53 protein-coding genes, 1 rRNA gene, 1 other RNA gene and 1 riboswitch (1 of these 56 only partly in view) are annotated in these 56,568 nt (G+C 62.4%); of the genes, 33 read left to right on the top strand and 22 right to left on the bottom strand.

What is annotated here, in order from left to right:
* From ASN89_RS21735 to ASN89_RS21715, 5 genes are all read left to right on the top strand, one after another.
* Positions 1–213 carry the 3' end of a DUF3833 domain-containing protein gene (locus ASN89_RS21735; protein WP_152988645.1) on the top strand. It extends 348 nt beyond the left edge of the window, so 213 of the gene's 561 nt are visible here — the last part of the coding sequence; its start codon lies beyond the left edge, outside the window; it ends in the stop codon at positions 211–213.
* Positions 210–977, top strand: coding sequence for an SDR family NAD(P)-dependent oxidoreductase (locus ASN89_RS21730; RefSeq protein ID WP_058050725.1), 768 nt, complete (start codon positions 210–212; stop codon positions 975–977). The genes ASN89_RS21735 and ASN89_RS21730 overlap by 4 nt, the downstream gene beginning before the upstream one ends.
* On the top strand, positions 974–1,429 hold the full coding sequence (locus ASN89_RS21725; protein WP_058050724.1) for a nuclear transport factor 2 family protein: 456 nt from the start codon (positions 974–976) through the stop codon (positions 1,427–1,429). The genes ASN89_RS21730 and ASN89_RS21725 overlap by 4 nt, the downstream gene beginning before the upstream one ends.
* Positions 1,430–2,404: 975 nt before the next feature.
* Positions 2,405–3,493 (top strand): porin, encoded by a 1,089-nt coding sequence (locus tag ASN89_RS21720; RefSeq protein WP_058050774.1) that lies wholly within the window; start codon positions 2,405–2,407, stop codon positions 3,491–3,493.
* Between the two features lie 151 nt (positions 3,494–3,644).
* Positions 3,645–4,187: a hypothetical protein gene (locus ASN89_RS21715; RefSeq protein WP_058050723.1), complete on the top strand. Its 543-nt coding sequence runs from the start codon at positions 3,645–3,647 to the stop codon at positions 4,185–4,187.
* Positions 4,188–4,260: 73 nt separating this feature from the next.
* Here the strand turns inward: ASN89_RS21715 and ASN89_RS21710 are convergent, their stop codons facing one another.
* On the bottom strand, positions 4,261–5,964 hold the full coding sequence (locus tag ASN89_RS21710; RefSeq protein WP_058050722.1) for a thiamine pyrophosphate-binding protein: 1,704 nt from the start codon (positions 5,962–5,964) through the stop codon (positions 4,261–4,263).
* A gap of 198 nt (positions 5,965–6,162) precedes the next feature.
* Here ASN89_RS21710 and rnpB point away from each other — a divergent pair.
* From rnpB to ASN89_RS21630, 17 genes are all read left to right on the top strand, one after another.
* Positions 6,163–6,517: RNase P RNA component class A (gene rnpB / locus ASN89_RS22130), an RNA gene on the top strand.
* Between the two features lie 662 nt (positions 6,518–7,179).
* Positions 7,180–7,608, top strand: coding sequence for a division/cell wall cluster transcriptional repressor MraZ (gene mraZ / locus ASN89_RS21705; protein WP_034748899.1), 429 nt, complete (start codon positions 7,180–7,182; stop codon positions 7,606–7,608).
* 9 nt (positions 7,609–7,617) lie between these two features.
* Positions 7,618–8,589 carry a 16S rRNA (cytosine(1402)-N(4))-methyltransferase RsmH gene (gene rsmH / locus ASN89_RS21700; protein ID WP_046683356.1) on the top strand — a complete coding sequence of 324 codons (972 nt, stop codon included), beginning with the start codon at positions 7,618–7,620 and terminating at the stop codon, positions 8,587–8,589.
* The gene (gene ftsL / locus ASN89_RS21695) at positions 8,586–8,855 is read left to right on the top strand and encodes a cell division protein FtsL (protein WP_034748894.1); all 270 of its coding nucleotides are present in this window, start codon (positions 8,586–8,588) and stop codon (positions 8,853–8,855) included. Before rsmH ends, ftsL begins: the two co-directional genes overlap by 4 nt.
* Positions 8,855–10,633: a peptidoglycan D,D-transpeptidase FtsI family protein gene (locus ASN89_RS21690; RefSeq protein WP_034748891.1), complete on the top strand. Its 1,779-nt coding sequence runs from the start codon at positions 8,855–8,857 to the stop codon at positions 10,631–10,633. The genes ftsL and ASN89_RS21690 overlap by 1 nt, the downstream gene beginning before the upstream one ends.
* A gap of 8 nt (positions 10,634–10,641) precedes the next feature.
* On the top strand, positions 10,642–12,150 hold the full coding sequence (locus ASN89_RS21685) for a UDP-N-acetylmuramoyl-L-alanyl-D-glutamate--2,6-diaminopimelate ligase (protein WP_058050721.1): 1,509 nt from the start codon (positions 10,642–10,644) through the stop codon (positions 12,148–12,150).
* A gap of 11 nt (positions 12,151–12,161) precedes the next feature.
* A complete protein-coding gene (locus ASN89_RS21680; RefSeq protein WP_058050773.1) occupies positions 12,162–13,592 on the top strand; it encodes a UDP-N-acetylmuramoyl-tripeptide--D-alanyl-D-alanine ligase in 1,431 nt (476 codons plus the stop codon).
* A 2-nt stretch (positions 13,593–13,594) separates the two neighbouring features.
* A complete protein-coding gene (gene mraY / locus ASN89_RS21675) occupies positions 13,595–14,770 on the top strand; it encodes a phospho-N-acetylmuramoyl-pentapeptide-transferase (RefSeq protein WP_034748886.1) in 1,176 nt (391 codons plus the stop codon).
* Positions 14,770–16,326 carry a UDP-N-acetylmuramoyl-L-alanine--D-glutamate ligase gene (gene murD / locus ASN89_RS21670; protein WP_058050720.1) on the top strand — a complete coding sequence of 519 codons (1,557 nt, stop codon included), beginning with the start codon at positions 14,770–14,772 and terminating at the stop codon, positions 16,324–16,326. Before mraY ends, murD begins: the two co-directional genes overlap by 1 nt.
* Positions 16,326–17,537: a putative lipid II flippase FtsW gene (gene ftsW, locus ASN89_RS21665; RefSeq protein WP_046683352.1), complete on the top strand. Its 1,212-nt coding sequence runs from the start codon at positions 16,326–16,328 to the stop codon at positions 17,535–17,537. The genes murD and ftsW overlap by 1 nt, the downstream gene beginning before the upstream one ends.
* Positions 17,534–18,628 carry an undecaprenyldiphospho-muramoylpentapeptide beta-N-acetylglucosaminyltransferase gene (murG, locus tag ASN89_RS21660; protein ID WP_082654687.1) on the top strand — a complete coding sequence of 365 codons (1,095 nt, stop codon included), beginning with the start codon at positions 17,534–17,536 and terminating at the stop codon, positions 18,626–18,628. Before ftsW ends, murG begins: the two co-directional genes overlap by 4 nt.
* A gap of 10 nt (positions 18,629–18,638) precedes the next feature.
* Positions 18,639–20,042: a UDP-N-acetylmuramate--L-alanine ligase gene (murC, locus tag ASN89_RS21655; protein ID WP_058050719.1), complete on the top strand. Its 1,404-nt coding sequence runs from the start codon at positions 18,639–18,641 to the stop codon at positions 20,040–20,042.
* A gap of 1 nt (position 20,043) precedes the next feature.
* A complete protein-coding gene (locus ASN89_RS21650; protein ID WP_058050718.1) occupies positions 20,044–21,012 on the top strand; it encodes a D-alanine--D-alanine ligase in 969 nt (322 codons plus the stop codon).
* Between the two features lies 1 nt (position 21,013).
* Positions 21,014–21,826, top strand: coding sequence for a cell division protein FtsQ/DivIB (locus tag ASN89_RS21645; RefSeq protein ID WP_058050717.1), 813 nt, complete (start codon positions 21,014–21,016; stop codon positions 21,824–21,826).
* A 45-nt stretch (positions 21,827–21,871) separates the two neighbouring features.
* Positions 21,872–23,104: a cell division protein FtsA gene (gene ftsA / locus ASN89_RS21640; RefSeq protein ID WP_010394955.1), complete on the top strand. Its 1,233-nt coding sequence runs from the start codon at positions 21,872–21,874 to the stop codon at positions 23,102–23,104.
* 154 nt (positions 23,105–23,258) lie between these two features.
* The gene (gene ftsZ, locus ASN89_RS21635) at positions 23,259–24,467 is read left to right on the top strand and encodes a cell division protein FtsZ (protein ID WP_034784974.1); all 1,209 of its coding nucleotides are present in this window, start codon (positions 23,259–23,261) and stop codon (positions 24,465–24,467) included.
* Between the two features lie 258 nt (positions 24,468–24,725).
* Complete coding sequence (locus ASN89_RS21630) at positions 24,726–25,232, top strand: peroxiredoxin (protein WP_058050716.1); 507 nt, start codon at positions 24,726–24,728, stop codon at positions 25,230–25,232.
* Between the two features lie 171 nt (positions 25,233–25,403).
* Here ASN89_RS21630 and ASN89_RS21625 read toward each other — a convergent pair whose 3' ends face one another.
* The gene (locus ASN89_RS21625) at positions 25,404–26,171 is read right to left on the bottom strand and encodes a class I SAM-dependent methyltransferase (protein WP_046683512.1); all 768 of its coding nucleotides are present in this window, start codon (positions 26,169–26,171) and stop codon (positions 25,404–25,406) included.
* Positions 26,172–26,275: 104 nt separating this feature from the next.
* Between ASN89_RS21625 and ASN89_RS21620 the strand changes: the two genes are divergently transcribed.
* The 3 genes from ASN89_RS21620 to lpxC all read left to right on the top strand — a co-directional run bounded on the left by ASN89_RS21620 (position 26,276) and on the right by lpxC (position 29,065).
* Positions 26,276–27,046, top strand: coding sequence for a helix-turn-helix transcriptional regulator (locus ASN89_RS21620; RefSeq protein ID WP_046683349.1), 771 nt, complete (start codon positions 26,276–26,278; stop codon positions 27,044–27,046).
* A gap of 165 nt (positions 27,047–27,211) precedes the next feature.
* Positions 27,212–28,054 (top strand): DMT family transporter, encoded by an 843-nt coding sequence (locus ASN89_RS21615; protein ID WP_058050771.1) that lies wholly within the window; start codon positions 27,212–27,214, stop codon positions 28,052–28,054.
* A gap of 75 nt (positions 28,055–28,129) precedes the next feature.
* Positions 28,130–29,065 carry a UDP-3-O-acyl-N-acetylglucosamine deacetylase gene (lpxC, locus tag ASN89_RS21610; RefSeq protein ID WP_046683348.1) on the top strand — a complete coding sequence of 312 codons (936 nt, stop codon included), beginning with the start codon at positions 28,130–28,132 and terminating at the stop codon, positions 29,063–29,065.
* A gap of 129 nt (positions 29,066–29,194) precedes the next feature.
* Here the strand turns inward: lpxC and ASN89_RS21605 are convergent, their stop codons facing one another.
* Positions 29,195–29,704, bottom strand: coding sequence for a DciA family protein (locus ASN89_RS21605; RefSeq protein ID WP_046683347.1), 510 nt, complete (start codon positions 29,702–29,704; stop codon positions 29,195–29,197).
* Between the two features lie 279 nt (positions 29,705–29,983).
* Here ASN89_RS21605 and secA point away from each other — a divergent pair, with 279 nt between their 5' ends.
* The 6 genes from secA to ASN89_RS21575 all read left to right on the top strand — a co-directional run bounded on the left by secA (position 29,984) and on the right by ASN89_RS21575 (position 36,192).
* The gene (secA, locus tag ASN89_RS21600) at positions 29,984–32,752 is read left to right on the top strand and encodes a preprotein translocase subunit SecA (protein WP_046683346.1); all 2,769 of its coding nucleotides are present in this window, start codon (positions 29,984–29,986) and stop codon (positions 32,750–32,752) included.
* Positions 32,753–32,906: 154 nt separating this feature from the next.
* Positions 32,907–34,145 carry a bifunctional glutamate N-acetyltransferase/amino-acid acetyltransferase ArgJ gene (gene argJ, locus ASN89_RS21595; RefSeq protein ID WP_058050715.1) on the top strand — a complete coding sequence of 413 codons (1,239 nt, stop codon included), beginning with the start codon at positions 32,907–32,909 and terminating at the stop codon, positions 34,143–34,145.
* Positions 34,142–35,023, top strand: coding sequence for an ATP-binding protein (locus tag ASN89_RS21590; RefSeq protein WP_058050714.1), 882 nt, complete (start codon positions 34,142–34,144; stop codon positions 35,021–35,023). Before argJ ends, ASN89_RS21590 begins: the two co-directional genes overlap by 4 nt.
* Positions 35,020–35,442 carry an NUDIX domain-containing protein gene (locus ASN89_RS21585; protein WP_058050713.1) on the top strand — a complete coding sequence of 141 codons (423 nt, stop codon included), beginning with the start codon at positions 35,020–35,022 and terminating at the stop codon, positions 35,440–35,442. Before ASN89_RS21590 ends, ASN89_RS21585 begins: the two co-directional genes overlap by 4 nt.
* Positions 35,443–35,562: 120 nt before the next feature.
* Entirely contained in the window at positions 35,563–35,772 is a 210-nt protein-coding gene (locus ASN89_RS21580; RefSeq protein ID WP_034748820.1) for a FitA-like ribbon-helix-helix domain-containing protein, read from the top strand.
* Between the two features lie 3 nt (positions 35,773–35,775).
* Positions 35,776–36,192, top strand: coding sequence for a type II toxin-antitoxin system VapC family toxin (locus tag ASN89_RS21575; RefSeq protein ID WP_058050712.1), 417 nt, complete (start codon positions 35,776–35,778; stop codon positions 36,190–36,192).
* Positions 36,193–36,210: 18 nt separating this feature from the next.
* Here ASN89_RS21575 and yacG read toward each other — a convergent pair whose 3' ends face one another.
* The 6 genes from yacG to ASN89_RS21545 form a co-directional block, all read right to left on the bottom strand.
* Positions 36,211–36,402 (bottom strand): DNA gyrase inhibitor YacG, encoded by a 192-nt coding sequence (gene yacG, locus ASN89_RS21570; protein ID WP_034748814.1) that lies wholly within the window; start codon positions 36,400–36,402, stop codon positions 36,211–36,213.
* Between the two features lie 18 nt (positions 36,403–36,420).
* Positions 36,421–37,176 carry a cell division protein ZapD gene (gene zapD, locus ASN89_RS21565; RefSeq protein ID WP_034748811.1) on the bottom strand — a complete coding sequence of 252 codons (756 nt, stop codon included), beginning with the start codon at positions 37,174–37,176 and terminating at the stop codon, positions 36,421–36,423.
* 62 nt (positions 37,177–37,238) lie between these two features.
* The gene (gene coaE / locus ASN89_RS21560) at positions 37,239–37,886 is read right to left on the bottom strand and encodes a dephospho-CoA kinase (protein WP_058050711.1); all 648 of its coding nucleotides are present in this window, start codon (positions 37,884–37,886) and stop codon (positions 37,239–37,241) included.
* A gap of 33 nt (positions 37,887–37,919) precedes the next feature.
* Positions 37,920–38,789, bottom strand: coding sequence for a prepilin peptidase (locus ASN89_RS21555; protein WP_058050770.1), 870 nt, complete (start codon positions 38,787–38,789; stop codon positions 37,920–37,922).
* 105 nt (positions 38,790–38,894) lie between these two features.
* Positions 38,895–40,091, bottom strand: coding sequence for a type II secretion system F family protein (locus ASN89_RS21550; protein ID WP_058050710.1), 1,197 nt, complete (start codon positions 40,089–40,091; stop codon positions 38,895–38,897).
* 73 nt (positions 40,092–40,164) lie between these two features.
* Positions 40,165–41,637: a DHA2 family efflux MFS transporter permease subunit gene (locus tag ASN89_RS21545; protein WP_046683341.1), complete on the bottom strand. Its 1,473-nt coding sequence runs from the start codon at positions 41,635–41,637 to the stop codon at positions 40,165–40,167.
* A 199-nt stretch (positions 41,638–41,836) separates the two neighbouring features.
* Between ASN89_RS21545 and ASN89_RS21540 the strand changes: the two genes are divergently transcribed.
* Complete coding sequence (locus tag ASN89_RS21540) at positions 41,837–42,988, top strand: hypothetical protein (RefSeq protein WP_152988644.1); 1,152 nt, start codon at positions 41,837–41,839, stop codon at positions 42,986–42,988.
* 66 nt (positions 42,989–43,054) lie between these two features.
* Here ASN89_RS21540 and ASN89_RS21535 read toward each other — a convergent pair whose 3' ends face one another.
* From ASN89_RS21535 to cobT, 13 genes are all read right to left on the bottom strand, one after another.
* On the bottom strand, positions 43,055–44,509 hold the full coding sequence (locus tag ASN89_RS21535; RefSeq protein WP_058050708.1) for a cobyric acid synthase: 1,455 nt from the start codon (positions 44,507–44,509) through the stop codon (positions 43,055–43,057).
* Complete coding sequence (locus ASN89_RS21530; protein WP_058050707.1) at positions 44,506–45,312, bottom strand: ABC transporter substrate-binding protein; 807 nt, start codon at positions 45,310–45,312, stop codon at positions 44,506–44,508. The genes ASN89_RS21535 and ASN89_RS21530 overlap by 4 nt, the downstream gene beginning before the upstream one ends.
* Positions 45,309–46,202, bottom strand: coding sequence for a cobalamin-binding protein (locus ASN89_RS21525; protein WP_058050706.1), 894 nt, complete (start codon positions 46,200–46,202; stop codon positions 45,309–45,311). Before ASN89_RS21525 ends, ASN89_RS21530 begins: the two co-directional genes overlap by 4 nt.
* Complete coding sequence (gene cobD, locus ASN89_RS21520) at positions 46,199–47,185, bottom strand: threonine-phosphate decarboxylase CobD (protein ID WP_058050705.1); 987 nt, start codon at positions 47,183–47,185, stop codon at positions 46,199–46,201. The genes ASN89_RS21525 and cobD overlap by 4 nt, the downstream gene beginning before the upstream one ends.
* The gene (gene cbiB, locus ASN89_RS21515) at positions 47,178–48,131 is read right to left on the bottom strand and encodes an adenosylcobinamide-phosphate synthase CbiB (RefSeq protein WP_058050704.1); all 954 of its coding nucleotides are present in this window, start codon (positions 48,129–48,131) and stop codon (positions 47,178–47,180) included. Before cbiB ends, cobD begins: the two co-directional genes overlap by 8 nt.
* A complete protein-coding gene (gene cobU, locus ASN89_RS21510) occupies positions 48,125–48,691 on the bottom strand; it encodes a bifunctional adenosylcobinamide kinase/adenosylcobinamide-phosphate guanylyltransferase (RefSeq protein ID WP_058050703.1) in 567 nt (188 codons plus the stop codon). Before cobU ends, cbiB begins: the two co-directional genes overlap by 7 nt.
* 7 nt (positions 48,692–48,698) lie before the next feature.
* Positions 48,699–49,331, bottom strand: a complete 633-nt coding sequence (gene cobO / locus ASN89_RS21505) for a cob(I)yrinic acid a,c-diamide adenosyltransferase (RefSeq protein ID WP_058050702.1) — start codon at positions 49,329–49,331, stop codon at positions 48,699–48,701.
* Positions 49,328–50,101 (bottom strand): ABC transporter ATP-binding protein, encoded by a 774-nt coding sequence (locus ASN89_RS21500; protein ID WP_058050701.1) that lies wholly within the window; start codon positions 50,099–50,101, stop codon positions 49,328–49,330. Before ASN89_RS21500 ends, cobO begins: the two co-directional genes overlap by 4 nt.
* Before the next feature lie 7 nt (positions 50,102–50,108).
* A complete protein-coding gene (locus ASN89_RS21495; RefSeq protein ID WP_058050700.1) occupies positions 50,109–51,134 on the bottom strand; it encodes a FecCD family ABC transporter permease in 1,026 nt (341 codons plus the stop codon).
* Positions 51,135–51,223: 89 nt separating this feature from the next.
* Positions 51,224–53,095, bottom strand: coding sequence for a TonB-dependent receptor domain-containing protein (locus ASN89_RS21490; protein ID WP_058050699.1), 1,872 nt, complete (start codon positions 53,093–53,095; stop codon positions 51,224–51,226).
* A gap of 129 nt (positions 53,096–53,224) precedes the next feature.
* A riboswitch (cobalamin riboswitch) is annotated at positions 53,225–53,467 on the bottom strand.
* A 44-nt stretch (positions 53,468–53,511) separates the two neighbouring features.
* Complete coding sequence (locus ASN89_RS21485; protein ID WP_046683329.1) at positions 53,512–54,066, bottom strand: histidine phosphatase family protein; 555 nt, start codon at positions 54,064–54,066, stop codon at positions 53,512–53,514.
* Between the two features lie 6 nt (positions 54,067–54,072).
* Positions 54,073–54,879: an adenosylcobinamide-GDP ribazoletransferase gene (locus ASN89_RS21480; RefSeq protein WP_058050698.1), complete on the bottom strand. Its 807-nt coding sequence runs from the start codon at positions 54,877–54,879 to the stop codon at positions 54,073–54,075.
* Between the two features lie 4 nt (positions 54,880–54,883).
* A complete protein-coding gene (gene cobT, locus ASN89_RS21475) occupies positions 54,884–55,924 on the bottom strand; it encodes a nicotinate-nucleotide--dimethylbenzimidazole phosphoribosyltransferase (RefSeq protein WP_058050697.1) in 1,041 nt (346 codons plus the stop codon).
* Between the two features lie 488 nt (positions 55,925–56,412).
* Here cobT and ASN89_RS21470 point away from each other — a divergent pair.
* A 16S ribosomal RNA gene (locus ASN89_RS21470) occupies positions 56,413–56,568 on the top strand; the annotation flags it as partial.

Genomic DNA, 56,568 nt, shown 5'->3' with positions numbered 1-56,568 from the left:
GAGGCCGTCGGCGAAGTGGCCGGCAATGCGCTGCGCTGGCAATACGTGCTGGCGCTGCCCGTCGATGGCACGGTCTATCACGTCGACTTCGAGGACTGGATGTTCCTGATGGATGACAAGGTCATGCTCAACCGCGCCGCCATGAGCAAGTTCGGCTTCAGCCTGGGCGCCGTTACCTTATCGTTTAGCAAGCGTCCACAGGCGGCCCCATGAATCGCAAGATCACCAACTGGGCCGGCAAGCACGTGTGGGTCATCGGTGCTTCCAGCGGCATCGGCGCCGCGTGCGCCACCTTGCTGCTGGAGCAGGGCGCCAGCGTGGCCTTGTCGGCCCGCCATCGCGCCAGCCTGGAGCAGCTGTGCGAAGGGCAGCCGCTGGCGCAGGCATTGCCGCTCGATATCACCCAGCACGCGCAGCTGCGGGCCGTCTGCGCGCAATTGCAGCAGCAATGGACGCATATCGATTTGATACTGGTGGTCGCTGGCGGCTATCAGGCCATGCGCGCCGATAGCTTCGACCTTGAGGCGGCCCAGGGTTTGCTGGCCCTGAATGTGGGCGGCGTCTTCAATTGCCTGGAGCAAGCCTTGCCATGGCTGTTGCGCCAGGGCAGCGGCGGCATCGGCATCGTCGCTTCGGTGGCCGGTTATGGCGGCTTGCCCAAGGCGCTCGCGTACGGCGCCAGCAAGGCGGCGTTGATCAACCTGACGGAGTCGCTGTATCTGGATTTGCATCCACGCGGGATTGATGTATATCAAATCAACCCTGGTTTTGTCGCCACCCCCTTGACTGCAGACAACGATTTCACCATGCCGGCCCTGATGACGGCGCAGGATGCGGCGGCCGCCATGCTCGACGGCATCGAGCGGGGCCAGTTCCACATTCACTTTCCCAAACGCTTTACGAATACCCTGCGCCTGGCGCGGCTGTTGCCGTACCGTGCCTATTTCTGGCTGATCCGCAAGGTGACGGGCGTATGAGCGCAAGCATGCCGGACACGGAACGCGTGGAGGAGGCGCTGGCGCGCCTGGTGGGGTTTTACGAGCACCTGAGCCTGGAAAGCCTGGCCCAGCTGGGCGCCGTGTATGCGCCAGATGCCCAGTTCAAGGACCCGTTCAACGAGGTGGTGGGCCACGCCGCCATCCTGGCCATCTTCGAGCACATGTTTGTGCAAGTCGATGCGCCCCGGTTTGTCGTGCTGGAAAGCCTTGGGCAGGGGCAGCAAGCGTTCCTGACGTGGGAATTTCGCTTCCGCATGAAACGACTGGTATCTGGCGAACAATGCATTCGTGGCGCAACCCATGTGCGCTTCGATGCGCAGGGACGGGTGGCCGTGCACCGCGATTATTGGGATGTGGCGGAAGAATTGTATGAAAAACTGCCGTTGTTGGGCGGTTTCATGCGCCTGCTGCGGCGCGCAAGCCAGCGCTAAGGCGGTTTCGCGATGCTTTTAAGCAAAAAATGCAAAAAAGAAAAAGTAAATTCTATGAAATGGGGCAGGCGAAAACTTGATTTCGGTCAAAGTGTCGTTTTTTAGACACAAATATGTCAAAATATTGAGAAGGCAACATTGTAAGAAATTGTTTCAACTGATGCGCAATTTGCAAGCAAGAGTCGTCCTCATCCGTTCCAATCGGATAGTTGAAGCGTTGGCTGTAAAACATGGAAAACATTTCTATGTGAGCAATTTAAATTACCGGAAAGTCAGTAATTGTCTTGTTACTCTGCCTATTTTTCCGCCGCGCGCGCCGACGTCGAAAATGGCGCCTACGCCCCTGAATAATGCGGCAACGCACCAAAATTGGGCGCATTATTTCCCGTTTTTGGGCCTTCGGCAGCAAACATTGGCGATGCCGTGTATGCTTCGTTCCGTTTATCCATTATCGCCTGACAAACTGCGCGCTTTGTCGCGTAAATCTTGGCGGGCAAATGACGGGTAAAGCATGTTGACGTTTTAATCACTCGCCTGATACTGTTGCACTAATACAACGGGTGTCGACAAGGCATGCGCTATGATGGAATGGTCAATCAGGCCAATGCATTGGTTGGCAAGGGGCACTGGCTCTGTCGCGTAGTACGGTTGGCGATGGTCGGGATGCCTGAAAAAGCCCTCGGCCTGGTACCGGAAGTAACATGTTGGAACTTGATGGAATGTGAAACGGTCGTTATAGTGCCGCTTCCGGTGCCGTTTGAGCACCGAACCGGCGCACGAATGACGGTCGTTATGCAGCCTTCAAGCTTATCGGTGCAATAGCGTGCCGATACCGATATGAATGTTCCCCTGACCGGAACAGCAATGTGGCAGGTGGAGACCTTGCCCTCACTCATAAAAAGCGCTCTGCTAGAGCGCAGCATCGAGATGCATAGGCTGTATTACTTTTTGCTTCAAAAATTAAAGGAAATCGCAATGAAAAAAACTCTGATCACCCTGGCAGTTCTGGCAGCAGCCACTGGCGTAGCCCAAGCTCAATCGAGCGTTGTTATCTACGGTACCGTTGACGCTGGTTTCGTCAGCGAGCGCGGCGGTGTTAACGGCAACGTTAACAAAATCGACAGCGGTGTTGCTTCGGCTTCCCGTCTGGGCTTCAAAGGCACCGAAGATCTGGGCAGCGGCCTGTCGGCACTGTTCGTTCTGGAATCGGGTTTCAAAGTTGATTCCGGTTCGCAAGATGGCGACGCTCTGTTCGGTCGTCAAGCCTATGTTGGCCTGAGCAGCAAAACGGCTGGTACCGTAACCCTGGGTCGTCAATACACCCCTTGGTACAACACCCTGTCGAAAGTTGCTGATCCATTCGCAGTTGGCTACGCTGGTTCCGCTAAGAACTTGTTCCCAGCGAACACGACCCGCACCAGCAACACCGTGCTGTACACCTCGCCTAACTTCAACGGCTTTGACGCTGATGTTGCTTACAGCGCTGCCAACAACGGCAACGAAAGCAACGTGTCGAGCAAAATCGGCCGTCAAATGGGCGCATCGGTTGGCTACGCTAACGGTCCTCTGAACGCTCGCCTGGCCTACAACAACACGTCGAACGACGTGGCAGTTGGTGGTGTTGTTGCTGAAGCTGGTAGCGCACGTAACTGGCTGGCAGCCGCTAACTACGACTTCGCAGTAGCGAAAGCGTATGTTGCATACGGCGTCAACAAAGGTGCTAACAGCTCGCTGCGTAACAACGGCAACCTGAATGCATTCAACTACGTTTCGGCCGCTACCAGCGACGACAGCACCACCGCCCTGATCGGCGCAACGGTACCAGTTGGTCCAGCCGGCACCGTGATGGCTTCGGTTATCCACGTGAACGACAAATCGGGCCTGAACGCCGATGCTAACCAGTTCGCACTGGGCTACTCGTACGCTCTGTCGAAGCGCACCAGCACCTACGCTTCGTACGCCAAGATCTCGAACAAAAACAACGCTGGCTACACCGTTGGTAACAACAGCAATGTTGGTACGGGCGACAAAGCCTTCAACGTTGGCGTTCGTCACTCGTTCTAATATTCGCGCAAGCGAAGCTTAGTACCGCTGTCAGCATCCCTTCGGGAGTGCTGACAAGCAAGGAAACGCGTCTCCAGGCTAGTCCTGGCGGCGCGTTTTTGCATTGGCGGCGCCAGTTATAATGGCGCCGTTACTCAAGTAAAGGAATGCCATGTATTCATTCACCTCGCCGCGCCTGGCCGCCATGCTGGCTGCGCTGCTGCTCGCTGGCGCCACGGGCGCCGCTGCCGCTGCCGTGAAGGGCAAGAAACCGGCTGGACTGGAGCGCTACGGCGTGGCCGTCTATTCCGACCTGTGCCTGCAAAAGGATAGCGGCGAAATCGGCGGCCAGCGCGTCACCCTGCACCGCTTTGCCGAGGCCGATTCCGTCATCTATGAATTCACGGCAGGCGCCCTGAGCTGGCCCATCGTGGCCAACGACGTCAACCTGGACGCCGCCACGGGCGTTTTCGACTTCACCATTGCCGGCGCCGACAGCGAAGAGCGCACCATCGTCGGCAAGTTTTCCAAGGATGGGCAAACCCTGACCCTGGAAGGCGATTACTGCGGCGGCAATGTGCGCATGCCCATGAAACTGAGCCGTGTGCGCGATTTCGGCCGCCCCCTGAAAAACTGCACGCCATGCCCGCCGATGCCGCAAGCGCCGGCCGAGGCGGCGCCTGCCGAGGAAAGCGCGCCGGTGCCCGCGGCCTGAGCGATTGCCGCCGTCAAAAAGAAAAAGGCCCGGTATCGACCGGGCCTTTGTTATTTGCAGCGTTGCAAGGGGCTTATTTGACCGCTTGCGCCTTTTCCGCCGTGGCGCGGATGGTGGCCAAGGTGGCGTTCGGCGTGATCAGGTTGCCGTCATAGCGCAGCTCGATCAGGGCCGGCAAGTTGTGCGCCTTGGCGTGCGCCAGCGCCCGTTGCAGGGCAGGGGCGAACTCTTCTGTCGTATTCACCACTTCGCCTTGTGCGCCGTACGCCTGCGCCAGTGCCGCGAAATCCGGGTTGTGCAGGGTCGTGCCCGACACGCGGCCCGGATAATCGCGCTCCTGATGCATGCGGATGGTGCCGAACATCTGGTTATTGAAGACGATGATGACCACGCCCGCCTGGTATTGCACTGCCGTGGCCAGTTCCTGGCCATTCATCATGTATTCGCCGTCGCCGGCAAACGTGATCACGGTGCGTTCCGGATGGACGATCTTGGCCGCCACGCCTGACGGCACGCCGTAGCCCATGGCGCCGTTCGTCGGCGCCAGCTGGGTGCGCAGGCCGCCGTAGCGGTAGAAACGGTGCGCCCACGAGGCGTAGTTGCCGGCGCCGTTCGTCAGGATCGTGTCGGCCGGCACTTGCGCTATGATCTCCTGCGTCACTTGCCACAGGTCCAGCGGCGCCTGGCCATCCTGGAAGATGGGCGGGCGCTCCTGGTAGGCGGCCAGTTCGGCCTTGGCTTCGGCCGGCGTATGTTTCCATGTGGAAGCGTCGACGGGGACCATGGCGGCCAGCATGGTGCACACTTGCGGCATGCCGCTGTTGATCATCAGTTCAGCCTGGTAGACGCTGCCCAGTTCCTCGGCATCCGTATGGATGTGCACGAGGCGCTGGCGCGGCACGGGCGAGTCGAACAGCGTGTAGCCGCCTGTCGTCATTTCACCGAGGCGCGGACCGATGGCGATGACCAGGTCGGCATTTTTCACGCGCGCGGCCAGTTTCGGGTTGATGCCGATGCCGACGTCGCCGATGTAGTTCGGGTGTGCATTGTCGAGCAAGTCCTGGAAGCGGAAGGCGCAGGCGACGGGCAGGTGGTTGCTTTCCGCGAACTGCCGCAGGTCGGCGCACGCTTGCGGCGTCCAAGTGGTGCCGCCCAGCAAGACCAACGGCTGTTTCGCGGTGGCCAGCATGCCGCGCAGTTGCTGTAATTGAGCGTCCGATGGTGCCGCTTGCACCGGCTGGTAGGCGCGCGTGTCGGCCACCGTGGCCAGCGAGATGAGCATGTCTTCCGGCAGGGCCAGCACGACGGGGCCGGGACGCCCGCTGGTGGCCACCTGGAAGGCGCGCGCCAGGTATTCGGGGATACGCTCGGCGCGGTCGATCTGCGCCACCCACTTGGCCATCTGGCCATACATGCGGCGGTAGTCGATTTCCTGGAACGCTTCGCGGTCGACAAAATCGTTGCCCACCTGGCCGATGAACAGGATCATAGGGGTGGAATCCTGGTAAGCCGTGTGCACGCCGATCGAGGCGTTGGTGGCGCCCGGTCCCCGCGTGACGAAGCAGATGCCCGGCTTGCCCGTCAGCTTGCCGTAGGCTTCGGCCATGAAGGCGGCGCCGCCTTCCTGGCGGTTGATGATGAAGCGGATGCCCGAGTCGTGCAGGGCGTCGAGCACGTCCAGGTAGCTTTCGCCAGGCACGCCAAAAGCGGTGTCGACACCGTGGATCTGCAGGGCATCGACCAGGATCTGGCCGCCGGTACGGGATTGTTGCGTCATGTTCGGCTCTTTATATTCTAGTGGGTGGCAAAGAAATGGGGCAAGCGGTGCGCATGCGCCTGCATGCAAGCAGCTTGCCTCATTCTATGTGAGCCGATTTGGCCCGGCTTTTGAAATGGCGACACCGAATTACACAATCCCCCGGCTGATGTGGCGCGCTTTTGCAGAAACATGCTGCGGCGCGGTACAATGGCGGGTGAAGCAGGCCAGACAGTCGCTGGCCGGCGCAGCAATGCGCTGGCGGGAGGAAGGTCCGGACTCCATAGAGCGGGGTGACGGTTAACGGCCGTCCGCTGAAAGCCGCAAGCGCAGTTAGCCCATGGTATAAGGCGAGGAATAGGGCCACAGAGACGAGCGTATTAAGTTACGGTGAAACGCGGTAACCTCCACCTGGTGCAATTTCAAATAGGCACGCGATGATGCTGCTCGCGGAGCGTGCGGGTAGAAAGCTTGAGCGCCCGAGTAATCTGGCGCCTAGAGGAATGACTGTCATAGCGCCAACCTGCAAGGGAAGGCGCCGTAACAAAATCCGGCCTACCGGCCTGCTTCACTTGAATTCCTGTTCCCTGGCTTGCCAGGGAGTATCTTGACCGCAGCGGTTTAGCTGCTGCGCGCCAAGCAAAAAGCCCCCGCGAAGGGGCTTTTTTTGTATCTAAAAATAATGCAGTGAAGATAAAGTTGTATAGACAAGTAAAAGTGAACAATTGGTTAAAGTTTCTCGCTTCCAATTAATTGCTGCATTGCAAAAATAGTTTTCCCGCGTCAGGCCAGCCCCGGAAAACAGGGCCGATACGCGCCATGGACGATTATTTTTTGCTTTAAACCAAGTCTTTCAGTGCGGCTGATTGCTGTTGTGCCTGGATGACGAAATTATTGTCATGTGTCAACTAACTGTAAAAAATTCAATTATTTGATTTCGTTTTTTTCGATGTTTACGGTAGGAAAACACATGTGTGCAGATGAGGTAGCACATTCACTATCTTTCATAAGTATCTAATTTATCGATATATTTTTATTTGAGACTCCTTCAACGATATGCGCTAAGTCCTTAATTTCATTAATAAAATTCCTGTTTTGCCAATCGGAAACCGCTTGACCACTATCTTTGCTTCCTCTAAAGTGGGCAACTGTGTGAAAAAGTGTGTTTTTGTGGGAAATTTTCCCTTTTTATCGTGATGCGCAAGCGTCGCAAGCCAAGCTCAAAAAAGGTCTTCCGTGTTTCAAGGCGCGTCCGCAATCAATCTCGATGCCAAAGGCAGGATGTCTATCCCTGCCAAGCACCGTGACGCGCTGGCGATTCAATGCGAAGGCCGTTTGACCCTGACCAAACACCCCGATGGCTGCCTGCTGTTTTTCCCCCGTCCCGTGTGGGAAAGCCACCGCCAGCAAATCGCCGCCTGGCCCATGTCGGCGCGCGCCTGGCAGCGCATCTTCCTTGGCAACGCCGTCGACGTCGAGCTGGACTCGGCCGGCCGCGTGCTGATCTCGCCCGAATTGCGCAACGCCGTCGGGCTGGCGCGCGAAGTGATGATGATCGGCATGGGCAGCCACTTTGAAATATGGGATGCCGCCAAATTGGCCGACAAAGAACAGCAGGCGATCGATGCCGGCACCCCCGATGTACTTTCCAATTTTTCTTTCTAAGGCTCCGTAATGACACAACTCACGGTGCCGGAATTTCAGCATCGCACGGTGCTGCTCGATGAAGCGGTCGATGCCCTCGACCTGACGGGCGACCGCGCGCACGGCGTTTACGTTGATGGCACGTTTGGCCGCGGCGGCCATAGCCGCCTGATTTTGTCGCGCCTGGCCGATGACGCGCGCCTGATCGGCTTCGACAAGGATTTGCAAGCCATCGCCACGGCCGAACAGATCGCCGATCCCCGTTTCCAGATCGTCCATGACAGCTTTGCCACCATGACGGCCAGCCTGGCCGAACGCGGCGTGCAGCAGGTGGACGGCATTTTGCTCGACCTGGGCATCTCGTCGCCGCAGGTCGACGACGCGGCGCGCGGTTTCAGCTTCCGCAACGACGGACCGCTGGACATGCGCATGGATACCACGCGCGGCATCTCCGCGGCCGAATGGCTGGCGGTGGAAACCGAGCAGAATTTAGAGAAAGTGATACGCGATTATGGGGAAGAACGGTTTGCTTTTCAGATTGCAAAGGCGATTGTTGCTGGCCGGGCAGTCCAGCCAATTTCAAGCACACGACAGCTTGCCGGCATCGTGGCAGGCGCCGTCAAGACCCGCGAGAAGGGTAAGGACCCCGCTACCCGCACCTTTCAGGCAATCCGCATTTTCATTAACAAAGAGCTCGAGGATCTCGAGATCGGTCTGAACCAGGCGTATGCCTGCCTGGCGCCTGGCGCGCGCATGGCCGTGATCAGTTTTCATTCGCTGGAAGACCGCATGGTCAAGCGCTTCTTCGCCTCGAAGGCGAACGTGGAGCAGCCTGACCGCCGTCTGCCGATCCGCGCGGTTGATTTGCCGCAGCCGGAAATGAAGCTGATTTCGAAAATGAAGCCGTCCGACGCCGAGATCGAGGGCAATCCCCGTTCGCGTTCGGCCGTGATGCGCGTGGCGCAGCGTTTGCCCATTCCAGTTAGTGGCGGCGCCCGATGACTGGCAAGCTGTGTGTCGTGCTGTCGGCCCTGCTGGTGTGCTGCGGCCTGTCGCTGGTGAACGCGCAGTACCAGTCGCGCCACTTGCTGATAGACCTGGAACGCGCGCAAGCGCTGTCGCGCCAGCTAGACATCGACTGGGCGCAACTGCAGCTGGACCAGTCCACTTTGGGCAAGCATGAACGCATCGAATCGATCGCACGGCGCGACCTGAGCATGACGCCGCTGACGGCGGCGCGTACGCAATACCTGACGGAGGGTGAATAATGAAGTTGGGCGGTAATAGCAACGGCCGGGTGGCGGCATCGAAAGGCGTGCCATTCTCGAAGAACCCCGTACTGGCGGTGCGTCTGCCCGTCTGGCGTTCGCGCGTCGTGCTGTTCCTGCTGTTCTTCGCTTTCGCCGGCCTGGGCGCGCGCGCCCTGTGGCTGCAGGGCGTGTCGACGCAGTTCCTGCAAAAGCAGGGCAAGGCGCGCTATGAGCGCACCCTGGAATTGCCGGCCACGCGGGGCAAGATCACCGACCGCAATGGCCAGGTGCTCGCCTCGTCCGTGCCCGTGAAAGCCATTTGGGCCATTCCCGATGACGTGCTGCAGGCGTCGCCCGAAAAAATCAATGCGCTGGCCGGTCTGCTGGAAATGAACGTCAACGAATTGCGCAAGAAGCTCGATTCGGACCGCAGCTTTGTTTACCTGAAGCGCCAGGTCGAGATGGACGTGGCTGACAAGATCTCCAAGCTGGGCATCGACGGCATCGACGAACGCAAGGAATACAAGCGCTTTTATCCACAGGGCGAAGTGATGACACACGTGGTGGGCTTTACCAACGTGGAAGACGTGGGCCAGGAAAGCATGGAACTGGCGCAGCAGAAAACCCTCGTCGGCACCACCGGCAGCCGCCGCGTGATCAAGGACCGCCTGGGCCACATCGTCGAAGACATCGGCTTCATCCACGAACCGCATGACGGCAAGGACCTGACCCTGTCCGTCGACAGCAAGATCCAGTACATCGCCTTCACGCAGCTGAAGGAAGCGGTTGAGAAATTCAACGCCAAGGCCGGCGGCGCCGTGGTGCTCGACGTGCACACGGGCGAAGTGCTGGCCCTGGCCAATTATCCGAGCTACGATCCGAACGACCGCCGCAAGCTCACGGGCCAGCAGCTGCGCAATCGCGTCATGACCGATACTTTTGAGCCTGGTTCGACCCTGAAGCCGATCACGGTCTCGCTGGCGCTCGATACGGGCCGGGTCAAGCCTGGCACCCTGATCGACACTGGCCCGGGCCGCTACACCATCGCCGACCGCACGATCACGGACACCAAGCCGCACGGCGTGATCAACGTTTCCGAAATCATCGAGATGTCGTCGAACATCGGCACCTCGAAAATCGCGCTGGGCATGCCGTCACAGGAAATGTGGGAAATGTTTACCAAGGTGGGCTTCGGCCAGCAGCCGAAATGGGGCTTCCCCGGCGCCGTGGCCGGCCGCGTGCGTCCGTATAAATCGTGGCGCCCGGTGGAGCAGGCGACCATGAGCTACGGTAACGGCATTTCCGTGTCGCTGATCCAGCTGGCGCGCTCCTACATGATGTTCGCGCGCGATGGCGACACGATTCCTCTGTCGTTCCAGAAGGTCAATGAACTGCCTGTGGGCCAGCAAGTGATCAAGCCGAAGACGGCCGCCGAAATGCGCGCCATGCTCGAACTCGTGGTCTCCGGCGCGCACGGTTCGGCCAAGCGCGCCCAGGTCGCCGGCTACCGCGTGGGCGGCAAGACGGGTACCGCCTATAAAGTGGAAAACGGCCGCTATGCGATGCCGCGCAAATACATCGGCTCTTTCGTGGGCATGGTGCCGATGTCGGCGCCGCGCTTCATCATTGCCGTGATGATCGATGAACCGACCGGCCCCGCCCACTATGGCGGCCAGGTTGCCGCTCCCGCTTTCGCGGCGATTGCGACCAACGCGCTGCGCGCGATGAACGTACCGCCCGATTCCTCCGTTACCGAAATCGTGGTCCCGGCCAATGCCGGCCCGGAGGCCATGTGAAGTCACTCATGACCATACAAGACATCAGTTTGTGGATCAAAACGGCTGCCCGGTCCGGGCAGCTGACGTCCGATTCGCGCCGCGTGCAGCGCGGCGACGTGTTTTTCGCCTATGCGGGCGCCACCGATTTCATTGCCGCCGCCATCGAGCAGGGCGCCGCCGCCATCGTGCATGACGCCGTGGAATGGAACGCCGCATGGAGCGTGCCGCACTTGCTGGTCAGCGACCTGAAACGCCTGGCAGGCCCCGTGGCGCATGCTTTTTACGGCATGCCCGACAGCGCCATGTTCAGCGCCGGCGTGACGGGCACGAATGGCAAGACCTCGTGCGCGCTGTGGCTGGCGCAAGCCTTGGCGCGCCTCGGTGTCACATCGTCCGTCATCGGGACGTTGGGTGTGGGCCTGTGCAAGCCGCGCGGCGCCATTGAATTCGACGTCACGGGCTACACGACGCCGGACGCCGTGCTGCTGGCCCGCAAACTGGCCGCCATGCGCGACGCTGGCGCCAAGGCCGTAGCCATCGAAGTGTCGTCGATCGGCCTGGACCAGGACCGCGCGGCCGGCATGCATTTCGACGTGGCCATGTTTACCAATTTGACGCGCGACCACCTCGACTACCATGGCGACATGGCGGCCTACGAGGCGGCCAAAGTGAAACTGTTCGACTGGCCCGGCCTGAAAACTGCCGTCATCAACCTGGACGACGCCATGGGGTTGCGCCTGGCGCGCCACGTGGACGGCAAGCTGTCCGGCGAATATCCCGTCATCGGCTACACCTTGCAGGATGCGGCAGCCTTGCCCGACTTGCCGGGCGTGCTGATGCTGCGCGCCAGCCAGTTCCGCAGCCGCAATGCCGGCACCGACTTCCACCTGGAATGCGCGCTGGGCGTGGCGCTGGTCAAGACGCAGCTGGTGGGCCACTTCAATATCAGCAACGCGCTGGCCGTGCTGGGCGCCTTGCTGGCGCACGGCACCGGCCTGCGCGCGGCCATCGACGGCATCGAGTCCTTGCAGCCGGCCCCGGGCCGCATGCAGCAGGTAGGCGGCCAGGAAGCGCCGATGGTTGTCATCGATTACGCGCACACACCCGATGCACTGGAAAAAACCCTGGCTGCCTTGCGCCAGGTGGCGCAGGAGCGGGGCGGCCAGCTGTGGTGCGTGTTCGGCTGCGGCGGCGACCGCGATCCGGGCAAGCGTCCGCAGATGGGCGCCATCGCGCAACTGGCCGACCACGTGCTCGTCACCAGCGACAATCCGCGCAGTGAAGATCCGCACGCGATCATCGCGCAGATCGTCGCCGGCATGCGCGCCGACGGCCCGCAGCCGCAAGCTATCGAAGACCGCGCCGCCGCCATCCTGTCGGCCATCAAGCACGCGGCCAAGCCGGACGTGATCCTGTTGGCGGGCAAGGGCCATGAGCCGTACCAGGAAATCAAGGGCAAGAAACTGCCGTTCTCCGACGCCGACCATGCGCAGCTGGCCCTGTCCGCGCGTCTGACGATGATGAGGACGAACTGATGGATCGCCTCATGCACGCAAGCCTGGCGGAACTGATGCCGTCGCTGCAAGGCGCGCAGCTGACGGGCGACGCCGTTTTTGACGGCGTATCGACCGACAGCCGCAGCGCTCCGGCCGGTTCGCTGTTCGTCGCCCTGCGCGGCGAGAGTTTTGACGCCCACGATTTCCTCGATCAGGTGGCTGCGCGCGGCGTCGCCGCCGTGGTGGTGGAGCGCCTGCCCGAAGGCTGGGACAGCGGCAAGGTGCCGGCCATCGTGGTAGCCGATACCCTGGTCGCGCTGGGCCGCATCGCCAACCACTGGCGCCGCCGTTTCAATGTACCCGTCATCGGCGTCACCGGCAGCAATGGCAAGACCACCGTCAAGGAGATGATTTCCTCCATTCTGGCGGCGGCCTTCGGCGAAGAAGCACGCCTGGCCACGCGCGGCAACCTGAATAACGAGATCGGCGTGCCATTGACCCTGTTCCGCCTGAATGAAGAACACAAGGCGGCCGTCATCGAGATGGGCATGAACCATCCGGGAGAAATTGCCCGCCTGGCCGCGATTGCCGCGCCGACCCTGGCGATGGTCAACAACGCGCAGCGTGAGCACCAGGAATTCATGCATACGGTGCTGGCCGTGGCGCGCGAGAACGGCGCCGCACTGGCGGCCTTGGGCGCAGACGGCGTGGCCGTCTTCCCGCATGGCGACGAATTCACGCCCGTGTGGCGCGAACTGGCTGGCGCGCGCTCTGTCATCACCTTCGGCCTGTCGAAAGACGCGGACGTCAGTTGCACGCACCGCGCGGCAGAGGATTTTGGCAGCGACCTGTTCGTCAGCGTGCGCGCGCAGGACGGCAGTCTGCGCCAGTTTTTTGTCGGCCTGCAGGCGGCGGGCGAACACAATGTGCGCAATGCGCTGGCCGCGGCGGCATGCGCGATTGGCGCCGGTATCGCGCCGGAACATATCAAGCAGGGCCTGGAGGCATTTTCTCCCGTGAATGGCCGTCTGCAGAAAAAACGTGCCGCCAACGGCGCCACTATCATCGACGACACGTATAACGCCAATCCGGATTCGGCGCGCGCGGCCATCGATGTGCTGGCGCAGGCCGCGGCACCGCGCATCCTGGTGCTGGGCGAGATGGGCGAAGTTGGCACGCAGGGGCAGCAGTTCCACGAAGAGATCGGCGCCTACGCCGCCGCCAAAGGCATCGAACACGTGCTGGCGACGGGCGGTCTGGCGCGCCATCTGGTCAATCCGGCGCAAGCTGCCGCGAGCCAGGAATCAGGCACGGTCGTGGAGTATTTCGAACAGTTCGACGGTTTGCTGGCGGCGCTCGATGCGCATTTGTCCGGCCGTTCGGATGCAACAGTATTAATCAAGGGCTCCCGCTTCATGAAGATGGAACGGGCCGTGCAGCATTTGATTGGTTCAAACAACAATAACAAGGAAGCTTACTAATCATGCTGCTCTGGCTCGCTCATTATTTCCAGGACGACATTGGCCCATTGCGGGTCTTTAACTTCATCACTTTCCGCGCCGTCTTCGCCACCTTGACGGCGATCCTGATCGGCCTGTGCGCCGGTCCCGCCGTGATCCGCATGCTCACGCGCATGAAGGTCGGCCAGGCCGTGCGTACGGACGGCCCGCAAACGCATCTGAAAAAACACGGCACCCCCACCATGGGCGGTGTGCTGATCCTCATCGCCATCGGCATTTCCACCTTGCTGTGGGCCGACCTGTCGAACCGCTTCATCTGGCCGGTCTTGATCGTCACCCTGGGCTTTGGCGCCGTCGGCTGGGCCGACGACTACCGCAAGGTGGTGCACCAGGACCCGGAAGGCATGCGCTCGCGGGAAAAATACTTCTGGCAGTCGCTGATCGGCATCGTCGCCGCGTTTTACCTGGCGTTTTCCGTCTCCGTGTCGGAGCCTGACGCTGGCCACGTGTGGAATCTGATCTACGCCTGGGTGCAGTCGGGCTTCGCCATGGACCTGCCGCCGAAGGCCGACCTGATCGTCCCGTTCTTCAAGACCATCAGCTATCCGCTGGGCGTGTGGGGTTTTATTGCGCTGACCTATTGCGTCATTGTCGGCACCAGCAACGCCGTCAACTTTACCGATGGCCTCGATGGCCTGGCCATCATGCCGACCGTGATGGTGGGCACGGCCCTGGGGCTGTTCGCCTACCTGACGGGCAACGCCACCTATGCGCGCTACCTGTTCATCCCGCACATCCCGGGCGCCGGCGAACTGGTGATCTTCTGCGGCGCGCTGGCCGGTTCCGGCCTGGCCTTCCTCTGGTATAACACGCACCCCGCGAAAGTGTTCATGGGCGACGTGGGCGCGCTGGCGCTGGGCGGTGCACTTGGCACCATCGCCGTTATCGTGCGCCAGGAAATCGTCCTGTTCATCATGGGCGGCATCTTCGTCGTCGAAACGCTGTCCGTGATCATCCAGGTCGTCTGGTTCAAGTACACCAAGAAGCGCTATGGCGCCGGCCGCCGCGTCTTCCTGATGGCGCCATTGCATCACCATTTTGAACAAAAAGGCTGGAAGGAGACGCAGGTTGTCGTGCGTTTCTGGATCATCACCATGATGCTGGTGCTGCTCGGCCTGACCACCTTGAAGCTGCGCTGATGATGTACGACGCTAAAACCGCACTGGTACTGGGCCTCGGCGAATCGGGGCTGGCCATGGCTCTGTGGCTGGCCCGCAGCGGTGCGCTGGTCCGCGTGGCCGACACGCGCGAGGCGCCTGAGCGCCTGGCCGCACTGCAGGCCGCCGTGCCGCAGGCGCAGTTCATCGCCGGCGCCTTCACGGCCGACCTGCTCGATGGCGTCGATTTCGTCGCCGCCAGCCCTGGCCTGGCGCCGGGCCGCGAACTGGCGGCAATTGCCCCGGCCGCGCAGGAAAAAAATATCCCCGTGTGGGGCGAGATAGAACTGTTCGCGCAGGCGCTGGCCGCCTTGAAGACGGAACGCGGCTATGCGCCGAAAGTCATCGCCATCACGGGCACAAATGGCAAAACGACCGTCACCAGCCTGGTGGGCCTGCTGTGCGAGCGCGCGGGCCTGCTCACGCGCGTGGCCGGCAATATCAGCCCGGCCGCGCTCGACGTGCTGCGCGAAGTGCTTGACGCCGAGCCTGCGCCGCTGCCCGTGGATGCAGAGGCTGAAGCGGCGGAACCCGTCGCCAGCAGCTTGCCGCAGGCGTGGATACTGGAATTGTCCAGCTTCCAGCTGCACACGACGTTCAGCCTGCAGGCCGATGCGGCCACGGTCTTGAACCTGTCGCAGGACCACCTGGACTGGCATGGCGACATGGCCGCCTACGCTGCCGACAAGGCGCGCATCTTCGGCGAGCAGACCGTGCGCATATTGAACCGCGACGATGCGGCCGTCATGCACATGGCCGATCCGCTGGCCGAGACGATCACCTTCGGCACGGGCGAACCGCTTGACGTGGACAGCTTTGGCCTGGTCAATGAACGTGGCATCTTCTGGCTGGCGCAAGCCGTGCCCAGCGAAGAAGTGATCGAGAAAAAACGCAAGAAGAACGATCCGGCGCCGGAACCGGTGCCGACGATGGCGAAAAAACTGATGCCGGCCGATGCGTTGAAAATCCGCGGCCAGCACAATGCCTCGAATGCGCTGGCGGCGCTGGCCCTGTGCCGCGCCATCGGTCTGCCGTTCGCGCCGCTGCTGCACGGCTTGCGCGAATACCAGGGCGAGCCGCACCGCGTGGAACTGATCACGGCCGTCAATGAAGTCGAGTATTACGACGACAGCAAGGGTACCAACGTGGGCGCGACCGTCGCTGCCCTGTTCGGCCTGGGCAAGGCGTTTGGCGGCGCGGAACAGCGCCTGGTGCTGATCGCCGGCGGCGACGGCAAGGGACAGGATTTCTCGCCGCTGGCCGAACCCGTGTCGCGCTACGTGCGCGCCGTAGTGCTGATCGGCCGCGATGCGCCGGCCTTGCGCGCGGCCCTCGAGCCGGCCGGCGTGGACACCATCGACTGCGCCACCTTGCCGGAAGCCGTCAAGCGCGCCAGCAGCCTGGCGCTGGCCGGCGATGCCGTGCTGCTGTCGCCCGCGTGCGCCAGCCTGGACATGTTCAAGAACTATGCGCACCGCGCGCAGGTGTTTGTCGACGCCGTGCGCGACATCGCCCTGGAAAACGGACAGGATATCTGATGGCCTTCCAACTGCCCTTCAGCTTTGGTTCCGGCTCGGCTGCCAAGCCGCTGGATAGCCGCGCGCGGCAGTCGAAGATGATGGACTACGACAAGCCGCTGGTGTGGGTCGTCCTGCTGCTCATGTTGCTGGGCATGGTGATGGTGTATTCGGCGTCGATTTCGCTGTCGGACGCGCGCAAGTTTGCCGCCTACACGAACAATTATTTCGTCGTGCGCCAGGCGCTGTTCATCGGCGTGTCGATCATCGTCGGCGCGCTGGTGTTCCGCATTCCCGTCGCCACCTGGCAAAAGATCGCGCCGTGGCTGTTCATCGGCACCTTGGTGCTGCTGGTGATGGTCTTGATACCGGGCCTGGGCGTGTCGGTCAATGGCGGTCGCCGCTGGCTGAACTTGCCGGGCCTGCGGCCGCAGCCGTCCGAGCTGATGAAAGTGGTGATGGTGCTGTACGCGGCCGACTACACGGTGCGCAAGCAGGAATACATGCACAAGCTGACCAAGGGCTTCATGCCGATGGCGCTGGCTGTGAGCTTCGTCGGCTTGCTGCTGCTGATGGAGCCCGACCTGGGCGCCTTCGGCGTGATCGTCTGCATCGCCATGGGCATCCTGTTTTTGGGCGGCGTCAACGCCATCTGGTTCGGCGGCATCGGCGCCATGCTGACGGCGATCTTCGTCACCATCATCGCCTTGTCGAAATTCCGCCGCGAGCGGTTTTTTGCGTATCTCGATCCATGGCAGGAAGACAATGCGCTGAACAAGGCTTACCAGCTGACGCACTCCCTGATCGCCTTCGGACGCGGCGAACTGTTTGGCGTGGGCCTGGGCGGCAGCGTGGAAAAACTGCACTACCTGCCCGAAGCGCATACGGACTTCTTGCTGGCCGTGATCGGCGAGGAACTGGGCCTGGTCGGCGTGCTGATCGTGATCGGCATGTTTTACTGGATTATCAAGCGGGCGTTCGATATCGGCCGCCAGGCGATCGCCATCGACCAGACCTTTGCCGGCCTGACGGCGAAGGGCATCGCCATCTGGATCGGCGTGCAGACCTTCATCAACATGGGCGTGAACCTGGGCCTGCTGCCGACCAAGGGTCTGACCTTGCCCCTGATGAGTTATGGCGGCACGGGCGTACTGATTAACTGTATCGGCCTGGCGATTTTGCTGCGCATCGATTACGAAAACCGGATCCTGATGCGGGGAGGCCGGCTATGAACAACGTGACGAACTTGAAGACGACGAAAAGACTGATGATCATGGCGGCCGGCACCGGCGGCCATATTTTCCCGGGCCTGGCGATTGCGCAGACGATGCGCGCGCGCGGCTGGGAAGTGAGCTGGCTGGGCACGACCCACGGCATGGAACAGGAACTGGTGCCGAAGAGCGGCATTCCCATGGACGCGATTGAATTTTCCGGCATGCGCGGCAAGGGCCTGGCGCACACGGTTAAGGGCGGCTTCAAGATGCTGGCCAGCTTCTTTGCCATCCGCCGTTTCATCGCCCGCCGCAAGCCGGACGTGGTGATGGGCATGGGCGGCTACGTCACCGTGCCGGGCGGCCTGATGGCGCGCCTGAAGGGCGTGCCGCTGGTGCTGGTCAATGCCGACGCGGCGCTGCTGTTGTCGAACAAGACCCTGGTGCCGCTGGCGCAGCAGGTGTGCTTCGGTTTTCCCGCCGATTTCGGCAGCGCCGCCGGCAAGGCCGTCGTCACGGGCAATCCCGTGCGCGCCGAAATCCTCGCCATGGCGCCGCCGGCGCTTCGCTTCGCGGGCCGCAGCGGACCGCTGCGCATCCTGGTGGTGGGCGGCAGCCTGGGCGCGAAAGCGCTGAACGACAATCTGCCCGCCGCGCTGGCCCTGATGGCGGAGGGCGAACGCCCGCTGGTGACGCACCAGTCGGGCAAGAAGAATATCGACGCCCTGCATGCCGCGTATGCGCAGGCGGGCGTGCAAGCCAATGTGGTCGACTTCATCGACGACATGGCCAAGGCGTATACCGAAGCCGACCTGGTGATTTGCCGCGCAGGCGCGATCACCCTGTCGGAATTGACGGCGGCCGGCGTGGCCAGCGTGCTCGTGCCGCTGGTGGCGTCGACCACCAGCCACCAGCGCGACAACGCGCAATGGATGGCAAAACAAGGCGCGGCGATTCATCTGCCGCAAACGGAAATGAGTGCCGCGTCGCTGAGCACATTGCTGGCGTCCTTGACGCGGGATACCTGCCAGCACATGGCGCAAGCGGCACTGGCAGCAGGCAAGCGCGACGCCAATGAGGCGATCGCACACGTATTGGAAAAACTGGCATGAGGTTAGCTCTGTGAAGCATAAAGTAAACAATATCCACTTTGTCGGCATTGGCGGCAGCGGCATGAGCGGCATCGCCGAAGTGCTGGTCAACCTCGGCTACAAGGTGTCGGGCTCGGACCTGGGCAGCAATGCGGCGACGCAGCGCCTTGCGAGCCTGGGCGCGACCGTCATGCTCGGCCACGCGGCCGAGAACATCGGCGACGCCGATGCGGTGGTGACGTCAGGCGCCGTCCCGCAGGACAATCCGGAAGTGGCGGCCGCGCGTGCGCGCAAGATTCCGCTGGTGCCGCGCGCCGTGATGCTGGGCGAGTTGATGCGCCTGAAGCGCGGCATCGCGATTGCCGGCACCCACGGCAAGACGACCACCACCAGCCTGGTCGCTTCCGTGCTGGCGCAGGGCGGTCTCGACCCTACTTTCGTCATCGGCGGCCGTTTGACCAGCGCTGGCGCGAACGCCAAGCTGGGCTCGGGCGACTACCTGGTGGCCGAAGCCGATGAATCGGACGCCTCGTTCCTGAACCTGACGCCGATGATCGAAGTGATCACGAATATCGACGCCGATCACATGGACACCTACGAGCACGATTTCGAAAAGCTCAAGCAGGCCTTCGTGCAATTCACGCACCGTTTGCCTTTCTATGGCCGCGCCATGCTGTGCATCGACGATCCGCACGTGCGCGCCATCATCCCGTTCGTCACCAAGCCCGTCACCACCTACGGTTTCGCGGAAGACGCGCAAGTGCGCGCCATCAATGCGCGCGCCGTGGGCCTGGAAATGCATTTCACGGTGCTGCAGGAAGGCTATCCGGATCTCGACGTGGTGCTGAACCAGCCTGGCATGCACAATGTGCAGAATGCCTGTTCGGCGATCGCCATCGCGCGTGAAATCGGCATCGCCGACAGCGCCACGCAGCAGGGCCTGGCCGAGTTCTCCGGCGTGGGCCGCCGCTTTACGCGCTATGGCGACGTGGCGCTGCCGAACGGCGGCAGCTTCGCCCTGGTCGACGATTTCGGCCATCACCCTGTAGAAACGGAAGTGACCTTGGCCGCCGCGCGCGCCGCCTATCCTGGTCGCCGCCTCGTGCTGGCGTTCCAGCCGCACCGCTACAGCCGCACGCGCGACTTATTCGAGGATTTCGTCAAGGTGCTCGGTGCGCCCGACGTGCTGCTCTTGTCCGAAGTGTATGCGGCGGGCGAAGCGCCCATCGTCGCCGCCGACGGCCGCGCCCTGGCGCATGCGCTGCGCGCGCGCGGCAAGATCGAACCGATTTTCGTCGAGTCCATGAAGGACATGGCCGACACCATCATGAGCGTGGCGCGCGACGGCGACGTCGTGCTGACCATGGGCGCGGGCTCCATCAGCGGCATCCCGCAACAACTGACTACGTATCCATCCAACACTGTAAAGGCCTGATGTGAACCAAGCTTCAGCTATCGATGTAAAACAATTGGGCAAGGTCGGCGTCCTGTTCGGCGGCAGCTCGGCCGAGCGCGAAGTGTCGCTGATGTCCGGCACGGGCGTGCTGGCCGCGTTGGCAAGCCGCGGCGTGGACGCGCACGCGTTCGACACGGGCGAACGCAGCCTGGCCGAACTGGCCGCTGAAAAATTCGACCGCGTCTTCATCGCGCTGCACGGCCGCTTCGGCGAAGACGGCAGCCTGCAGGGCGCGCTGGAACAGCTGGGCATTCCCTACACGGGCAGCGGCGTGATGGCCTGCGCGGTAGGCATGGACAAGATTTACACCAAGATGATCTGGCTGATGCATCAACTGCCGACGCCAAAGTACGCGGTGCTCGATGACAGCTCCGACCTGGCCAAGGTCGCTGCGGAACTGGGCTTGCCGCTGATCGTCAAGCCGCCGCATGAAGGCTCGAGCATCGGCATCACCACGGTCAACGAGGCGGGCGCCTTCCAGGCGGCCTACGACATCGCCGCCGGTCTCGATGATTCGGTGCTGGCCGAGGAATTCGTCAAGGGCCGCGAATTCACCGTCGCGATCCTGGGCAAGGGCGCCACGGCGCGTGCGCTGCCGCCGATCGAGATCGTCGCGCCGCAAGGCAATTACGATTACCAGAACAAGTACTTCACGGACGACACGCAGTATTTTTGCCCGCCGCAGCTGGACCCGGCGATCGTGGCGGAGATGGAACGCATCGCCGTGGCAGCCTACCGCGCCCTCGGTTGCGAAGGCTGGGGACGGGTGGACGTGTTGATGCGCGCGGCCGACAGCAAGCTGTTTTTGTTGGAAGTTAATACCTCGCCCGGCATGACGGGGCACTCGCTCGTGCCGATGGCGGCGCGCGCGGTGGGCATCAGCTATGAAGACCTGTGCCTGGAAATCGTCGCTGGCGCGCGTCTGAAAATGCACAAGGGACAGCACTGATATGTGGCATGACGCTAAAAGCCTCAATACGACTGCCAACGGCTTGCTGGCCGCGGTTCTGGTCGTGTGCGTGGCCGCCGGCGTCTGGTGGGTGTCGCAGCGTCCCATGTTCGACCTGCGCACGATCAAGGTGGAAAGCGCGGACGACAAGGGCCTGCGCCACGTGAATTACCTGACCCTGCGCAGCGGCACCTTGGGCCGCATCAAGGGCAATTTTTTCACGACCAACCTGGAAAGCGTGCGCGGCGTGTTCGAATCGGTGCCCTGGGTACGCCGTGCCAGCGTGCGGCGCGAGTGGCCGAACCAGCTGATCGTGGCGCTGGAAGAACACGAAGCGCTGGGCACCTGGGGCGAGGACGGACGCCTGTTGTCGGTCAAGGGCGACGTGTTTACGGCGAACGTGGCCGAAGCCGAAGACGACCATGAATTGCCTGCGTTTGCCGGCCCCGATGGCAGCGAGAAGGAAGTGCTGGCGACCTATGTGCAGCTGGCGAAGTGGTTTGCGCCGCTGAAGATGGTGCCGGAAACCCTGTCGTTGTCGAGCCGCTATGCGTGGACGGTGAAACTCGATAACGGCATGAGCGTGGCGCTGGGCCGTGAGCAGAATCATACGACCCTGAAGGCGCGGGTCGACCGGCTGGTGGGTATCTACCCGCAGCTGGCGAGCCGGCTGGAAAATATCGACACGATCGATATGCGCTACCAGAATGGCCTGGCGCTCAGTTCCTCCGGCCTGGTGATACCGGCCGAAGGCAAGGATGGCAAGCCAGTGATGAAGAAGAAAAACAGCAGTCCGATTAAAAAACCGACTTAACCGAATACCCAATTAATTAATAGCCCAAAAAACTAGGCGAAAGAAATGACAAAAGACGCGAAAAACCTGATCGTCGGCCTCGACATCGGCACCTCGAAAGTGGTGGCGGTGGTAGCCGAAGTGATGTCCGACGGGCGCCACGAAGTGATCGGGCTGGGCCAGCACGAATCGAAGGGCCTGAAAAAGGGCGTGGTGGTCAATATCGAGGCGACGGTGGAGTCCATCCAGCGCGCGCTGGAAGAGGCCGAGCTGATGGCCGACTGCAAGATCCGCAATGTGTACGCGGGCATTGCGGGCAGCCATATCCGCAGCTTCAATTCCAGCGGCATGGTGGCCATCAAGGACAAGGAAGTGACGGCGACCGACGTGGCGCGCGTCATCGAGACGGCAAAAGCGGTTAACATTCCGACCGATCAGCAATTGCTGCACACGGTGCCGCAAGAGTTCATCGTCGACAGCCAGGAAGATGTGCGCGAGCCTATCGGCATGAGCGGCATCCGCCTGGAGGTGAAGGTGCATATCGTCACCGGCGCCGTGTCGGCGGTGCAGAACATCGTCAAGTGCGTGCGCCGCTGCGGCCTGGAAGTGTCGGACCTGATCCTGCAGCCTATGGCGTCCGCCGATGCGGTGCTCACGCCCGACGAGAAGGAGCTGGGCGTGGTGCTGATCGACATCGGCGGCGGCACGACCGATGTGGCGGTATTCTCCGATGGCGCGATCCGCCATACGGCAGTCATTCCCATCGCCGGCGACCAGATCACCAACGACATCGCCATGGCCTTGCGTACCCCGACCGCGGAAGCGGAAGAAATCAAGATCCGCTATGGCGTGGCCAAGCAGGTCCTGGCCGACCCCGGCGAATCGCTGGAAGTGCCAGGCCTGGGCGACCGCGGCCCGCGCAACCTGTCGCGCCAGGCGCTGGCGGCCGTGATCGAACCGCGCGTCGAGGAGCTGTTCGCCATGGTGCACCAGGTGGTGCGCGAATCCGGTTACGAAGGCGTGCTGTCGTCGGGCATCGTGCTCACGGGCGGCACGTCCATCATGCCCGGCATGGTGGAAATGGCGGAAGACATTTTCCTGAAACCGGCGCGCCTTGGCACGCCAGAGTATCGGGGCCAGCTGGCCGACGTGGTGCGCAGTCCGCGCTATGCCACGGTATTGGGCCTGCTGCTGGAAGCGAAGAAGCAATACCTGCGCGGCCACATCGTGACGCGTCAGGACGGCTCGGTGAAGGCAGTCTGGCAGCGTATGAAGGAATGGTTTTTAGGGAATTTTTAAGGGCATGATTTGCGCCCGGCAGTACAGGTTTTTTGGCAGCATCGCAGGTACACACACATAACTTTATTTTATATTTAACCGCAGTTTTCAATCTCCAGTTCTCCTACCAATATGAGGCCTGGCGCTTGGAAACCGCATCTGATAGGAGCACATCATGGAGTTCGATATGGTCGATAACACAGCTTTAGGTACCGTCATCAAGGTCGTCGGCGTCGGCGGTGCGGGTGGCAATGCAGTCCAACACATGATCAACAAAGGCATGTCGGGCGTGGAATTCATTGCCGCCAACACCGACGCACAGGCCCTGTCGACATCGAAGGCCCACAACATCATCCAGATCGGCGATACCGGTCTGGGCGCCGGCATGAAGCCTGCCGTCGGCCGCCAGCTGGCCGAGGAATCGCGCGCGCGCATCGCCGATTCGCTGCGCGGCGCGCACATGGTCTTCATCGCCGCCGGCATGGGCGGCGGCACGGGCACGGGCGCCGCTCCCATCGTGGCTGAAGTGGCCAAGGAACTGGGCGCGCTGACGGTGGCCGTGGTCTCGAAGCCGTTCTCGTACGAAGGCCAGAAGTGCATGGACATCGCCGACGAAGGCCTGGAACAGCTGTCCCTGCACGTCGATTCGCTGATCATCATCCTCAATGAAAAACTGGAAGAGATCTACGAAGATGAAAGCATGCTGGAATGGATGCAGCATGCCGACGATGTGCTCAACAACGCGGTGGCCGGCATTGCCGAGATCATCAACGTGCCTGGCCATATCAACGTCGACTTCAACGACGTGAAAACCATCATGGGCGAGCAGGGCAAGGCCATGATGGGTACGGCGACGGCGTCCGGCGTCGACCGCGCGCGCATCGCCGCCGAACAGGCTGTCGCTTCGCCGCTGCTGGACGGCATTGATCTGTCCGGCGCGCGCGGCGTGCTGGTCAACGTCACGGCCAGCCGTGGCTTGAAAGGTAAAGAGATCAAGGAAGTCATGGCTGCCGTGCGCGCGTTTGCCGCGCCGGACGCGTCGATCGCGCAGGGTATCGCCTACGACGACGCCATGGGCGACGACATCCGCGTCACCGTGGTGGCCACGGGCCTGGGCCGCGCCAAGAAAAACATCCAGCTGGTACCGCAGCAAGTGCTGCGCACCGGTACCCACAACAGCCCGCTGACCCCGTCGGCTGCCATGGGTAGCGCGCAAGCGGCGACGACGACGGTAGGCGTGGCTACGCCGGCGGCCGGTTTCGACGGCATGAAGGCACCGGCAGTATGGCGCCGTGAATCGGCTTCCGAGCAAGTGCGCGCGATGGAAAAGAATGGCATGGAGACCTACGACATTCCAGCCTTCCTGCGCAAGCAAGCCGATTAAGCGCAGTGAAAAAAGCCCATGGCGGCGTTGCAAAGCCTTGCCCTGAGCATTTTTCATGCGCTTCAATATGGAAAAGGTGATCTGATGTATGCAACGATGACGGCGGCCTGAGGGCCGCCGTTTTTTTTGGCGGTTTTTGACTTTTGACTTTGCCTTTCCGGCCATTTTCTGCACAAATACGGCAAGTCAGGCATACTATCGCGCAGTGTCGGCATCATGCCGGCAGCATCCTCAACCGACAGTACACAAGGAGTCAACATGACCATCAAGATCGGCGACACCCTGCCAGAAGGCACCCTGGCCGAATTCATCGAAAGCGAAACCGAAGGTTGCGCACTGGGCCCGAACACGTTCAACGTGCAAGACCTGGTCAAGGGCAAGAAGATCGCCATCTTCGGCCTGCCAGGCGCCTACACCCCGACCTGCTCCGCACAGCACGTGCCAGGCTACGTGCAGCACGCTGCCGACCTGAAAGCCAAGGGCGTCGATGAAATCTGGTGCATCTCCGTCAACGACGCGTTCGTTATGGGCGCCTGGGGCCGCGATCAGAAAGCCACGGGCGTCGTGCGCATGATGGCTGACGGCAATGCCGCCTACAGCAAGGCACTGGGCCTGGACGCCGATTTCTCCAAGCACGGCATGGGCACGCGTTCGCAGCGCTACTCGATGCTGGTCGACAATGGCGTCGTGACGCAATTGAATGTCGAGCAAGGCGGCAAGTTTGAAGTGTCGAATGCCGAGACGCTGCTGGGCCAGCTGGCTTAAGCAGAGTGCAGGCTGGGTAGGTTGGCGTAGGTCGGCTTAGCGCAGCGTAAGCCGACGTGCTGCGTTTGCATCACGTTTGTTCTGGCATTGTTGGATTACGCGCCTTGCGCTAATCCAACCTACCCAACCTACGCGTAAATCAAAACGGCGCCATCGGCGCCGTTTTGACGTTTACTGTACCGATGGTTTCGTTGCCTCGAACATGGCCGCATCGATGCTGAAGGAATAGTCGTCCTGCAGCGCGAAATATCTTCTCGCTTCCTCGGGCGCGCCATCGAACAGGTTGCGGATGGCCGCCACGCGCTCGTTCGGCGTGCGCATGCGCGCCACCCACTCGTCGAACTGCATCGTCAGTTTCCACACGCTGCGCAAGCTGTGCGTGAATCCCGCATTGTTGAATTTGGCGCCCCATTCGCAGGTGCGGTAGTCGCGCACGTGGGAAGCGTCGCGCAGCATTTCCACCGCCTGCAAGGTGCTGTCGTACAGGGCCGTTTTCGGCGCGACGATGTCGATCACAAGCAAGGTGCCGTTCGGGCGCAGCACGCGCCACGCTTCTGCCAGTGCAGCGGCCACGTCGTTCCAGTGGTGCGCGGAAAAGCGCGTGACGACCATGTCGAAGCTGGCGTCGGCAAACGGCAGGCGCGCCACGTCGCCCTGTTGCGTGCTGATGTTGTGCAAGCCGCGCTGTGCCTTCGCGTGGTCCACCACGTCGAGCATGGGCTGCGCCAGGTCGTAGGCGACCACCGATTGCGCCACGGGAGCGACGGCGAAGCTGGCGTGGCCGGCGCCGCAGCCCAGGTCCAGGACGACGGGCTTGCCGTGGCGGCGCGCGCATTCCTGCATCAGCACCAGGTCCGCGCCTTGCGCGTGTACGGCGCTGCTCAGGTAGGCATTGGCCGTCTTGCCAAACTGTTCGGTAACGACATCGTGCTGCTGCATGGTTTTCTCCTGTTGATGGGTGAGTTCCTGCAGAATAGGGATAAAATTATCCTGTAACAAGACCATAACTTATACTGGTATATCCACTACCATGCATCCGTGCCATGTCGAACAAACTTGCTGAATTCATCCGTGCCCGGCGCGAAGCCGTCACCCCCGCCATGGCTGGCTTGCCCGGTGGCGGACGGCGGCGCACGCCGGGCTTGCGGCGAGAAGAACTGGCGCAGCTGTGTGACGTCAGTCCCACCTGGCTGACGTGGCTGGAGCAGGGCAGGCCCGTATCGGCGTCGGCCAAGATGCTGGCGCGCCTGGCGCAGGTGCTGCAGCTGAGCACGGCCGAGCGCGCTTATCTGTTCGAGGTGGCCGACAAGCATGACCCCAGCCACGCGACAGGCGAGGGCGGGGGGCCTGCTAGCGCCGAACTGGCCGCCATCGTGTCCGCCATCGATGCGCCGGCGTACGTCCTCGATCGCGCATGGAATGCCGTGGCGTGGAACGGCGCGGCGTCCACCTTGTTTGCGGGCTGGCTGCAGGCCGGGGAGGGCGCACCGAACCAGCTGCGCTTCATGTTCCTGGAACCGGGCGCGCGCGATCTCGTCGTCGGCTGGCCCGAGCGGGCGCAGCGGCTGGTGGCGGAATTCCGCGCCGATATCGGCCGGCAGGCGGACCAGGCGCCGCTGGCCGGCCTGATCGCGGAACTTACTGGCGCCAGCCTTGAATTTCGCCAGTGGTGGGGCGCGCAGCAGGTGCAGGGCCGCGATGGGGGCTTGCGCCAGTTCCAGCATGCGCAACAGGGGCTGCTGGTATTTAATCAGGTGACCTTGCACCTGGCGCGCCAGCATGAGTTGAAACTGGTGATGCTGTTGCCTGTGTAGTTGCCCCTTTGAAAATGTAAAACGGCCGCGCTTGCTATAATCGGCTTGATGGTTTGGCCTTGCCACACTGTCCTGGCTCCGGCTGTCGCCATGATGACGGCCCCGCTCTTTCGCCAGGAGTCTGTCCTGATACCCCGCAATCCCAACCTGCGCAGCATCTATGTGATGCTGGTCGCCGTCGCCATGTTTTCCCTGATGGACACGGCCATGAAGTTGCTGTCCGCCCACTACCCCGCCATGCAGGTGACGGCCTTGCGCGCCCTGTCGTCCTTGCCGCTTGTGTGTCTGTACCTGCTGTACCGCGGCGCTTTCAAGAACTTGCTGAAGGTGCGCTGGCCACTGCACGTGCTGCGCGGCGCCCTGGGCGTGATGATGATCACTCTGTTCGCGTATGGCTTGAAGCGCATGTCGCTGGCCGAGGCGTATTCGCTGTTCTTCGTCGCGCCCTTGCTGATCACGATCCTGTCGGTGTTTATCCTGAAGGAAAGAGTCGACTTGGCGCGCTGGTGCGCCATCGCCGTGGGACTGCTGGGCGTGCTGGTGGCGCTGCGCCCCGACGGCTCGGGCTTCTTTTCCCTGGCCGGGCTGGCCGTGCTGGGCTCGGCCGCCTGCTATGCCATTTCCGCCGTCACGGGCCGTATCCTGAGCCGCACGGATGCCAGCGAAAGCATGGTCTTCTGGCTGATGGTGATGATGGCCGGCGGCGGCGTGGCCCTGTCGGCGCATGAGTGGGTGAGCATCCGCAGCGAAGACTGGTGGCTGCTGGCGGGCTTGTCGCTGAGTGGTTTCCTGGGCCAGCTGGCCATCACGGAAGCGTTTCGCCATGGCAAGGCCTCCAGCGTGGCGCCGTTCGAATACTCGGCCCTGGCCTGGGGCATGGCCCTGGACTGGATGCTGTGGCGCGCCCTGCCCGACGAATACACCTTGATCGGCGCGGCCATCATCATCGGCAGCGGGATTTACCTAGTGCGCCGCGAAGCCGTGCATGTGGAAAGCGAACATCCGTGAGGAACGGTTGTGGTATTTCTGGCGTGATCCATGCCGCACCGCAACGAAAATCCGGCAAATAGATATAATCGACAGATGTTAAAACAACGCACCATCAAACAACAGGTCCGCACCATCGGTGTCGGTTTACATTCCGGCACCAAGGTCGAGCTGATCCTGCGTCCTGCCGCGATTGACACGGGCATCGTGTTTCGCCGCATCGACCTCGACCCCATCGTCGAGTTCCCCGCCAGCGCCATGGCCGTGGGCGACACGCGTATGGCTTCCGTGCTGATCAAGGATGGCGCCAGGGTGTCTACCGTGGAACATCTGATGTCGGCGGCGGCGGGCCTGGGGATCGACAATATGTATATCGACGTGAATGCGGAAGAAATTCCCATCATGGACGGTTCCGCCTCGTCCTTCGTCTACCTGCTGCAGCAGGCTGGCGTGGAAGAGCAGCAGGCGGCGAAGAAATTCATCAAGGTCGTCAAGCCCGTGGAAGTGCGTCACGGCAAGGGCGACGCGGAGAAATGGGCGCGCCTGTCGCCGTATGACGGCTTCAAGCTCGATTTCTTCATCGAATTCAACCACCCGGCCGTCGATGGCACGATGCAGCGCGCCTCCGTCGACTTTGGCGACGTGTCGTATGTGCACGACGTGGCGCGCGCGCGCACCTTCGGTTTCATGCAGGACGTGGAAAGCTTGCGCGGCATGGGCCTGGCCCGCGGTGGTTCGCTGGAAAACGCCATCGTCATGGACGAGTACCGCATCCTCAACGCGGACGGCTTGCGCTATGAAGACGAGTTCGTGCGCCACAAGATCCTTGACGCCATCGGCGACCTGTACCTGGTGGGCCACCCCTTGCTCGCCTACTACACGGCGCACAAGTCCGGCCATGCGCTGAACAACCAGCTGCTGCTGGCGCTGCTGGAGCAGCCCGATGCGTATGAAATCGTGTCGTTCGCCACCAACGAGGCGGCGCCGCAATCCTACCTGCGCCAGATGGAGCGCGAGTGGTCCCTGACGTAGGTCGGATTAGCGGGGCGACGCCCCGCGTAATCCGACAACCATGTTGGCACTGATCGTGGTGTTGTCGGATTACGGCCCGAAGGGCCTAATCCGACCTACGCGATATGCGTTAATTTAGCGCCGTTATTCTCAGTCCCGCGGTTCGCGGTGGTGGCGCACCATATTGCGCAGCGCCGCGATCAATTGCTCGTTCTGTTTCGACGCGGGCAGGGCCGTGCTCAGCTCTTCCAGGGCCGACATGGCTTTTTCCGGCAAGACCAGCGCCCGCGTATGCACGATGGGCGCGATGCTCTTGATGACTTGCACTTTCAGCTTGATGCCTGAAATCTGCCAGCCCTTTCTTTCCAGTTCCCCTTGCAACTTCGGCAATTGCTGCTTGAGCTTGGCCGCCAGCGCCGCGTTCGGCGTGGCCAGCACCAGTTGGCCGCCCTCAAATTGCAGGATGTCGCAATGCTCGAACATGGCCGGCAAGGCCCTGGCGCAATCTTTTTGCAGGGCGGCCAGGCGCGTGACGGTGGGCATCAGGGAGGCCATCGTCGCGTTGCCGCGCAGAAAGTCGGTTGCGCCCGTCGCGGCCGGGCCTGAACGGGCGAAGCCGTAGCCGCGGCGCGGCGCCGGAGAATAAGTGGGAGTTCGCATGGCCGAAACATAGCACACTCGCCCGCGCATGACGAGTGCGGCGGCGGGGGCGGCGCAGGCGGGCAGGCCGTATTGCCTTACAGTATGGAAAATGTCCGCAATTTCTGCCATTTGTTTGTCATTAAGCTATTGTTATATGGCGCATTACCCCAACCATGTCGGGAACGCATGATAAAATCATCGTCTTTTGCCATAGTCGAACTCCGTGCGGTGACGCGATACCTACCTCGTTGTTCCCTACCGAGCTTTTTTTAACGGCGTTTTTTCAAGAATTCAAGCATGTCATTACTGACCCAGATTTTCGGTAGCCGCAACCAGCGGCTGCTCAAGCAATACCAAAAAACGGTACGCGAGATCAATGCGCTCGAGCCGGCCATCGAAAAGCTGTCGGATGCCGAGCTGCAAGCGAAAACGCCTGCCTTCAAGGAACGCATCGCCGCTGGCGAATCGCTCGATGCCTTGTTGCCGGAAGCATTTGCCGTCTGCCGCGAGGCCAGCAAGCGCGTCCTGCGCATGCGCCATTTCGATGTGCAGATGATCGGCGGCATGGTCTTGCATTTCGGTAAGATCGCGGAGATGGGCACGGGCGAGGGCAAGACCCTGATGGCAACCTTGCCAGCCTACCTGAACGCCCTGTCGGGCAAGGGCGTGCATATCGTCACCGTCAATGATTACCTGGCGCAGCGCGATGCCGAGACCATGGGCCGCCTGTATGCATGGCTGGGCCTGTCGACGGGCGTGAACATGTCGCAGATGGAGCACAGCGCCAAGCAGCAGGCGTACAACTCCGACATCACCTATGGCACGAACAATGAATTCGGTTTCGACTTCTTGCGCGACAATATGGTCTACGAAGCGCGCGAACGCGTGCAGCGCAGCCTGAACTTCGGCATCGTCGATGAAGTCGACTCGATTCTGATCGATGAAGCGCGTACGCCGTTGATCATTTCGGGCCAGGCCGAGAACCACACGGACCTGTATCACAAGATCAATGAAGTGCCTGCGCGCCTGACCTTGCAGATCGGCGAAGAAACGCCGGACGGCAAGGGCAAGGTTGACGTGCCGGGCGACTACACCAAGGATGAAAAAGCGCACCAGGTGCTGCTGACGGAAGCCGGCCATGAAAAGGCCGAAGGCATCCTGATGGAGATGGGCCTGCTGCCGGAAGGCGCGTCGCTGTACGATTCGGCCAACATCACGCTCGTGCACCACCTGTATGCGGCTCTGCGCGCGCATGCGCTGTACTTCAAGGATCAGCACTACGTGGTGCAGAACAATGAAGTGGTGATCGTCGATGAATTCACGGGCCGTCTGATGACGGGCCGCCGCTGGTCCGATGGCTTGCACCAGGCCGTCGAAGCGAAAGAAGGCGTCAAGATCCAGAACGAGAACCAGACCCTGGCCTCGATCACTTTCCAGAACTACTTCCGCATGTACGCCAAGCTGGCTGGCATGACCGGTACGGCCGATACCGAAGCGTACGAATTCCAGGAAATCTACGGCCTGGAAACGGTCGTGATCCCGCAAAACCGTCCGCTGCAGCGCAAGGACCGTCAGGATCAGGTCTACAAATCGTCGGCTGAAAAATACAACGCGATGTTGAACGACATCCGCGACTGCTACGAGCGCGGCCAGCCCGTGCTGGTCGGTACGACCTCGATCGAGAACTCGGAACTGCTGTCGGGCATCCTGACCAAGGCCGGTTTGCCGCACAATGTGCTGAACGCGAAGCAGCATGCGCGCGAAGCGGAAATCATCGCCCAGGCAGGCCGTCCGAAAGCCATCACCATCGCCACCAACATGGCCGGTCGCGGTACGGACATCGTGTTGGGCGGTAACGTCGAGAACCAGATCAAGTTCATCGAAGCCAATGCTGAACTGAGCGACGCCGACAAGGCAGCCCAGTCGCAGACCTTGCGCGATGAATGGCAATCCCTGCACGACCACGTGGTCAATGCGGGCGGCTTGCACATCATCGGCACCGAACGCCACGAATCGCGCCGCGTCGACAATCAGCTGCGCGGCCGTGCCGGCCGCCAGGGCGATCCGGGTTCGTCGCGCTTCTACCTGTCGCTCGACGACGCGCTGCTGCGCATCTTCGCCGGCGACCGCGTGCGCGCCGTGATGGACCGTCTGAAAATGCCGGAAGGCGAACCGATCGAGGCAGGCATCGTCTCGCGTTCGATCGAATCGGCCCAGCGCAAAGTCGAAGCGCGCAACTTCGACATCCGCAAGCAATTGCTGGAATACGATGACGTCGCCAACGACCAGCGTAAAGTGATCTACCAGCAGCGTAACGAGCTGCTGGAAACGACCGATATCTCGGAAATGATCGGCTCGCTGCGCCATGGCGTGTTCACCGACCTGGTGCACGAGTACGTGCCGCACGAATCGGTGGAAGAGCAGTGGGATATCAAAGGTCTGGAAAACACCCTGGCCAGCGAATGGCAGCTCGACTTGCCGCTGCAGCAATTGCTGGAAGCTGATTCGACCTTGACAGACGACGAGATCCTGGAAAAAGTGCTGGCTGCGGCCGATGCCGTGTACCAGTCGAAGATCGATATCGTCGGCAAGGAATCGTTTGGCGGCTTCGAACGCAATGTCATGCTGCAAAGCGTGGACAGCCACTGGCGTGAACACCTGGCGGCACTCGATCACCTGCGCCAGGGTATTCACCTGCGTGGTTATGCGCAGAAGAACCCGAAACAGGAATACAAGCGCGAAGCGTTTGAACTGTTTGGCCAGATGCTCGACATGATCAAGAACGACGTCACGAAACACGTGATGACGGTGCGTATCCAGTCGCGCGAAGAAGTCGATGCGGCCGAACAGGCGATGCAGCAGTCGCACGTGGAAAACGTGCACTACCAGCACGCCGAATTCGACCCGAACGCGGCGCCGGAAGAACTGCTGGCGCCTGTGGCCGGCGGCAACATGGACAACGTCGACGACATGAGCGTGAGCATGGGCGTCAAGGTCGGTCGTAACGATCCATGCCCTTGCGGCAGCGGTAAAAAATACAAAGCTTGCCACGGCAAGCTGGCATAAGGCGGTTTGACAGCCTGAGCAAAAACGGAGACCGCGGTCTCCGTTTTTTTATGCCTTTTCAATTTGCGGGCGCGCATGTGTAGGCACGCATGTTCACCGGCGCCGCGAAGGCGCTACAATAGCGCTTCCATTTTCCCTCGCAGAAGAACTCACCATGGCCGTCAATTCTCCCAAGCCCGTCGCCGCCGACTTGAAAGCCGTCGCCGGCATTGAAATCGGTGTTGCCGAAGCCGGCATCAAGAAACCCAACCGCAAGGATTTGCTGGTATTGAAACTGGCGCCGACGGCCACCGTGGCCGGCGTGTTCACCCTGAACCGCTTTTGCGCCGCGCCCGTGCAAATTTCGAAAGCCAACCTGGCCGCAGTGACGGCTGGCGCCGCGCCGATCCGCGCGCTGCTGGTCAACACGGGCAACGCGAATGCGGGCACGGGCGAATCGGGCCTGGCCGACGCGCAGGCCAGCTGCGCCGCGCTGGCCGAGCTGCTGGGCTGCACGCCGCAGCAAATCCTGCCGTTTTCCACCGGCGTGATCCTCGAACCCTTGCCCGTGCAGCGCCTGGTCGCCGGCCTGCCGCAAGCCGTGGCCGCGCTGACATCGGACAACTGGTTCTCGGCCGCCGAAGCCATCATGACCACCGATACGCAGCCGAAAGCCGGCTCGCGCACGGTCACCATCGGTGGCCACGCGGTCACCCTGACGGGCATCAGCAAGGGCGCCGGCATGATCAAGCCGAACATGGCCACCATGCTCGGTTTCCTCGCGTTCGACGCCACCGTGGCGCAACCGGTGCTGGACCAGCTGGTGAAACAGGCGGCCGACAAATCGTTCAACTGCATCACCATCGACGGCGACACGTCCACCAATGACTCGTTCATGCTGGTGGCCACGGGCGCCGGCAGCCTGGTCATCGATTCCATCGACTCGCCGCACTATGCGGAACTGGCCGCCGCCGTCACCGAACTGTCGACCTTCCTGGCACAAGCCATCGTGCGCGACGGCGAAGGCGCGACCAAGTTCATGACGGTGACCGTGGAAGACGGCCGCAACGTGGAAGAGTGCCGCAAGATCGCCTATTCCATCGCCCATTCGCCGCTGGTGAAAACGGCGTTCTTCGCGTCCGATCCAAACCTGGGCCGCATCCTGGCCGCCATCGGCTACGCGGGCGTGGACGACCTGGACGTGGGCCAGCTGAACCTGTACCTGGACGACGTGTGGGTGGCCAAGAATGGCGGCCGCAACCCCGACTATCAGGAGCAGGATGGCCAGCGCGTGATGCAGCAAAGCGAAATCACCATCCGCGTCAAGCTGGCGCGCGGCGATGCCATGGCCACCCTGTGGACGTGCGACCTGTCGCATGACTACGTGTCGATCAACGCCGACTACCGCTCATGACCGGCCTCGATCAATTCCTGATCCGCGCCGAGCGGGTGCTGGCGCGCCTCGAGTCGATCTTGCCGCCGGCCTTGCCGGCAACCGACTGGAACAGCTTTGCCTTCCGCTGGCGCCGGCGCCAGGGCGCGCTTCCTTACCTGCAGGCCGTGGCCCACGTGTCGAACATCGCGTTGGACGACTTGCACAATATCGGCACGCAAAAAGCGCAGATCGAGCAGAACACGCGCCAGTTCGTCAGTAGCCGTCCGGCCAACAACGTGCTGCTGACGGGTGCGCGCGGCACGGGCAAGTCTTCGCTGATCAAGGCGTGCCTGAACCAGTTTGCCGATCAAGGCTTGCGCCTGATCGAAGTGGACAAGGCCGATCTGGCGGACTTGCCCGACATCGTCGACCTGGTGGCGGCGCGTCCCGAGCGCTTCATCATCTTTTGCGACGACCTGTCGTTCGAAGAGGGCGAAAGCGGCTACAAGGCGCTGAAAGTGGCGCTCGACGGCAGCATCGCCGCGCAATCGGACAATGTGCTGATCTACGCCACCTCGAACCGCCGTCACCTGATGCCGGAACGCATGTCGGACAACACGAGCTACAAGACGGACGACGATGGCGATCTGCATCCGGGCGAGACGGTGGAAGAGAAAATCTCGCTGTCCGAACGCTTTGGCCTGTGGCTGTCGTTCTACCCGTTCAAGCAGGATGATTACCTCGATATCGCGGCGCACTGGCTCGCGTCGTTCGGCTGCACCCAGGAACAGATCGCGGCAGCGCGCGGTGACGCCTTGCGCTGGGCCTTGCAGCGCGGTTCCCGTTCGGGCCGTGTCGCCTGGCAATTCGCGCGCGACTATGCGGGGAAACTTCCTGCGGGAAAGCTGCCGCAATGAGCGAAGTGAAAGTGAAACCGGTCGATGTCGCCGTCGGCATCCTGATGAAGCCGAATGGCGACGTGCTGCTGGGCCAGCGCCCGGCCGGCAAGCCGTATGACGGCTATTGGGAATTTCCTGGCGGTAAAGTCGAAGCGGGCGAAGCCATTTTTGACGCCTTGAAACGCGAGTTTGTCGAGGAGCTGGGCTTGCATATCGACAGTGCCGAAGCCTGGTGCGGCGTCGAATATGTGTATCCGCACGCCCATGTGCGCTTGCATTTCTATATCAGCCGCGAGTGGCGGGGCGAGCCGCAAAGCCTGGAAGGGCAGGCGTTCGCCTGGCAGGGCACGGTCGGCGTGGAACCCTTGCTGCCGGCCACCATTCCCCTGCTGGAATGGTTAGATGAGGTACGCCGGGAATCGCTGGCGCCTGCCTGATCTCTACTTGTGCCAGCGGGCAGCATCACGCTGCGTGCTGGCGCAAGCTTTCCTGTGACTTTCCTTGTATAGTCGGCGCTTTGCGCTACAGTGCTTTCATCACGCACCGGGGAGTCTCGCATGCCGCTGACACTGACCTTTACCGATACCGATGAATTGCTGATTGCCGCCTTGCACAAGCGTGCCCGCGCGCATGGGCGCAGCATCGAAGACGAGCACCGCGACATCCTGCGCAGCGCCTTGCGGCCGCTGCCGAAGCGTCCGCTCGACGATATTTTGCGCAGCATGCCTGACGTGGGGTTCGATGCGGATTTCGAGCGCCGCCCCTGAGCCATGCCGGCTTACCTGCTCGATACGGATGTGATCGTTGCATCGCGCAAGGGGGCTGCAGCGCCGGCGGGCGTGGCCGATTTTTTCGAGCGGGTGGCGCCCGAGGCGCGCTATGTGCCGGTGCAGGTGATCGCCCAGTTGCGAGCAGGCATACAGTGCAGCTGGCGGCGCGAAGCGGCGCTGGAAGCACTGGCGCTGGAAGGCTGGCTGGAAGCCGTGCTGGCGGAATATGCGCCGCGGCTGCTGGAATTCGACCTCGATTGCGCCCTCGTGTGCGCGCGCCTGCATGGCCGCGGCCACGCGCATGGCGTCGATGGACAGATCGCGGCGATGGGCATCGCCTATGGCTTGACGGTGGTCAGCGGCAGGCTGGACAGTTTCGCGGCGCAGGGGCTACGCCTGGAAAATCCGTTTAATTGAGGCTTACTGCGTTGAGGCTTACTGCGGCTTGTTGTCTTCGTCCGCAAGGGGATCTTCAAACGGGTCGGCGGCGGGAATCGTGTATTTCTCTTCGGCCCAGGCACCCAGATCGATCTGTTTGCAGCGCTCCGAACAGAAGGGGCGGAATTTGTTGGCTTCAGTCCATTCGACTTTGGCGGCACAGGTAGGGCAGTTAACGACGGTCATGATGGGGCAAATAAGTAACAGTTAAAAATTACAGAGCGTGAGCTCGAACGGGACATCTTCTTCCAGCGGCTTGGGTTTCAAGTCGCCGCCCTGGGTAGTGAAGCGCACCCACAGCATGTATTTGTTGGCGGAAATTTCCGGGATGGCGCCGCTGTTTTCATCCAGGCTCAGGCGCAGCATCTGGTACACCTTGCCTTGCAGCATTTGCTGGTAGCTTCCGCCATTGGCGATCAGTTTAACGGGTCCGCCGGAATCGCGCAGCAGGCGCAAGACGAGGGCCAGCGCATCGAACAGGGGCGCCAGCGGGGCAAACCACGCGTGGATATCGGTCAGGCGCTGTTCGGAGCTGCGTTTTTGCCAGGCAAAGTACGACGGCAAGTCGAATTCGCAGGCGCCGCCCGGGATGATGGTGCGGCCGCGGATGCTCATCAGCCATTCATTGTCGCGGATATTCTGGCCCGTCTTGCCTTGTGCCGCCACGAGGGCGCCGCTGACACTATCGAGTTCGCCGAGGATGGCGTCCAGGGTTTCCGGTTCCACGTTCGGATTGCTGCGGTAGCCGAGCAGGCTCTGACGCTGGCGCTCGAGTTCCTGCAGCAGGTCGGACTTCAGGTCGGCGCGGCCCGCCACTTCGAGCATATCGAAAATAGTTGCCAAGGCAACATGGTGTTGCATTGCATGCTCTTGCTGGATGAAGAACTTGAATTTGTCGTACAGGTCTTCCAGCCGCAACAAGGTACGTATGCGTTCGTTGAAAGGGTATTCGTAGACAATCAAAATAATTCCCTTAAGTAAGGACCTGCAAACAATCCCGTGATTTTGAACCAAGCGTCGACAAATTACAAACGTTGCGGGGCCATTCCAGCCATTCTTTTTGAAAATGCCAGATATAAATCGTGCAACTGGGCAATCTGCGGTGCCAGGGACGCCAAATCGCCATTATTGTCGATCACATCGTCCGCCGCCGCCAGGCGCATGGCACGTGTCGCCTGCGTGGCCATGATGGCTTTGACTTGTTCTTCCGATAAGCCATTGCGCGCCATCACGCGCGACACTTGCAGGCTTTCCAGGCAATCGATGACCATTACCCGGTTGACCCGTTCCACCCAGCCACCGGACTCGACGAGCAGGGGCACGGCAAAGATCACGTAGCTGCCCGTCGCTGCTTCGGCCGCCGCCAAGGTGGCCTGGCGAATGCGCGGGTGCAGGATGGCTTCCAGTTTCGCCTTGGCCGCGGCGTCGGAAAACACGAGGTTGCGCATTTTTGTGCGGTCGAGGGCGCCGCGCGCATCGGCGTAGTCGGCGCCAAATTCCGCCACCAGGGCCGGCATGGCCGCGCCATTGGGCGCCGTCAGGCTGTGGGCGATCTGGTCGGTATCGACGATGGAGGCGCCACGCGCGGCGAACATGTCGGCCACCGTGCTCTTGCCGCAACCGATGCCGCCGGTGAGTCCGACGCTGAAATAAGGGACGTTGTGTAGTTGCATGTATTTATCCATAGGGGCGCAGTGCTGCGCCGGTCAGCCGGTCAGGCCTAGCGTGAGGCGCGACAGGGGCGTGCCGTACAGCAGCGCGATCAAACCCGCCGCCGCGAGATAGGGGCCGAACGGAATCGGTTTGTCGCGCCCGCGCTTGGCAAACACGATCAGGCCGATGCCGACCACGGCGCCCACCAGCGACGACAACAGGATGATCGTCGGCAGCATGGTCCAGCCCAGCCACGCACCGAGCGCCGCCAGCAATTTGAAGTCACCATAGCCCATTCCCTCTTTGCCTGTCGCCAGCTTGAAGGCCCAGTACACGGCCCACAGTGCCAGGTAACCGGCGGCCGCGCCGATGACGGCGTCTTGCAACGGCACGAAAGTGCCGTTGATATTGACCAGCAAGCCGGCCCACAGCAGGGGGAAGGTGAGGTCGTCCGGCAGCATTTGCGTATCGGCATCGATGAAGGTCATGGCGATCAGCAGCCAGGCAAATACAAGTGTGGCGAGACCTGTCCAGCCGCTGCCGAAGTGCCAGATCAGGAGGGCCGACAGCGCACCCGTCAGCAGCTCGACGAGCGGATAGCGCACGGAAATCGGCGCCTTGCACGCGCTGCATTTGCCGCGCAGCAGCAGGTAGCTGATGACGGGGATGTTTTCCATGGCCGTGATGCGGTGGCCGCAGGCGGTGCAGTTCGAGTGCGGCAGCATCAGGTTGTAGCGGTCCGTGTGCGGCAAGGGCAAACCGCTTTCTTCCGCCACGTAATTGTCGGAATCGCGCTGCATCATTTTCGGCACGCGGTGGATCACCACGTTGAGGAAGCTGCCGACGATCAGGCCGAACAAGGAGGCAACGAGGGCGACGGGCAGGTTGCCGGGCGCGGCGAACAGCAGGGTATCTTGCAGCATGGTGGAATTATCTGAGGTGATGATGTTGCCGCGCAAACATTGCCTGGCACTGCCGCAGTGTAAAACATCTGCCAGCGCATGGGGACGTTTTGCGTGGTTCGATCTTCAAATCACGGCCCCCAGCTTGAAAATCGGCAAATACAGGGCGATCACGAGCGAACCGACGAGCACGCCCAGCACCACCATCAGCGCCGGTTCCAGCAGGGCCGAGAGCGTGGTCACGGTGGCGTCGATGTCGGTCTCGATGATATCGGCCGCGCGCGACAGCATGGCGTCGAGCGCGCCCGACTCCTCCCCGATGAGGGCCAGTTGCGTCAGCAACGGGGGAAACACGCCGCTGTGTTCCATGGCCAGGGCCAGGCTGCCGCCGGCGCGGATTTCGCGTTCGATGCGTATCGTTGCTTCCTGGTACAGCGCGTGGCCGGAAGCGGCGCCCACGAGGCCGAGCGAGTCGAGCAGCGGCACGCCGGCGGCGAACATGGCGGCCAGGGTGCGCGTCCAGCGGGCGATCGCCGCCTTGCGCAGAAGCGGGCCAAACACGGGCAGGTGCAATGCCCGCAGTTGCAAGTTGCGCCGCAAGGCGGGCCAGCGGCGCCAGGCCAGGTGCAGCAGCACGCAAACGAGCACGAGCGCTGCCAGCAAGGCCAGCCAGTAATGCACGAGGAAGGCGGACACGCCCATGACGACGAGGGTGGGCAGCGGCAACGGGGCGCCGAAGCTGTCGAAGACCTGGCGAAAGGCGGGCACGACGACGCTCATGATGATGGCCGTGACGACGATGGCGACGAGGACGATGACCAGCGGATACATCAGCGCCCCGCGCACTTGCCGCCGCAGGGCGATGGCCTTTTCCTGGTGCGTGGCCAGGCGCGCCAGCAAGTCCTGCACGATGCCGGCTTGCTCGCCCGCCGCCAGCAGGTTGCAATACAGCTCGTCAAACAGCAGGGGGAACTGGCGGAATGCCTGCTGCAGGCTGCTGCCCGCTTCGATGTCGTGGCGCAAGTCGTGCATCAGCTCCGTGACGGCGGGTTTGGCATGGCCCTTGCCGGCGATGTCGAAGGCGTGCAGCAGCGGCACGCCGGCCGCCATCATGGTCGACAACTGGCGCGTGAACAGGGCGATATCCTTGCGCGTGATGGCCTTTCCGGGCGCGGCGCGCGGGGCTTTTACCTTGCTGGCAAGGATGCCCTGGCGTCTGAGCGCGGCCTTGGCCGCGGTGGCGTCGGCCGCGCGCAAGATGCCATCGACCGCCTTGCCATGGCGGTCCGTGCCCTTCCACGCAAAGCGCCGTTCGGCCGCCATGTGCACCTCCTGCCGTCACGGTAGCAGCGGCAGGCAGAAGCGCCAGCGGTGCTGGCGGCAAGCTTGATGTGGCTCAGCCTTTCGTGGTTTGCACTTCCGTCTGCACAACGGCCTGGGCCTTCACGTCGGCCGCATCTTCCTCGTCGCTGTCCGTGCCCTTGCTGATGCTTTCGCCATCGTCGCGGCGCAAGGTCCAGAACGTCAGCGAAGACAGCACCGTCAAGGCTGCCAGGGTGAGGAAGGCGTGGTGCAGGGCCGTGCTGAGCATGGCGCGGTCCGACTGCGGCATGTCGCCCAGGTACCAGCCCGTGATCAGCGAACCGAAGGCGAGGCCAAAGCTCATCGACAGTTGCTGCATCGAGCTGGCGATGGTGCTGGCCATGCTGGAATCGGCCTTGTCGACGTCGGCATACGCGATGGTGTTCATGCTGGAAAACTGCAGCGAATTGAAAAAACCCATGCACAGGCTGATGGCGACGATCACGTACAGGGGCGTGCCCACGCCCACCTGCGAAAACATGGCGATGGTGACGCCGATCAGTACGGTGTTGACGATCAGCACCTGACGGTAGCCGAAGCGGGCCAGCACGCGCGCGGAAATGAATTTCATGCCCATGGCGGCCGCGGCCGACGGCATCATCAGCAAGCCCGATTGCCACGCGGGCAAACCCAGGCCCAGCTGGTACAGCAACGGCAACAGGAAGGGCAGGCCGCCCACGCCCAGACGCGTGACGAAGCCGCCCACCACGGAGACGCGGAAGGTGCGGATCTTGAACAGGGTCAGGCGCAGCAGCGGATGCAGCACTTCGCTCGAATGCCAGGCATACGCGGCCAGCAGGCTGATGGAGATGAACAGCAGCACGGCGAACGAGGTGCCGTCGATGCGGTGTTCGCCGAAGATTTCCAGCAGCCATGACAGCAGCGCGATGCCCGTGCCGAACAGCACCAGGCCGATCAGGTCCAGCGGACGGGGCTTGTCGCCATAGTAATCGGGCATGTAGCGGTGCGCCAGGTACAGCGCCACGAGGCCGACAGGCACGTTGACGAAGAAAATCTCGCGCCACGACAGCCAGTGCACGATCAGCCCGCCCACCGTGGGACCCAGCAAGGGGCCGATCAGGGCGGGGATGATGACGAAGTTCATGGCCGCCAGCAATTGCGACTTGGGAAAGGTGCGGATGATGGTGAGCCTGCCCACCGGCATCATCATGGCCGCGCCCACCCCTTGCAGCAGGCGTGCGGCCACCAGCATGGGCGCATTCACGGACAGGCCGCACAGGATGGAGGCGATGGTAAAGATGGCAACGGCGGCGGAAAACACGCGCCGCGTGCCGAAACGGTCGGCCATCCAGCCGCTGATGGGAATGCACACGGCCAGGCTCAGGATGTAGCTGGTGACGACGGCCTTCAGACTCAGCGGCGTCACGTTGAGGCTGGCGGCCATGGCGGGGATGGCGGTGTTGACGATGGTGGAGTCGAGTTGCTCCATGAACAGGGCGGTGGCGACCACCCAGGGAAGGTAGCTTTTAATCGGGGAACTGGTCATGGATGCGAGCCTGAGGAGGAAAAACGGAGCCGACAGTACGACGAATTGTCACATAAATGGCGCAGCTGTGCCGCCCGCGCCCTTCATTTTGCCAGTGTGCCGGAGATAGAGTCCATGGAACATTTGTTCTATGGCAATAGATTGCGTACACGGCTAGCATGTGTTTTCCGGCCTCTTCCTTCCCCGAAAGTCACACCACATGAAAAATGCACTTACCTTCCTTGTCCTCGGTGCGGCCCTGTCCGCATGCGGTGGCGGCAGCGATGGCGGCACGCCGGCAGCACCGGTCATGCCACCTGTCGTGGTCACGCCCGTCGTTTCCGCCGACAGCGTGGCCGTGGCGTCAGCCGCCGTGGCCAAGGAGGCTGGCCTGGCCGTCATCGCCGGCGCCAGCGCCGATGAAAGCGTGTATGACGTGGCCGCCGATATCGGCGACACATGGCGCATCACGTTCGACAACGCCAAAAAAACGTTCAGCATCAAGGTCCTGTCGACGCAATTCGGCTTGAGCGACCGCAGCGGCACGTTCAGCGCCACGACCACCGGCAATATCACCACATATACTGGCACCGATTTGAGCCTGAGCGTCGACGCGCGCACGCGCTTGCTGACGGGGACTGTGAAACTGGGCGGCATGAATTCCAGCGTCAGCGGCAGCGGCTATGCCGCCACCGACGTGACCAGGCTGGCTGGCAGCTATATTTTCCTGGGCGCCATGCGCAATGCATCGAACGGCGGCGACCGTTTCAATCCGAAAGGCAGCCTCAAGGTGGCGGCCGATGGCAGCGCGCAACTGTGCAATGGCGGCGTGTTCAATGCGCAAGGCGCGTGCTCCGCGGTATCTCCACAGCTGGAAGCGGAAAACGCCAGCCTGACTTTGGTCCGTGACGCGGCGCGCGGCCTGATAATTGCCCGCCAGGGTGACCAGGACTTCGGCATCGTCCACGTGCACGCGGGGGACCGGGGGCTGGCGCTGTTCATCGACCGCTACAGCCGCAACCAGCAGAACGTGCTGCGCGTGGGCACCATCGTGGCGGCCAAACAGCAAAAGATCGGCGCCGAAATCGCCGGCAGCTACGCCTGCGCGGCGCCGGGCATCAGCGCGAAGATCGTCGTGGCCGGCAGCACCGCCACCATCACCAACAACACCGCCGGCAAGACGCACGCGGAAACCATCGCTGTCAACAAGCTGGGCCTGGGCGCGCAAGCTGTCGATTTCGATGGCATCGCCGTGTTCAAGGACCCGGCCGACGTGCCGGCGGATTATTCGATGTTCATGCCGGTGTCGTCGAGCATGGCGGTCGAATTCTCGACCGACCGCTCGTATATGGGTACGTGCCTGAAAAATTAAGGGATGCTGCCACGTGCCTGTGTGAGTAGGTCGGGTTAGCCGGTACGGCGTAACCCGACACCGCCATCAGCGTGGCAGCCGTTCCAGCGCATCCATCAACGGTATCGCCGCGTCGGCAATCCGCTCCAGGCTGGCCTCGCGCAGGGCGGCGGTATCCACCATGTGGCCGGAGTCCAGTCCCGCCCAGCGCAGCAGCGCCGAACACGCGGCGGGCGTGTCGAACATGCCGTGCAAATAGCTGCCGAGGATTTGTCCGTCGCCTGACACGGCGCCTTCCGGCCGCCCATCGATGACAAAGGCCGGCTGCGCCAGCGCCGCGCCATGCGAGACGCCCATGTGGATTTCATAGCCTGACACGCGCGCATCGGCCGCGCCGGCAAACGCGCAGTGGCCGCTCACCTGTTCCAGCCGCTTGTCGCTTGTCAGCTCCGTCACCATGTCGAGCAGGCCCAGCGCCTTGGACTCTCCCGCTGCGCCTTCCACGCCCAGCGGATCGCGCACGCTTTGCCCCAGCATCTGGAAGCCACCGCAAATGCCCAGCACCTTGCCGCCGTAGCGCAGGTGTTTCGCCAGATATTCGGGCCAGCCTTGCTGCCGCAGCCAAGCCAGGTCGCCGCGCGTGTTTTTACTGCCGGGCAGGATCACCAGGTCGGCCGCTGGAATCGGTTGCCCTTGCTGGATGAACTGCAGATCGACCTCGGGGTGGGCGCGCAGCGCGTCGAAGTCCGTGTGGTTGCTGATGCGCGGCAGTTGCGGCACCACCACCTTGAAAGCGCCCCGTTCGGCCTGCATCGCTTCGACGGCATCCTCCGCGTCGAGGAACAGTTCTTGCAGATATGGCAGCACGGCCAGCACGGGTTTTCCCGTTTGCTGCTCGAGCCACTCGATGCCTGGTTGCAGCAGCGAGATGTCGCCGCGAAAGCGGTTGATGACGAAACCGACGATGCGTGCCCGTTCGCTGTCGGACAGGCACTCCAGGGTGCCGATAATGTGCGCGAACACGCCGCCCCGGTCGATGTCGGCCACCAGGATCACGGGGCAGTCGACGGCTTCGGCAAAGCCCATGTTGGCGATGTCGCGCGCACGCAGGTTGACTTCGGCCGGGCTGCCCGCGCCTTCGACGACGACGGCGTCGTACTGCTGGCGCAAGCGCGCGTACGATTCCAGCACGGCGCCCATGGCGACGGTTTTATATTGCTGGTAGTCGCGCGCATCCATCTCGGCGCGCACCTTGCCGTGGATGATCACTTGCGCGCCCGTGTTCGACGACGGTTTCAAGAGCACCGGATTCATGTCCGTGTGCGGCGCGATGCCGCAGGCCAGCGCCTGCAAGGCTTGCGCGCGGCCGATCTCGCCGCCGTCGCTTGTCACGGCGCTATTCAAGGCCATGTTTTGCGGCTTGAACGGCGCTACCGTCACGCCACGGCGTTTCAGCAAGCGGCACAGGGCCGCGACGACGGTGCTCTTGCCCGCGTCCGACGTCGTGCCTTGCACCATCAGGGCGGTGAAGGGACTCTTCATGTTTCCCGCTCCTGCCAGTTTTGCCACTGCGCGATGATGTCGCTGATCTGGCGCAGCCCTTCGGTAATCGCCGCCGGGCCTGGCGACAGGATGTCGGGCGACTTGATCTCGAACAGCATGTCATTGCGTACGGCGGGAATCGTATCCCAGCCCGGGCGTGCCGCCAGTTGCGCCGGCTGGAACTTCTTGCCGCACCAGCTGGCGAGGATGATGTCGGGTGCGCGCGCGACCACGTCATGGGGATCGGCGATGATGCGTTCCTTCGCGCCCGGATGGGCGGACAGTTCCGGGAAGGCGTCCGTGCCGCCAGCGATTCCGATCAGTTCCGCCGCCCAGCCGATGCCGCTCATCAGGGGATCGTTCCACTCTTCAAAGTAAATCACGGGCTTGCGCGTCCAGGCGGCGGCGCGTGTGCGGGCGGCGGCGATGTCCGCGCGCAGGCTGGCGATCAATGCGTTGCCCGCCTCCTCGCGCTGCACCAGCGCGGCCAGCACGGCGATCATGCGCAGGATGCCGTCCACCGTGCGCTGGTTGAACTGGTGCACTTCGATGCCGGCCTTGACCAGGTCGCGGCAGATATCGGCCTGCATGTCGCAAAAACCGATCACGAGGTCCGGTTTCACTGCCAGGATGCGTTCCAGGTTCGTGGACGAAAAGCCGCTGATCTTGGTCTTTTCCTCACGCGCGCGGGGCGGTCGCACGGTAAAGCCGGAGATGCCGGCGATCGTGTCTTCGGCGCCCAGCGCGTACAGCGTCTCCACGGCTTCCGTCGATAAACAGGCGATGCGCTGGTAGTGACTCATTGAGCAGCCTTGGTGCGGCGCTGGCGCGCCATTTCCAGCTGTTCGCACATGGCGGCCGTGCCTTCGATCATGCGCGGGCCGGCGCGGTTCAGCAAATCGCCATTCAGGCGGAACAGGTTATTTTTGCGCACGGCCGTCATCGACGGGAAGGCGCGCCACATGGCCAGGCCGCCTTCGCTGCGCGGATCGCTTTTTTCGCTGGTGCCGAAGATGACTTCCGGATCTTCCTGCAGCACGCCTTCGGGCGTGACGACGGGCGCCACCACCTTCATCGCGGCGAACACATTCTGGCCGCCGCACAGGCGCATCGAGTCGCTGATGATGCTCGCGCCGCTCAAGGTATACAAAGGTTTGTCCCACACCTGGTAAAACACGCGCACGGGCGGGCGCTGCGCGTATTGCGCCGTCAGGCTGGCCAGTTTCGCGCGCAGCTGGGCGGCGGCCGGTTTGGCGGTTTTTTCCGTACCCATCAACTGGCCCAGGCGCTCCATGCTGTGGGGGATATCGGCCAGCTTGCGCGGTTCGCTGTGATAGATCGGCACCTTCAACTGGCGCAGCATGGCGATCTGGCGTTCGGCGCTGCCATGCATCCACACGACGATCAGGTCCGGCTTCATGGCGATGATGCGTTCCATGTCGTACTGGCGGTTGTCACCGACCTGAGGAATTTTCTTGGCCGCTTCCGGGTAGTCGCTGTAGCTGACGACGCCGGCGATCTTCTCGCCGCCGCCGGCTGCGAACAGCAGTTCCGTCACGTGCGGCGCCAGCGCCAGGATGCGCTGTGCCGGTTTTTCCACGGTGACGACATTGCCGTCATCGTCGCGCACGGTGATGGCGGCGTGCGCCTGCAACGAGATCAATCCAGCCAGCAGCAGCGATATGATTTTCATGTGTGTTTCCATGTGGTGAGGGCCTGCTGCAGGCGCAGCCAGGCGTGTTCGTCGGGGGGCAGGCCAAGGCGGATGCCGTGGGCGGCATGGCGGAACAGGCGTACCCAGATGCCCGATTCCGCCATGTGGCGCCAGAACGCTTCGGCGCGTGCTTCCGGCCACCATTGAAACAGCGCCGTGCCGCTGCTGGCGATGCCGTGCGCGGCCAACAGCTGGCGCAGGCGCTGGCCTTCGCCGCGCAGGCGTTCGCGCATCGCGCCCTGCCAGTGCGTGTCGGTGAGCGCGGCCAGCGCCACCTGCTGCGCCGGGCCGCTGACGGTCCATGGCCCCAGCATGTCGGCCAGTTGTGCCAGCAGCGCGGGACTGGCGGCGACAAAGCCCAGGCGCAGTCCCGCCAGGCCAAAGAATTTGCCCACCGAACGCAGTACGATCAGTCCTGGCTGGCCCGTGTGCGGACCGAGGCTGGCGTGCGTTTCCGTGTCGCCAAACGCTTCATCGACCACCAGCCAGCCGCCGCGCGCGGCCAATTTACCTACCCACTCCAGCAGCAGTGCCGGGGCGATGCGCTCGCCTGTGGGATTGTTCGGGTTGCAGACGACCAGTACCTCGCAATGGTCCACGGCATCGGCCAGCTGCGCATACGGCACTTGGCGTAATTCGTGACCATGCTGGCCCCAGTGGTGCGCGTGTTCCGCATACGACGGCGCGGCCACCACCACGCGCGACGGTGCGCGCAGCCGGGGCAGGGCCTGGATGGCGGCCTGCGTGCCCGCGACCGGCAGCATGGCCGGCGCGTCGTAGTACGCGCAGGCGGCAGCGGCCAGCGCGGGGTCGGCTTCCGGCAGCCGGTGCCAGGCGTTGGCGTCGGGTGCTGGCGCCGCATACCAGTGCGGGTTGATGCCCGTCGACAGGTCGATCCAGTCGGCCAGTGGTCTGCCATATTCGCGCGCGGCGTCGCGCAGGTTGCCGCCATGTTCAAGCAAGGTATTTCCCCTTCAGGTAGTACAGGCCCGCCAGCAGCGCCACCCAGATCAGCCACAGGACGGCCGTTTCGGCCACCAGGCGCCAGGCGCGGTCGATGTCGCGCGCTTCTGCGGGCCGGCCGGCACCCAGTGGCGGGCGGCGTTCCAGTTCGCCGTCGTAGATGGCGTCGCCGCCCAAAGCCAGGCCCAGGGCGCCGGCGCCGCTGGCCATCACGGGCCCCGCGTTCGGACTGCCCCAATTGGGGGCCTGTGTGCGCCAGCAATGCCACGCGCGCTGTTTGTCTGCCATGCTCTTGCCCAGCAAGACATACGACAGGGCCGTCAGGCGCGCCGGCAGGTAATTCAAGACGTCGTCGATGCGCGCGGCGCAGCAGCCGAACCAGTCGTAGCGTTCGTTGCGGTAGCCCCACATGGCGTCGAGGGTGTTGGCCAGCCTGAATAGCACGGCGCCGGGGCCGCCCGCCACGGCAAACCAGAACAGGGTGCCGAAGACTGCATCGTTGCCGTTTTCCAGCAAGGATTCCGTGCTGGCCTTGGCCAGGCTGGCCGCGTCGGCATTGGCCGTGTCGCGGCTGACGATGCGCGCCGTCAGCAGGCGCGCCCTGTCCAGGTCATCGACGGCCAGGGCGTCGGCGATCGGTTGATTGTGGTCGCGCAGGCTGCGCAAGCCGAGGCAAAGATAGAGCAGGAAGACGTGGAGCGCCGCACCGGCCAGGCCGCACAGCCAGTAGGCGGCATAGCTGATGGGCAGCACGGCCAGTGTCCACGCCAGCGCGCCGCGCAGGAAACGGCGACGGCCCCGGTTCAGCAGGTGCTCGAGTGCGCTGGCGAGGCGGCCAAAGCCGACCAGCGGATGCCAGCGGCGCGTTTCTCCCAGCAGCATGTCGAGCAGCACGCCGGCCGTCATCAAGGCGGCCAGCATGGGCAGCGACAGACCGCTCAGCATGGGCCGCCTTTCAGGTACAGCGGCAGGCCGGCGGCGACAAAGACGGCCTTGTCGCACACGGCCGCCACGGCCTGGTTCAAGCGGCCCGCTTCATCGGTGAAGCAGCGCGAGATGGCGCCGTAGGGTACGATGCCCATGCCTACTTCGTTCGAGACCAGTACAAGATCACAGCCGGTGTCTTCGACTTCGGCCAGCGCGTACAGCAGGTGCGCGCGCTCGCTGTGGAACCGCTCGGGCAGGGCGATGTCACCCACGTCCGGATACGTCTCTCCAGTGGAAAACATCAGGTTCGTCAGCCACAGGGTCAGGCAGTCGACCAGCAGCAGGCGGCCGGGCCGTGCTTCGCGCAGGATGGCGTCGCCCAGGCGCAGCGGTTCTTCGATAGTCACCCACCCGGCTGGGCGCTGCGCACGGTGATGCGCGATGCGCGTGGCCATTTCGCCATCGTCCGCCTGCGCGGTGGCGAGGTAGATCACTTCCTTGCCGGACTCGCGGGCCAGCTTTTCCGCATGGGCGCTCTTGCCGGAACGGGCGCCGCCGAAGACCAGGGTGCGCGTCATGGCGCTGTTACCACTCGGTGCCGATTTGTGCGCCGATGCCGGCCGCATACGCATGCTTGACGACGGCCATTTCGGTGACGGTGTCGGCGATTGCGATCAATTCATCGGGCGCGCCGCGGCCCGTGATGACCACGTGCTGCATGGCCGGGCGTTCCAGCAGGTCGGCGATGACTTTATGCACGTCGAGGTAGTTGTACTTGAGGGCGATATTGAGTTCATCGAACAGCACCAGGCCGTAGCTTGGGTCGGCCAGGAAGGTCTTCGCCTGCTCCCATGCGAGTTCTGCTTTTTCGATGTCGCGTTCGCGGTTCTGTGTTTCCCAGGTATAGCCTTCACCCATCGCATGGAAACTGATTTCGTCGGGGAAGCGGCGCAGGAATTTCTCTTCGCCCGTCGACATGGCGCCTTTGATGAACTGCACCACGCCCACTTTCATGCCGTGACCCATGGCGCGGATAGCCATGCCGAAGCCGCTCGAACTCTTGCCTTTGCCATTGCCCGTGTTGACGATGATGATGCCGATTTCCTTGTCGGCCTTGGCGATGGCCGCGTCGATGATGGCCTTCTTGCGCTCCATGCGTACGCGGTGGCGCTCGTTGATGGCGGCGGTGTCCGCGTCTGCAGGTTTGGTATCGCTCATTGTTGATCCTCTTTTGGTATGAATATCTTGCGTTTGCCGTGGTCGATGATCTCGATAGGGTGGCCCAGGTAGTCGCCCAGGATAGACGCCTGCATCACGTCCGCCACGGGACCGGCCAGCCAGCCGCCGTCGCCCATCAGCAGCAGCGCGTGGGTCGAGACGCTGTGCGCCAGGTTCAGGTCATGCCCCACCATCACCACGGTTTTATTCTGTTCGCGGCACAGTTTCGACAGCAGGCCCATGACGCTGACCTGGTGCGCCAGGTCCAGCGCGTTGGCCGGTTCATCGAGCAGCAGCAAGGGCGTATCCTGCGCCAGCATGGCGGCGATCGCCACGCGCTGGCGTTCGCCGCCGGACAGGCTGCGCACGTCGCGCTCGGCCAGGTGCTCCACTTCCATCGAGGCCAGCGCCGTAAGGGCGATGCGCTGGTCGTCGCTGCCTTCCCAATAGTGATTGTCGTGATACGGGTGGCGCGCCGACAGCACCGTTTCGATGACGCGGTACGAGAACGCGTCATGGCGCGCCTGCGCCAGGAAGGCCCGTTCGCGCGCCAGCTCTTCCAATGGCCAGTCGATCAGGGCGCGGCCCTGTATCGTCACGTGGCCGGTATCGGGTTCGCGCAAGCCGGCCAGGGTGCGCAGCAAAGTGCTTTTGCCGGCGCCATTGCGGCCGATCACGCTCCAGCATTCGCCATCCCTGATTTGCCAGATGAGGTTTTCCACGAGGGAGCGCGTGCCCGCCTTCAAGCCGAGTTGGTAGGTGCGTATCATGCTTGTTTCATCCCCTGCGCAAGCGGTGCAATTGGTACAGGAAGACGGGCGCGCCTATCATGGCTGTCACCACGCCGACGGGCAATTGCAATGGCGCCAGCACGGTGCGCGCCAAGGTATCGGCCAGTACGAGGAAAGTGCCGCCGGCCAGTGCGGCGGCGGGGATCAGCAGGCGGTGGTCGGGACCACAGGCAAAACGCAGCGCATGCGGCACGATCAGGCCGACGAAACCCACGCTGCCGGCGCTGGTGACGGCGCTGGCCGTGAGCAGGCCGGAACAGAAGAACAGTCCCTTGCGCAGGGCGCCCACGCGCACGCCCAGCGTGCTGGCCGCTTCCGCGTGCAACGCCATGACGTTCAGCGAGCGCGCGCAGCGCAAGGCAAAGATCATGGCGCCGGCCAGGACCAGCCACGGCATCATCCGCGCAGGCGCGCCGGACAGGTCGCCGATCATCCAGAACACCATGCTGCGCAAGCGGCTTTCCGGGGCAATGGACAGCATCAGGGTGACGATGGCCATGCAGGCCGAGGCCAGGATGACGCCCGTCAGCAGCAAGAGCGAGGCGCCGCCTTCGGCCGCCGTGCCGCCGCGCAGGTCGCGCCGGGCAAAGAAGTACAGCAGCATGGATACGCCGACGGCGCCGACAAAGGCGGCCGCATCGACCACCCACAGCGCGCACATGAACAGCAGCGCGGCCAGCGCGCCAACGGAGGCGCCGGCGGAAATACCCAGCACATACGGGTCGGCCAAGGGATTGCGCAGGAGAGCCTGCATCATCAGGCCGGCCAGCGACAGCGCCGCGCCGGTGACAAAGGCGGTCAGCGCGCGGCCCAGGCGCAGCTCGAGCAGGGTGGCGGCGAGGGTGTCGGTCTTGCCCTGTACGGCATGGAGCAGGGCGGAAGGCAGGTCGGCGAGCGGAATGGCGATCGAACCGATCATGCCGGAGAAAATCAGGCTGGCAATCGCGCACACGATCAGCACCGTGATGATCACGGTGGCGCGGTGGCGCATATTGCGGAAAAATGGGTGCATGTACTGCCTTAAAAACGGGGACTGCAGAACTGCATCTGCGGGCGATGACAACAATGTCATCGCCCGCAGCTTACATCATTACGACGTGCTTATTTCATGCCGTAGCGCACACCGACGAAGACTTTCGAGCCTGGTGTCGCGTAGAAGCGGGCCAGTTCGTAGTCCTTGTTGGCGATATTGTTCCAGCGTGCCAGCACCGACCAGTCGCGGGCGAACTGGTAGGTGGCGTACAGATTGACCAGGCCATAGCCGCCCAGGACGTTCTTGTTGGCGGCATCGTCGAAACGCTTGCCCGACAGCTGCCATTCGGCACCCGAGGTCAGCGCGCCCAGCGTGTAGTCGACGGCGAAGTTGGCGTGTTTCTTGGCGCGGCGTACCAGTTGCTTGTCCTTGGTTTCATCGCGTGGATCTTGCAGGTCGATATTGCCGCTGACGTTGAACGCGCCAAATTTGCGTGCACCCGCGATCGTCAGGCCTTCCAGCAGCGCCTTGTTGACGTTGTAGGCGCAGCCGTAGCCGGTGAACAGCGGATCGGGACAAGGCGAGGTATTGACCAGCAGGTCGGTGACCTTGTTGTGGTAGTAGCTGGCGCTCAGTTTCGACACGCCGTCGTCGTAACGCAGACCCACTTCGACGTTGCGGCCCTGTTCCGGCTTGTTCGTCGCCAGGCCATAGCCTGGGTAGTACAGTTCATTGAAGGTCGGTGCGCGGAAGCTGGTGCCGTAGCTGGCGCTGGCGCGCAGTGCGTTGGTGATGCGGTAGCCGTAGGCGACGCTGCCCGTGTTGTGCGTGCCGAATGCGGAACTGTCGTCACTGCGGCCGCTGATGTTGAACAGATGCGCGCCGCGCACCATGTTGTACGCCGCTGCGAAGGACTTGGTATGGCGTGCGCCCGTGACTTCCGGCGTGCTGCTCGACGTGACGTCTTCATCACGGTAGCTGGCCAGCAGCTGCAGATTGTCGCGTCCGATGCGGATGTCGTTCTGCCAGGTGATATCGGTCTGCTTGGTGTCGATCTGGCTCTTGCCCCACGAGTCGGCGCTGCTGTCGTCGCCCGACTTGTCGCGTGCTTCCGCATAACGCAGTTCGCTGGTCCAGTTGGGCAGGAATTCGTTCTTCGTGAAGACCGAAATGTTTTCCAGTTTCTGGTTGCTGCGCGCATCGTAGCCAGGGCCCGCGTCGTACTGGGCTTTCAGCTTGCTGTTCAACAGGACCAGGCCGACTTCATGGCCCTTGGCCATCTGATAGCCGAACTGGCCGCTGAAGCTTTCCTTGTCGTAGCCGTCTTTGTCCGGATTGTAGGTGTACTCAGGCGATGCACCGATCTTCGAAGCCGAGAAGCCATCCGATTTTTCCTTGCCAGCCGCCAGCGCATAGCTGAAGCTGTTCGGACCGCCGGTGGAACCTACCACCTGGGCTTCGACCTGGCGCGTGTTGTTGCTGCCGTAACCGGCGAAAGCAGAGACGCGCGTGGCGCCGTCGCCTTTCTTCGTGAAGATCTGGATCACGCCGCCGATGGCGTCCGCACCGTACATGGTGCTCAGTGGGCCGTAGACGATTTCAATGTGGTCGATGCTGGAAAGGGGCAGGGCGCTCCAGTTGGCCGTACCCAAGGTGGACGAACCAATGCGCACGCCGTCAACCAGCACGATATTCTGGTTGCTGTTCGCGCCGCGAATGAAGACGCTGGCCGCGGTGCCTGCGCCGCCGTTGCGCGCCACTTCGATGCCGCGTTGTTTTTGTAGCAGGTCGACAATCGAGCTGGCGCCCGAGCGCGCGATGTCGTCCGAGCTGATGGTCTGCGTATCGCTCAATACTTCGCTCAGGTGTTGCGGGTAGCGGCTGGCGGTGACGACGACAGGATCGAAGGTGTCTGGCGTGGCTTGGGCGAAAGCGGCAGGCGCGGCAATGGCTAGCGCGAGCGACGTGAGCGCCGCGTGGCGGGAAACAGCATGGGTCATGATAATTTTCAGTAAGTAATATGCAACCAGCCGACGTCCCCGTAGGCCAGATTGAACAGAAGTGGGAACTGAAGATGACGATCGAAGATGGCCACAGGGGGCCATTCGGATCGCGAACATCCCCGTTCGCACACTTCCACCTGTCCTGGCCGGTATCCGGGCTGGCAAGTGCGGCTATCCCACCTTCCCATGCTCGATGATTGCAAGCACAGTGGTTGTCAGAGATAGCTTGTCGCCCGCGTCCTGTCGGGAGGGGCGACACTTGCTTACCGTTGCGGGGGCAGCACACGTTCGCCGCGAGCGCGGCATCGTGTTTCCCGTTTAACTGCGCTCATGGACATGAGCGCGGGCACCAAAACCCCGCCATTATACGTGCAGCGGACGTGGACTGAAATGGCTGGCTGGACGATTCGATATCAGAAATCGACGACGACCGTCGCACCGTAGGCGATTTTATGGGCGGAACGGGCGGCCAGCAGCGCCGTTTCCTCCAATGGTAGCCGCGCTTGCAGTGCCGACAGCAGGCGGATGGTGCCCGCATGGCAGATGATGATCGCCGTTTCGTGTTGTTCGCGCAACAGATCACCTAAAAACGCATCGACGCGGGCGGCCATCGCCAGCACATTCTCGCCCCCGCCGGGCCGGTACCAGGCCAGGTCGGCCGCCCAGGCATCGATGTCCGCGCGCGCAATCGCGTGCCAGGGCTGCATTTCCCAGGCGCCAAAATCCATTTCCGCCAGCCGCGCGTCAAGGTGCAGGGCGCTGGAAGGCAAGTCTTGCGCCATTGCTGACGCCAGATTGGCGCAGCGGCGCAGGGGACTGGCGTAGAGCGGAACGCCGGCCGGTAAAGTCGCTTGCAGGCTGGCGCGCACGGTGGCCATTTCGTGCGGCGCCACCGCCACGTCGCTGCGGCCATAGCAGGTGCCGCTGGTCACCTGCGGCGTGGGGTGGCGAACGAGGATCAGGCGCATGCTTGTTCAGTAGAAGCGCAATGGAGGTTGAAAACTTGACAGGATGGCCAGGTAAATCGCTACTTCCGCCACCTGCTGCACGGCGCCCAGGCAGTCGCCCGTATAGCCTTGCAGGCGGCGCTGGCATTTGCGGCCCAGCCAGAATGCGGCCGCTGCCGCCGCCACGATGGCAAAGACCAGCGTGGCCCAATAGAATATTCCCAGCAGGCCGCAGGCGATGGCGGGTAACAGGCCGCAGACGGTGGCGATGATGAATTCACCCGTGGTCATTTCCTGCGCCATCGGCTTGGCCTTGCCTTCGTCGCGTGCATAATCCATGGCCCAGATCAGCGAGACGGCGACCAGGCGCGAGAGCGGATGGGCGATGAATAAGGTGGCGACCACCTTGGCAGGCGGCAGCGAAACGAGCGCCGCGCATTTGATGGCCAGCAGGCACAGGATGCCGATGGCGCCATACGCGCCGATGCGCGAATCCTTCATGATTTCCAGCACCCGCTCGCGTGTCAGGCCGCCGCCGAAACCGTCGCACATGTCGGCGAAGCCGTCTTCATGAAAGGCGCCCGTCAGGTAAATGCCGGCGGCGACGGCCAGCAGCACGGCCACCGCCGAAGGCAGGAGCCAGCTGGCCAGCAGATACACGGCGCCGGAAATGGACGCCACCACGACGCCGACCAATGGAAAGTAGCGCGAAGCGTGCTGCAGCCAGGCTGGCTGGAAGCCCACCCAGCGCGGGATGGGCAGTCGCGTGAAGAACTGCAGCGCGATAAAGAACAGGCGGCACTGATGGATGGCGGCGGAAACGGGATTGGCCATGGTCTTAGTCTGGCGTGGACTTTTCGCTGACCTGGGCCGAGGCAAACGTCGCCATCTCGCGCATGAAATTGACGGCCGCGTGCAGCAGCGGCAAGGCCAGCGCCGAACCCGTGCCTTCACCGAGGCGCAAATCGAGCTGCAGCAGTGGACGCGCGCCCAGGCCGGCCAGCAACTGGCGGTGGCCGTTTTCATCGGAGCAGTGCGAAAACACGCAGTAATCGAGGATGGCCGGCTGTAAACGGGCTGCCACCAGCACAGCGCTGCTGACGATGAAGCCGTCGATCAGCAAAATCATGCGCCGTTCGGCCGCTTTGAGCATGGCGCCGGCCATCATGGCGATCTCGAAACCGCCAAAGGTGGCCAGCACGTCGAGCGGCTCATTGACTGTCGCATGATGGGCGACAGCCGCCTCGATCACCTGCTGCTTGTGCAATATGCCTTCCTTCGACAGGCCGGTACCGGCGCCCACGCAGTCGGCGACCGGTGTTCGCGTCAGCTTGTGCATCAGTGCGGCGGCGGCCGTGGTATTGCCGATGCCCATTTCGCCAAAGCCCAGCACATTCCCTTCCAGGGTGGCGACAAGGTTCATCCCTGCCTGCATGGCGGCCAGACATTGTTCCTCGCCCATGGCGGGTTCTTTGGCAAAGTTGCGGGTGCCGGGGCCTTGCTTGCGGTCGAGCAAGCCGTCGCGCGGGCCGAAATCATGGTTCACGCCGGCGTCTACTATATATAAGGCGCAATCGGCCTGGCGGGCAAAGACATTGATGGCGGCGCCGTTGCCGAGGAAGTTCTCCACCATTTGCCAGGTTACGCTTTGCGGGTAGGCGGAAATGCCTTCGGCGACGACGCCATGGTCGGCCGCGAAAACGATGATGGCAGGCTGGTGCAATGCCAGTTGCGTGCTCTGCTGGATCAGGCCGATCTGATGGGCCAGGGTTTCCAGCATGCCGAGGCTGCCCAGCGGCTTGGTCTTGCTATTGATGGCATGTTCGAGTGCGCTGGACAGGGTGGGATTGGCGGTAGAGGTAATGTGTGGGATAGGCATGGGAATCAGGGTGGATGAGGCAGGGGATTGTCGGTGCTACGATATCACACAGCAATATTTGCCCAACTGCAAATTAGCGCTTGCGGGGCGTTCGGGCCAAGGCTATAATTCGCCCCCTCGCTGAACGACGCATGCAAATGCTGAATGAGACGAGAAAAAAGAAGGTTGACGAAATGCTGCAAACGCTTCATAATCTTCCTTCTTCGCAGCTGACAAACACAACGCTTTGTCGATAGCGCGAAAGCAGTACCGAATACAGTTCTTTAACAATTAACAGTCGATAAGTGTGGGCATTTGATGTAGTGCAGCGATGATCTTCGGATTATCGTAATACTTAAAATATCAAATGTTCACAAGAAATAATGAAATAGGATACTTCTTCGGAAGTAGCCTGTCAGTTTTTTGAGTGAGCAAATCTTTTGCAATGCAAAAGATTTGGATGGTAGTGATACTGTCCGGCCTGTCAGAAATGACATTAAACAGAGATTAAACTGAAGAGTTTGATCCTGGCTCAGATTGAACGCTGGCGGCATGCCTTACACATGCAAGTCGAACGGCAGCACGGAGCTTGCTCTGGTGGCGAGTGGCGAACGGGTGAGTAATATATCGGAACGTACCCTAGAGTGGGGGATAACGTAGCGAAA

It is taken from the genome of Janthinobacterium sp. Ant5-2-1 (assembly GCF_001445815.1).
Classification (GTDB): Bacteria; Pseudomonadota; Gammaproteobacteria; order Burkholderiales; family Burkholderiaceae_D; genus Janthinobacterium; species Janthinobacterium lividum_E.
Note: the sequence above shows the minus strand (reverse complement) of the source record. Positions and strands in the feature narration are given on the sequence as shown.

Excerpts from the sequence above, each read along its gene's own strand:
- rsmH (WP_046683356.1), top strand. The coding sequence starts at position 7,618 with ATGACACAACTCACGGTGCCGGAATTTCAGCATCGCACGGTGCTGCTC.
- ASN89_RS21630 (WP_058050716.1), top strand. The coding sequence starts at position 24,726 with ATGACCATCAAGATCGGCGACACCCTGCCAGAAGGCACCCTGGCCGAA.
- ASN89_RS21720 (WP_058050774.1), top strand. The coding sequence starts at position 2,405 with ATGAAAAAAACTCTGATCACCCTGGCAGTTCTGGCAGCAGCCACTGGC.
- murD (WP_058050720.1), top strand. The coding sequence starts at position 14,770 with ATGATGTACGACGCTAAAACCGCACTGGTACTGGGCCTCGGCGAATCG.
- ASN89_RS21680 (WP_058050773.1), top strand. The coding sequence starts at position 12,162 with ATGCACGCAAGCCTGGCGGAACTGATGCCGTCGCTGCAAGGCGCGCAG.
- ASN89_RS21490 (WP_058050699.1), bottom strand. The coding sequence starts at position 53,095 with ATGACCCATGCTGTTTCCCGCCACGCGGCGCTCACGTCGCTCGCGCTA.
- ASN89_RS21715 (WP_058050723.1), top strand. The coding sequence starts at position 3,645 with ATGTATTCATTCACCTCGCCGCGCCTGGCCGCCATGCTGGCTGCGCTG.
- ASN89_RS21710 (WP_058050722.1), bottom strand. The coding sequence starts at position 5,964 with ATGACGCAACAATCCCGTACCGGCGGCCAGATCCTGGTCGATGCCCTG.
- ASN89_RS21525 (WP_058050706.1), bottom strand. The coding sequence starts at position 46,202 with ATGAAAATCATATCGCTGCTGCTGGCTGGATTGATCTCGTTGCAGGCG.
- ASN89_RS21480 (WP_058050698.1), bottom strand. The coding sequence starts at position 54,879 with ATGGCCAATCCCGTTTCCGCCGCCATCCATCAGTGCCGCCTGTTCTTT.
- ASN89_RS21605 (WP_046683347.1), bottom strand. The coding sequence starts at position 29,704 with ATGCGAACTCCCACTTATTCTCCGGCGCCGCGCCGCGGCTACGGCTTC.
- ftsL (WP_034748894.1), top strand. The coding sequence starts at position 8,586 with ATGACTGGCAAGCTGTGTGTCGTGCTGTCGGCCCTGCTGGTGTGCTGC.
- cobO (WP_058050702.1), bottom strand. The coding sequence starts at position 49,331 with ATGAGCGATACCAAACCTGCAGACGCGGACACCGCCGCCATCAACGAG.
- ASN89_RS21725 (WP_058050724.1), top strand. The coding sequence starts at position 974 with ATGAGCGCAAGCATGCCGGACACGGAACGCGTGGAGGAGGCGCTGGCG.
- ASN89_RS21615 (WP_058050771.1), top strand. The coding sequence starts at position 27,212 with ATGCTGGTCGCCGTCGCCATGTTTTCCCTGATGGACACGGCCATGAAG.
- ASN89_RS21530 (WP_058050707.1), bottom strand. The coding sequence starts at position 45,312 with ATGAGTCACTACCAGCGCATCGCCTGTTTATCGACGGAAGCCGTGGAG.
- lpxC (WP_046683348.1), top strand. The coding sequence starts at position 28,130 with ATGTTAAAACAACGCACCATCAAACAACAGGTCCGCACCATCGGTGTC.
- ASN89_RS21575 (WP_058050712.1), top strand. The coding sequence starts at position 35,776 with ATGCCGGCTTACCTGCTCGATACGGATGTGATCGTTGCATCGCGCAAG.
- ASN89_RS21620 (WP_046683349.1), top strand. The coding sequence starts at position 26,276 with ATGTCGAACAAACTTGCTGAATTCATCCGTGCCCGGCGCGAAGCCGTC.
- coaE (WP_058050711.1), bottom strand. The coding sequence starts at position 37,886 with ATGCAACTACACAACGTCCCTTATTTCAGCGTCGGACTCACCGGCGGC.
- cobU (WP_058050703.1), bottom strand. The coding sequence starts at position 48,691 with ATGACGCGCACCCTGGTCTTCGGCGGCGCCCGTTCCGGCAAGAGCGCC.
- ASN89_RS21555 (WP_058050770.1), bottom strand. The coding sequence starts at position 38,789 with ATGCTGCAAGATACCCTGCTGTTCGCCGCGCCCGGCAACCTGCCCGTC.
- argJ (WP_058050715.1), top strand. The coding sequence starts at position 32,907 with ATGGCCGTCAATTCTCCCAAGCCCGTCGCCGCCGACTTGAAAGCCGTC.
- ASN89_RS21485 (WP_046683329.1), bottom strand. The coding sequence starts at position 54,066 with ATGCGCCTGATCCTCGTTCGCCACCCCACGCCGCAGGTGACCAGCGGC.
- ASN89_RS21730 (WP_058050725.1), top strand. The coding sequence starts at position 210 with ATGAATCGCAAGATCACCAACTGGGCCGGCAAGCACGTGTGGGTCATC.
- ASN89_RS21500 (WP_058050701.1), bottom strand. The coding sequence starts at position 50,101 with ATGATACGCACCTACCAACTCGGCTTGAAGGCGGGCACGCGCTCCCTC.
- ASN89_RS21690 (WP_034748891.1), top strand. The coding sequence starts at position 8,855 with ATGAAGTTGGGCGGTAATAGCAACGGCCGGGTGGCGGCATCGAAAGGC.
- murG (WP_082654687.1), top strand. The coding sequence starts at position 17,534 with ATGAACAACGTGACGAACTTGAAGACGACGAAAAGACTGATGATCATG.
- mraY (WP_034748886.1), top strand. The coding sequence starts at position 13,595 with ATGCTGCTCTGGCTCGCTCATTATTTCCAGGACGACATTGGCCCATTG.
- ftsW (WP_046683352.1), top strand. The coding sequence starts at position 16,326 with ATGGCCTTCCAACTGCCCTTCAGCTTTGGTTCCGGCTCGGCTGCCAAG.
- ASN89_RS21495 (WP_058050700.1), bottom strand. The coding sequence starts at position 51,134 with ATGCACCCATTTTTCCGCAATATGCGCCACCGCGCCACCGTGATCATC.
- ASN89_RS21550 (WP_058050710.1), bottom strand. The coding sequence starts at position 40,091 with ATGGCGGCCGAACGGCGCTTTGCGTGGAAGGGCACGGACCGCCATGGC.
- ASN89_RS21625 (WP_046683512.1), bottom strand. The coding sequence starts at position 26,171 with ATGCAGCAGCACGATGTCGTTACCGAACAGTTTGGCAAGACGGCCAAT.
- ASN89_RS21545 (WP_046683341.1), bottom strand. The coding sequence starts at position 41,637 with ATGACCAGTTCCCCGATTAAAAGCTACCTTCCCTGGGTGGTCGCCACC.
- secA (WP_046683346.1), top strand. The coding sequence starts at position 29,984 with ATGTCATTACTGACCCAGATTTTCGGTAGCCGCAACCAGCGGCTGCTC.
- ASN89_RS21540 (WP_152988644.1), top strand. The coding sequence starts at position 41,837 with ATGAAAAATGCACTTACCTTCCTTGTCCTCGGTGCGGCCCTGTCCGCA.
- cbiB (WP_058050704.1), bottom strand. The coding sequence starts at position 48,131 with ATGCTGAGCGGTCTGTCGCTGCCCATGCTGGCCGCCTTGATGACGGCC.
- ftsZ (WP_034784974.1), top strand. The coding sequence starts at position 23,259 with ATGGAGTTCGATATGGTCGATAACACAGCTTTAGGTACCGTCATCAAG.
- ASN89_RS21590 (WP_058050714.1), top strand. The coding sequence starts at position 34,142 with ATGACCGGCCTCGATCAATTCCTGATCCGCGCCGAGCGGGTGCTGGCG.
- ASN89_RS21645 (WP_058050717.1), top strand. The coding sequence starts at position 21,014 with ATGTGGCATGACGCTAAAAGCCTCAATACGACTGCCAACGGCTTGCTG.
- cobT (WP_058050697.1), bottom strand. The coding sequence starts at position 55,924 with ATGCCTATCCCACACATTACCTCTACCGCCAATCCCACCCTGTCCAGC.
- ASN89_RS21685 (WP_058050721.1), top strand. The coding sequence starts at position 10,642 with ATGACCATACAAGACATCAGTTTGTGGATCAAAACGGCTGCCCGGTCC.
- ftsA (WP_010394955.1), top strand. The coding sequence starts at position 21,872 with ATGACAAAAGACGCGAAAAACCTGATCGTCGGCCTCGACATCGGCACC.
- ASN89_RS21580 (WP_034748820.1), top strand. The coding sequence starts at position 35,563 with ATGCCGCTGACACTGACCTTTACCGATACCGATGAATTGCTGATTGCC.
- ASN89_RS21535 (WP_058050708.1), bottom strand. The coding sequence starts at position 44,509 with ATGAAGAGTCCCTTCACCGCCCTGATGGTGCAAGGCACGACGTCGGAC.
- ASN89_RS21585 (WP_058050713.1), top strand. The coding sequence starts at position 35,020 with ATGAGCGAAGTGAAAGTGAAACCGGTCGATGTCGCCGTCGGCATCCTG.